Origin of the sequence: Mycobacterium sp. GA-1285 (assembly GCF_001499905.1) — a bacterium.
Classification (GTDB): domain Bacteria; phylum Actinomycetota; class Actinomycetes; order Mycobacteriales; family Mycobacteriaceae; genus Mycobacterium.
Genome location: NZ_LQIS01000054.1, coordinates 113750 through 170771 on the forward strand (window position 1 = coordinate 113750; position 57022 = coordinate 170771).

At 66.0% G+C, this 57022-nt stretch carries 55 protein-coding genes, 2 pseudogenes and 1 riboswitch (2 of these 58 cut by a window edge); of the genes and pseudogenes, 29 read left to right on the top strand and 28 right to left on the bottom strand.

Annotated elements, in window-relative coordinates; all coding sequences use genetic code 11:
• Positions 1 to 277: the 5' portion of a pyridoxal phosphate-dependent aminotransferase gene (locus AU193_RS21370; RefSeq protein ID WP_064424375.1), read on the bottom strand. 896 nt of this gene lie to the left of the window's left edge; the window shows 277 of its 1173 coding nt (coding positions 1-277); it begins with the start codon at positions 275 to 277; its stop codon lies off the left edge, out of view.
• Positions 278 to 435: 158 nt separating this feature from the next.
• On the opposite strand from AU193_RS21370, the gene AU193_RS21375 reads away from it, so the two are divergent.
• The 3 genes from AU193_RS21375 to AU193_RS21385 all read left to right on the top strand — a co-directional run bounded on the left by AU193_RS21375 (position 436) and on the right by AU193_RS21385 (position 5359).
• Positions 436 to 1647, top strand: coding sequence for an acetyl-CoA C-acetyltransferase (locus AU193_RS21375; protein ID WP_064424376.1), 1212 nt, complete (start codon positions 436 to 438; stop codon positions 1645 to 1647).
• Between the two features lie 3 nt (positions 1648 to 1650).
• A complete protein-coding gene (locus AU193_RS21380) occupies positions 1651 to 3798 on the top strand; it encodes a 3-hydroxyacyl-CoA dehydrogenase NAD-binding domain-containing protein (protein ID WP_064424377.1) in 2148 nt (715 codons plus the stop codon).
• A gap of 79 nt (positions 3799 to 3877) precedes the next feature.
• Entirely contained in the window at positions 3878 to 5359 is a 1482-nt protein-coding gene (locus AU193_RS21385) for a class I adenylate-forming enzyme family protein (RefSeq protein WP_082683095.1), read from the top strand.
• On the opposite strand, the gene AU193_RS21390 is transcribed toward AU193_RS21385, so the two are convergent.
• Positions 5356 to 5781 (bottom strand): pyridoxamine 5'-phosphate oxidase family protein, encoded by a 426-nt coding sequence (locus tag AU193_RS21390; protein ID WP_064424379.1) that lies wholly within the window; start codon positions 5779 to 5781, stop codon positions 5356 to 5358. The genes AU193_RS21385 and AU193_RS21390 overlap by 4 nt on opposite strands.
• A gap of 48 nt (positions 5782 to 5829) precedes the next feature.
• Positions 5830 to 6039, bottom strand: coding sequence for a hypothetical protein (locus AU193_RS21395; RefSeq protein WP_064424380.1), 210 nt, complete (start codon positions 6037 to 6039; stop codon positions 5830 to 5832).
• Positions 6040 to 6249: 210 nt separating this feature from the next.
• Between AU193_RS21395 and AU193_RS21400 the strand changes: the two genes are divergently transcribed.
• A complete protein-coding gene (locus AU193_RS21400; protein WP_064424381.1) occupies positions 6250 to 7242 on the top strand; it encodes an LLM class F420-dependent oxidoreductase in 993 nt (330 codons plus the stop codon).
• Positions 7243 to 7284: 42 nt separating this feature from the next.
• Here the strand turns inward: AU193_RS21400 and AU193_RS21405 are convergent, their stop codons facing one another.
• The gene (locus AU193_RS21405) at positions 7285 to 7887 is read right to left on the bottom strand and encodes a hypothetical protein (RefSeq protein WP_064424382.1); all 603 of its coding nucleotides are present in this window, start codon (positions 7885 to 7887) and stop codon (positions 7285 to 7287) included.
• 140 nt (positions 7888 to 8027) lie between these two features.
• Between AU193_RS21405 and AU193_RS21410 the strand changes: the two genes are divergently transcribed.
• The gene (locus AU193_RS21410; RefSeq protein WP_064424383.1) at positions 8028 to 8372 is read left to right on the top strand and encodes a hypothetical protein; all 345 of its coding nucleotides are present in this window, start codon (positions 8028 to 8030) and stop codon (positions 8370 to 8372) included.
• Here AU193_RS21410 and AU193_RS21415 read toward each other — a convergent pair.
• Both AU193_RS21415 and AU193_RS21420 read right to left on the bottom strand, forming a co-directional pair.
• On the bottom strand, positions 8369 to 10018 hold the full coding sequence (locus tag AU193_RS21415; RefSeq protein WP_064424438.1) for a DNA repair helicase XPB: 1650 nt from the start codon (positions 10016 to 10018) through the stop codon (positions 8369 to 8371). The two genes, AU193_RS21410 and AU193_RS21415, sit on opposite strands and share 4 nt — an antisense overlap.
• A gap of 113 nt (positions 10019 to 10131) precedes the next feature.
• Complete coding sequence (locus AU193_RS21420) at positions 10132 to 12390, bottom strand: helicase-associated domain-containing protein (protein WP_064424384.1); 2259 nt, start codon at positions 12388 to 12390, stop codon at positions 10132 to 10134.
• A 65-nt stretch (positions 12391 to 12455) separates the two neighbouring features.
• Here AU193_RS21420 and AU193_RS21425 point away from each other — a divergent pair, with 65 nt between their 5' ends.
• From AU193_RS21425 to AU193_RS21440, 4 genes are read left to right on the top strand one after another with little or no spacing between them, the layout of a single operon-like run.
• Entirely contained in the window at positions 12456 to 12647 is a 192-nt protein-coding gene (locus AU193_RS21425) for a hypothetical protein (RefSeq protein ID WP_156425320.1), read from the top strand.
• Positions 12648 to 13124, top strand: a complete 477-nt coding sequence (gene moaC / locus AU193_RS21430) for a cyclic pyranopterin monophosphate synthase MoaC (RefSeq protein ID WP_082683096.1) — start codon at positions 12648 to 12650, stop codon at positions 13122 to 13124.
• Positions 13124 to 13600 (top strand): molybdenum cofactor biosynthesis protein B, encoded by a 477-nt coding sequence (locus tag AU193_RS21435; protein WP_172798388.1) that lies wholly within the window; start codon positions 13124 to 13126, stop codon positions 13598 to 13600. The genes moaC and AU193_RS21435 overlap by 1 nt, the downstream gene beginning before the upstream one ends.
• Complete coding sequence (locus AU193_RS21440; protein ID WP_064424386.1) at positions 13597 to 14025, top strand: molybdenum cofactor biosynthesis protein MoaE; 429 nt, start codon at positions 13597 to 13599, stop codon at positions 14023 to 14025. Before AU193_RS21435 ends, AU193_RS21440 begins: the two co-directional genes overlap by 4 nt.
• A gap of 26 nt (positions 14026 to 14051) precedes the next feature.
• On the opposite strand, the gene AU193_RS21445 is transcribed toward AU193_RS21440, so the two are convergent.
• The 4 genes and pseudogenes from AU193_RS21445 to AU193_RS23695 form a co-directional block, all read right to left on the bottom strand.
• Positions 14052 to 15311 carry a transglycosylase family protein gene (locus AU193_RS21445; RefSeq protein ID WP_064424387.1) on the bottom strand — a complete coding sequence of 420 codons (1260 nt, stop codon included), beginning with the start codon at positions 15309 to 15311 and terminating at the stop codon, positions 14052 to 14054.
• 10 nt (positions 15312 to 15321) lie between these two features.
• Positions 15322 to 15535: riboswitch (cyclic di-AMP (ydaO/yuaA leader) on the bottom strand.
• Positions 15536 to 15753: 218 nt separating this feature from the next.
• Entirely contained in the window at positions 15754 to 16023 is a 270-nt protein-coding gene (locus AU193_RS21450; protein ID WP_064424388.1) for a MoaD/ThiS family protein, read from the bottom strand.
• 28 nt (positions 16024 to 16051) lie between these two features.
• Positions 16052 to 17101 carry a GTP 3',8-cyclase MoaA gene (gene moaA / locus AU193_RS21455; protein WP_064424389.1) on the bottom strand — a complete coding sequence of 350 codons (1050 nt, stop codon included), beginning with the start codon at positions 17099 to 17101 and terminating at the stop codon, positions 16052 to 16054.
• Positions 17102 to 17205: 104 nt separating this feature from the next.
• Positions 17206 to 17298, bottom strand: a pseudogene (locus AU193_RS23695) (YccF domain-containing protein); the annotation flags it as partial.
• Between the two features lie 160 nt (positions 17299 to 17458).
• Here AU193_RS23695 and AU193_RS21465 point away from each other — a divergent pair.
• Positions 17459 to 17869, top strand: coding sequence for a cold-shock protein (locus tag AU193_RS21465; RefSeq protein ID WP_064424391.1), 411 nt, complete (start codon positions 17459 to 17461; stop codon positions 17867 to 17869).
• A gap of 74 nt (positions 17870 to 17943) precedes the next feature.
• On the opposite strand, the pseudogene AU193_RS21470 reads toward AU193_RS21465, so the two are convergent.
• Positions 17944 to 18800: pseudogene (locus AU193_RS21470) on the bottom strand (endonuclease domain-containing protein).
• 124 nt (positions 18801 to 18924) lie between these two features.
• On the opposite strand from AU193_RS21470, the gene AU193_RS21475 reads away from it, so the two are divergent.
• Positions 18925 to 19941 (top strand): glutathione S-transferase family protein, encoded by a 1017-nt coding sequence (locus AU193_RS21475; protein ID WP_064424392.1) that lies wholly within the window; start codon positions 18925 to 18927, stop codon positions 19939 to 19941.
• Positions 19942 to 19985: 44 nt separating this feature from the next.
• Here AU193_RS21475 and AU193_RS21480 read toward each other — a convergent pair whose 3' ends face one another.
• Both AU193_RS21480 and AU193_RS21485 read right to left on the bottom strand, forming a co-directional pair.
• Positions 19986 to 20468: a DUF2771 domain-containing protein gene (locus AU193_RS21480; protein ID WP_064424393.1), complete on the bottom strand. Its 483-nt coding sequence runs from the start codon at positions 20466 to 20468 to the stop codon at positions 19986 to 19988.
• A complete protein-coding gene (locus AU193_RS21485; protein WP_172798383.1) occupies positions 20465 to 22051 on the bottom strand; it encodes an MFS transporter in 1587 nt (528 codons plus the stop codon). The genes AU193_RS21480 and AU193_RS21485 overlap by 4 nt, the downstream gene beginning before the upstream one ends.
• Positions 22052 to 22262: 211 nt before the next feature.
• Here AU193_RS21485 and AU193_RS21490 point away from each other — a divergent pair, with 211 nt between their 5' ends.
• Complete coding sequence (locus AU193_RS21490) at positions 22263 to 23024, top strand: DUF3027 domain-containing protein (RefSeq protein WP_064424394.1); 762 nt, start codon at positions 22263 to 22265, stop codon at positions 23022 to 23024.
• Here AU193_RS21490 and AU193_RS21495 read toward each other — a convergent pair.
• On the bottom strand, positions 23021 to 23473 hold the full coding sequence (locus tag AU193_RS21495; protein WP_064424395.1) for an SRPBCC family protein: 453 nt from the start codon (positions 23471 to 23473) through the stop codon (positions 23021 to 23023). The genes AU193_RS21490 and AU193_RS21495 overlap by 4 nt on opposite strands.
• A gap of 27 nt (positions 23474 to 23500) precedes the next feature.
• A complete protein-coding gene (locus AU193_RS21500) occupies positions 23501 to 23740 on the bottom strand; it encodes a DUF2530 domain-containing protein (RefSeq protein ID WP_064424396.1) in 240 nt (79 codons plus the stop codon).
• 51 nt (positions 23741 to 23791) lie between these two features.
• On the opposite strand from AU193_RS21500, the gene AU193_RS21505 reads away from it, so the two are divergent.
• Together AU193_RS21505 and AU193_RS21510 are read left to right on the top strand one after the other, a co-directional pair.
• A complete protein-coding gene (locus tag AU193_RS21505; protein WP_064424397.1) occupies positions 23792 to 24637 on the top strand; it encodes an RNA methyltransferase in 846 nt (281 codons plus the stop codon).
• A 5-nt stretch (positions 24638 to 24642) separates the two neighbouring features.
• On the top strand, positions 24643 to 24915 hold the full coding sequence (locus tag AU193_RS21510) for a DUF2537 domain-containing protein (protein WP_064424442.1): 273 nt from the start codon (positions 24643 to 24645) through the stop codon (positions 24913 to 24915).
• Between the two features lie 7 nt (positions 24916 to 24922).
• Here AU193_RS21510 and sepH read toward each other — a convergent pair whose 3' ends face one another.
• Both sepH and serC read right to left on the bottom strand, forming a co-directional pair.
• Complete coding sequence (gene sepH / locus AU193_RS21515) at positions 24923 to 25738, bottom strand: septation protein SepH (protein WP_064424398.1); 816 nt, start codon at positions 25736 to 25738, stop codon at positions 24923 to 24925.
• 178 nt (positions 25739 to 25916) lie between these two features.
• The gene (gene serC, locus AU193_RS21520) at positions 25917 to 27062 is read right to left on the bottom strand and encodes a phosphoserine transaminase (protein ID WP_064424399.1); all 1146 of its coding nucleotides are present in this window, start codon (positions 27060 to 27062) and stop codon (positions 25917 to 25919) included.
• Positions 27063 to 27215: 153 nt separating this feature from the next.
• Between serC and AU193_RS21525 the strand changes: the two genes are divergently transcribed.
• From AU193_RS21525 to AU193_RS21535, 3 genes are all read left to right on the top strand, one after another.
• Entirely contained in the window at positions 27216 to 27704 is a 489-nt protein-coding gene (locus AU193_RS21525) for a CAP domain-containing protein (RefSeq protein ID WP_064424400.1), read from the top strand.
• A gap of 161 nt (positions 27705 to 27865) precedes the next feature.
• Positions 27866 to 28882, top strand: coding sequence for a diiron oxygenase (locus AU193_RS21530; RefSeq protein ID WP_064424401.1), 1017 nt, complete (start codon positions 27866 to 27868; stop codon positions 28880 to 28882).
• A gap of 10 nt (positions 28883 to 28892) precedes the next feature.
• Positions 28893 to 30569, top strand: a complete 1677-nt coding sequence (locus AU193_RS21535; RefSeq protein WP_064424402.1) for an FAD-dependent oxidoreductase — start codon at positions 28893 to 28895, stop codon at positions 30567 to 30569.
• Between the two features lie 5 nt (positions 30570 to 30574).
• On the opposite strand, the gene AU193_RS21540 is transcribed toward AU193_RS21535, so the two are convergent.
• From AU193_RS21540 to AU193_RS21550, 3 genes are all read right to left on the bottom strand, one after another.
• A complete protein-coding gene (locus AU193_RS21540; RefSeq protein WP_064424403.1) occupies positions 30575 to 31027 on the bottom strand; it encodes a VOC family protein in 453 nt (150 codons plus the stop codon).
• Between the two features lie 194 nt (positions 31028 to 31221).
• Positions 31222 to 31824, bottom strand: a complete 603-nt coding sequence (locus AU193_RS21545) for a maleylpyruvate isomerase family mycothiol-dependent enzyme (protein WP_064424404.1) — start codon at positions 31822 to 31824, stop codon at positions 31222 to 31224.
• Complete coding sequence (locus AU193_RS21550; RefSeq protein WP_064424405.1) at positions 31821 to 32939, bottom strand: citrate synthase 2; 1119 nt, start codon at positions 32937 to 32939, stop codon at positions 31821 to 31823. Before AU193_RS21550 ends, AU193_RS21545 begins: the two co-directional genes overlap by 4 nt.
• Positions 32940 to 33055: 116 nt before the next feature.
• On the opposite strand from AU193_RS21550, the gene pdxH reads away from it, so the two are divergent.
• The 4 genes from pdxH to AU193_RS21570 all read left to right on the top strand — a co-directional run bounded on the left by pdxH (position 33056) and on the right by AU193_RS21570 (position 37352).
• Entirely contained in the window at positions 33056 to 33685 is a 630-nt protein-coding gene (pdxH, locus tag AU193_RS21555; protein WP_064424406.1) for a pyridoxamine 5'-phosphate oxidase, read from the top strand.
• Positions 33686 to 33797: 112 nt separating this feature from the next.
• Entirely contained in the window at positions 33798 to 34448 is a 651-nt protein-coding gene (locus AU193_RS21560) for a TetR family transcriptional regulator (RefSeq protein ID WP_064424407.1), read from the top strand.
• A gap of 96 nt (positions 34449 to 34544) precedes the next feature.
• A complete protein-coding gene (locus AU193_RS21565; protein ID WP_082683098.1) occupies positions 34545 to 35852 on the top strand; it encodes a citrate synthase in 1308 nt (435 codons plus the stop codon).
• 75 nt (positions 35853 to 35927) lie between these two features.
• A complete protein-coding gene (locus AU193_RS21570; protein ID WP_064424408.1) occupies positions 35928 to 37352 on the top strand; it encodes an MFS transporter in 1425 nt (474 codons plus the stop codon).
• Positions 37353 to 37356: 4 nt separating this feature from the next.
• On the opposite strand, the gene AU193_RS21575 is transcribed toward AU193_RS21570, so the two are convergent.
• Positions 37357 to 38955: an NAD(P)/FAD-dependent oxidoreductase gene (locus tag AU193_RS21575; protein ID WP_082683101.1), complete on the bottom strand. Its 1599-nt coding sequence runs from the start codon at positions 38953 to 38955 to the stop codon at positions 37357 to 37359.
• Positions 38952 to 39212, bottom strand: a complete 261-nt coding sequence (locus AU193_RS21580; protein ID WP_064424409.1) for a DUF2630 family protein — start codon at positions 39210 to 39212, stop codon at positions 38952 to 38954. The genes AU193_RS21575 and AU193_RS21580 overlap by 4 nt, the downstream gene beginning before the upstream one ends.
• A gap of 22 nt (positions 39213 to 39234) precedes the next feature.
• Between AU193_RS21580 and AU193_RS21585 the strand changes: the two genes are divergently transcribed.
• The gene (locus tag AU193_RS21585; protein ID WP_172798384.1) at positions 39235 to 39618 is read left to right on the top strand and encodes an FKBP-type peptidyl-prolyl cis-trans isomerase; all 384 of its coding nucleotides are present in this window, start codon (positions 39235 to 39237) and stop codon (positions 39616 to 39618) included.
• Positions 39619 to 39698: 80 nt separating this feature from the next.
• On the opposite strand, the gene AU193_RS21590 is transcribed toward AU193_RS21585, so the two are convergent.
• The 6 genes from AU193_RS21590 to AU193_RS21615 form a co-directional block, all read right to left on the bottom strand.
• Positions 39699 to 41042 (bottom strand): HAMP domain-containing sensor histidine kinase, encoded by a 1344-nt coding sequence (locus tag AU193_RS21590; protein ID WP_064424410.1) that lies wholly within the window; start codon positions 41040 to 41042, stop codon positions 39699 to 39701.
• A gap of 16 nt (positions 41043 to 41058) precedes the next feature.
• Positions 41059 to 41769, bottom strand: coding sequence for a two-component system response regulator PrrA (gene prrA / locus AU193_RS21595; protein WP_172798390.1), 711 nt, complete (start codon positions 41767 to 41769; stop codon positions 41059 to 41061).
• Between the two features lie 202 nt (positions 41770 to 41971).
• Positions 41972 to 42763 carry a DUF4097 family beta strand repeat-containing protein gene (locus AU193_RS21600; RefSeq protein WP_064424412.1) on the bottom strand — a complete coding sequence of 264 codons (792 nt, stop codon included), beginning with the start codon at positions 42761 to 42763 and terminating at the stop codon, positions 41972 to 41974.
• Between the two features lie 115 nt (positions 42764 to 42878).
• Positions 42879 to 43379: a hypothetical protein gene (locus AU193_RS21605; RefSeq protein WP_253868009.1), complete on the bottom strand. Its 501-nt coding sequence runs from the start codon at positions 43377 to 43379 to the stop codon at positions 42879 to 42881.
• A 19-nt stretch (positions 43380 to 43398) separates the two neighbouring features.
• A complete protein-coding gene (locus AU193_RS21610; protein ID WP_064424414.1) occupies positions 43399 to 44043 on the bottom strand; it encodes a response regulator transcription factor in 645 nt (214 codons plus the stop codon).
• On the bottom strand, positions 44031 to 45338 hold the full coding sequence (locus AU193_RS21615; RefSeq protein ID WP_064424415.1) for a sensor histidine kinase: 1308 nt from the start codon (positions 45336 to 45338) through the stop codon (positions 44031 to 44033). The genes AU193_RS21610 and AU193_RS21615 overlap by 13 nt, the downstream gene beginning before the upstream one ends.
• Positions 45339 to 45528: 190 nt before the next feature.
• Between AU193_RS21615 and AU193_RS21620 the strand changes: the two genes are divergently transcribed.
• From AU193_RS21620 to AU193_RS21650, 7 genes are all read left to right on the top strand, one after another.
• Positions 45529 to 46314 carry an alpha/beta fold hydrolase gene (locus AU193_RS21620; RefSeq protein WP_064424416.1) on the top strand — a complete coding sequence of 262 codons (786 nt, stop codon included), beginning with the start codon at positions 45529 to 45531 and terminating at the stop codon, positions 46312 to 46314.
• 427 nt (positions 46315 to 46741) lie between these two features.
• Positions 46742 to 47164, top strand: coding sequence for an MmpS family protein (locus AU193_RS21625; RefSeq protein WP_156425322.1), 423 nt, complete (start codon positions 46742 to 46744; stop codon positions 47162 to 47164).
• Positions 47161 to 50043 carry an RND family transporter gene (locus AU193_RS21630; protein WP_064424418.1) on the top strand — a complete coding sequence of 961 codons (2883 nt, stop codon included), beginning with the start codon at positions 47161 to 47163 and terminating at the stop codon, positions 50041 to 50043. Before AU193_RS21625 ends, AU193_RS21630 begins: the two co-directional genes overlap by 4 nt.
• Positions 50044 to 50098: 55 nt before the next feature.
• Positions 50099 to 52960: an RND family transporter gene (locus tag AU193_RS21635; RefSeq protein WP_064424419.1), complete on the top strand. Its 2862-nt coding sequence runs from the start codon at positions 50099 to 50101 to the stop codon at positions 52958 to 52960.
• A gap of 252 nt (positions 52961 to 53212) precedes the next feature.
• Entirely contained in the window at positions 53213 to 53551 is a 339-nt protein-coding gene (locus tag AU193_RS21640) for a hemophore-related protein (protein ID WP_064424420.1), read from the top strand.
• A 520-nt stretch (positions 53552 to 54071) separates the two neighbouring features.
• The gene (locus AU193_RS21645; RefSeq protein ID WP_064424421.1) at positions 54072 to 54302 is read left to right on the top strand and encodes an MbtH family protein; all 231 of its coding nucleotides are present in this window, start codon (positions 54072 to 54074) and stop codon (positions 54300 to 54302) included.
• Positions 54303 to 54326: 24 nt separating this feature from the next.
• Positions 54327 to 57022, top strand: part of the annotated coding region (locus AU193_RS21650; protein WP_156425323.1) for a non-ribosomal peptide synthase/polyketide synthase (this coding region is incomplete at its 3' end). Its footprint extends 20139 nt past the window's final position; 2696 of its 22835 annotated nt are in view.

Genomic DNA, 57022 nt, shown 5'->3' on the forward strand with positions numbered 1-57022 from the left:
CGACGGTCACCAGCACCTCGGCGTCCGGGTCGTATGTGGTGCCGTAGGTACGTTCGCGCTGGGCGGCGATGGCTTCGCGCAACGGCGCGATACCCAGGCCGGGCGGGTACTGGTTGACGCCCTCGGCGATCGCGTTCCGGGCGATCTCGAGCATCCCGGGCGGCCCGTCCTCGTCGGGGAAGCCCTGGCCCAGGTTGACGGCACCGACTCGGGCGGCCACCGCCGACATCTCCGCGAAGATCGTCACCGCGTACGGCTGAAGCCGTCTGACTGTCACGTCACGCAGCCTATTGGGGCTCGAGTCCGCCTGACGCTCTCGATTGTGCGCGTGGCGACGCTTTCGAGCTCAAACCGTCGTCAGATGCACAAACGGAGGCGACGGCGCACACCTGGCGCCCAACCAACAGGTTGGCCGAGGCTGTTAGGCTCAGCCGCATGTCTGAAGAAGCCTTCATCTACGAGGCGATCCGCACGCCTCGCGGCAAGAACAAGAACGGCGCACTCAACGAGGTCAAGCCGGTCAACCTGGTCGTCGGGCTGATCGAGGAGATTCGCAGCCGCTACCCCGACCTCGACGAGACGCTGATCAGCGACGTCATCCTCGGGTGTGTGTCGCCGGTCGGCGACCAGGGCGGCGACATAGCCCGCACCGCGGCGCTGGTGGCGAATCTGCCCGAGACTACCGGCGGGTTCCAGCTCAATAGGTTCTGCGCCTCGGGTCTGGAGGCGGTCAACACCGCCGCGCAGAAGGTGCGGTCGGGCTGGGACGACCTGGTCCTCGCCGGCGGGGTCGAGTCGATGAGCCGCGTCCCGATGGGCTCCGACGGCGGCGCGTGGGCCAGCGACCCCGAGACCAACTACCGCATTGGTTTCGTGCCGCAGGGTATCGGCGCGGACCTGATCGCGACGATCGAAGGATTCTCCCGCGAGGACGTCGACCGCTATGCGCTGCGCAGCCAGCAGAAGGCGGCCGCGGCCTGGTCGGGCGGCTACTTCGCCAAGTCGGTCGTCCCGGTGCGCGACCAGAACGGACTGGTGATCCTCGACCACGACGAGCACATGCGCCCCGACACCACGCTCGAGGGCCTCGGTCAGCTCAAGACCGCGTTCGACGGCGTCGGTGCCATGGGCGGTTTCGACGACGTGGCGCTGCAGAAGTACCACTTCGTCGAGAAGATCAACCACGTCCACACCGGCGGCAACAGCTCGGGCATCGTCGACGGCGCCGCGCTGGTGCTCGTCGGCAGTGAGAAAGCAGGGACGTCGCAGGGCCTGACCCCACGTGCGCGCATCGTAGCCACCGCCACCAGCGGCGCCGATCCGGTCATCATGCTCACCGGTCCGACACCGGCCACCCGCAAGGTGCTCGACCGCGCCGGTCTGACGGTCGACGACATCGACCTGTTCGAGCTGAACGAGGCGTTCGCCTCGGTGGTGCTGAAGTTCCAGAAGGACCTCGACATCCCCGACGAGAAGCTCAACGTCAACGGTGGCGCCATCGCGATGGGCCACCCGCTGGGCGCCACCGGCGCCATGATCACCGGAACCATGGTCGACGAGCTCGAGCGTCGCAACGCGCGGCGCGCGCTGATCACGCTGTGCATCGGCGGCGGCATGGGCGTGGCCACCATCATCGAGAGGGTTTGAGCAATGGCGGAGAACACGATTCAGTGGGACAAGGATGCCGACGGCATCGTCACCCTGACGCTGGACGACCCGACCGGCTCGGCCAACGTGATGAACGAGCATTACAAGGAATCAATGCACAACGCCGTCGAACGCCTTGTAGCGGAGAAGGATTCGATCAGCGGTGTCGTCATCACCAGCGCGAAGAAGACATTCTTCGCCGGTGGTGACCTCAAGGGCATGATGAACGTCGGACCGGAGAACGCGGCCGAGGCCTTCGAAGAGGTCGAGTCCATCAAGGCCGACCTGCGCAAGCTCGAGACGCTGGGCAAGCCGGTCGTGGCCGCCATCAACGGCGCGGCGCTGGGCGGCGGTCTGGAGATCGCGCTGGCGTGCCACCACCGGATCATCGCCGACGTGAAGGGCGCCGTCGTCGGGTTCCCCGAGGTGACGTTGGGCTTGCTCCCGGGCGGCGGAGGCGTCGCCCGCAGCGTGCGGATGTTCGGCATCCAGAGGGCGTTCATGGAGGTGCTGAGCCAGGGCACTCGCTTCAAGCCTGGCAAGGCCAAGGAAATCGGCCTGGTCGACGAAGTGGTGGACAGCGTCGATGGGTTGGTGCCCGCCGCCAAGGCGTGGATCAAGGCCAATCCAGACAGCCACACCCAACCCTGGGATGTGAAGGGTTACAAGATGCCCGGCGGCACGCCGACGTCGCCGGCCTTGGCGAGCATTCTGCCGTCGTTCCCGGCGCTGCTGCGCAAGCAACTCAAGGGTGCGCCGATGCCGGCGCCGCGGGCGATCCTCGACGCGGCCGTCGAGGGTGCGCAGGTCGACTTCGACACCGCATCGCGTATCGAGAGCCGCTACTTCACCCAGTTGGTCACCGGGCAGACCGCGAAGAACATGATCCAGGCGTTCTTCTTCGACCTGCAGGCCATCAACGGCGGCGCGTCGCGGCCCGACGGTATCGAGCCGGTCAAGATCAACAAGATCGGTGTGCTGGGTGCGGGCATGATGGGCGCCGGAATCGCCTACGTGTCGGCCAAGGCCGGTTTCGACGTCGTGCTCAAGGACATCAGCATCGAAGCGGCTCAGAAGGGCAAGGGTTACTCCGAGAAGCTCGAGGCCAAGGCGCTCGAGCGGGGCAAGACCACCCAGGAGAAGTCCGACGCGCTGCTGGCGCGCATCACGCCGACGGCCGATGCCGCCGATTTCAAGGGTGTGGACTTCGTGATCGAGGCGGTGTTCGAGGATCAGGACCTCAAGCACAAGGTGTTCCAGGAGATCGAGGACATCGTCGAACCCAACGCGCTGCTGGGATCGAATACCTCGACGTTGCCGATCACCGGTCTGGCGACCGGCGTGAAGCGCCAGGAGGACTTCATCGGCATCCACTTCTTCTCACCCGTCGACAAGATGCCGCTGGTGGAGATCATCAAGGGCGAGAAGACCTCCGACGAGGCGCTGGCCCGGGTGTTCGACTACACGCTGGCCATCGGCAAGACCCCGATCGTGGTGAACGACAGCCGCGGCTTCTTCACCTCCCGCGTGATCGGCACCTTCGTCAACGAGGCGCTGGCGATGCTCGGCGAGGGCATTGCGCCGGCGAGCATCGAGCAGGCCGGCTCGCAGGCGGGCTACCCGGCACCGCCGCTGCAGCTGTCCGACGAGCTCAACCTCGAGCTGATGCACAAGATCGCTGTGGCCACCCGCAAGGGCGTCGAGAGCACGGGCGGCACGTACGAGCCGCATCCGGCAGAGGCGGTCGTCGAGAAGATGATCGAGATCGGCCGTCCGTCGCGCCTGAAGGGTGCCGGGTTCTACGAGTACGCCGACGGCAAGCGCGTCGGCCTGTGGCCGGGCCTGAAGGAGACGTTCAACTCCGGCAGCACGTCGATCCCGTTGCAGGACATGATCGATCGCATGCTGTTCGCCGAGGCGCTGGAGACCCAGAAGTGCCTCGACGAGGGTGTGCTCACGTCGACCGCCGACGCGAACATCGGCTCGATCATGGGTATCGGCTTCCCGCCGTACACCGGCGGTTCGGCGCAGTTCATCGTCGGCTACCAGGGTCCCGGCGGCGTCGGCAAGGAGGCCTTCGTGGCCCGTGCCAAGGAGCTCGCGGCCAAGTACGGCGAGCGGTTCAACCCGCCGGCGTCGCTGACCAGCTAGAGGGGACGAGCGCTCACTGGTGTACGGATCTCGGCAAAGATTCCGTACAACGGTGAGCGGCCGCCGCTAGATTGGCGCCGTGCCGGAAAGCTTCACCGACGAGTTCGCGGCCGGGCTGGCCCGTTACGGCGGCGGTCCCTGTGTCGAGTTCGAGCGACAGTGGTACAGCGGCGACGAGGTGACGGCCTACGGCCACGCCATCGCCGTGGCATTGCGAGACGCGGGTGTCGACGACGACGCCCCGGTCGGTTTGGTGGTCAGGAACCGGTTGCCGCACGCGGCGGCGATCATCGGATTCCTCGCCGCGGGGCGCACGGTGTCGATGATCTATTCGTTCCAGTCGCCGGAGTCCATCGGCCGTGACATCGAGACGCTCGGGCTGTCGGCGATCGTCGCCGAAGCCGAGGACTGGACCGCGCCGGTCGTGGAGGCGGCTCGGCGGGCCGGCAGCGCCGGCGTGGCGATCTCGTTGCGCGACCCGGCCGTCGCCGCCGTACCCGGGCTGGAACGTCGGGACCCGCAACGTACCCATGCTCAGCCGGAATCCGGTGTGGCACTGCAGATCTTGACCAGCGGCACGACGGGACCGCCCAAGCGGCAGTCGATCAAGACCGCGGTGCTGCGGCGCACGGTCTTCAGCGTCACCAGCGGGGAGGCCGCACCCGCCGACGCCCCGCCCGAACTCGCCTACTGGCAGTTCGGCGGAATCGGCGTCTGCCAACTGATCGCCGGCGTGTACAACGGCAGGCGGATCGCGATGCTTGAGCGGTTCAGCGTCGAGGATTATGTGGATGTGGTGAAGCGGCACCGCATCACCCGTTCGGGCGTGCAGCCCGCCGTCATCCGGATGTTGCTCGACGCCGACGTCGCCAAGGAGGATCTCGCGTCGCTGGAGTTCCTGGTCAGCGCGTCCGGCCCGCTGGACCCCGAGACCCGCGACGAGTTCGAGGCCAAGTACGGTATTCCGATCGTGCTGGCTTACGGCGCAACGGAATTCGCGGGGTCGCTGTGCGCATGGACTCCGGATATGCAGCGGGAGTTCGGCTCGGCGAAGCGGAACAGCGTCGGCAGGCCCCTGCCCGACGTCGAGCTGCGCATCGTCGACGCCGACAGCGGGGCCGAGCTCGCCGCCGGTGAGCCCGGCCTGTTGGAGGCCAAGGTCGCGCCGATCGGGTCGGACTGGATCCGCACCACCGACATCGCCTCGATCGACGGCGACGGGTTCGTCACCCTCCACGGGAGGGCCGACGGGGCGATCAATCGCGGTGGATTTAAGATTCTGCCGGAAACCATTCGGCGCGTGCTGATCTCGCATCCGGCCGTGCGCGACGCATGCGTGGTCGGCGTGGCCGACGCCCGCCTCGGCCAGGTGCCGGTCGCGGCGATCGAGGTGTCGCCGGGGCTGCCGGTGCCCTCCGATGACGAGCTGGCCGACCTGGTTCGCCGCACGCTGCCGGTGTACAACGTGCCGGTGGCGTTCGCGGTCGTCGACGAACTACCGCGCAACCCCGCGCTGAAGGTGAACCTGCCCGCGGTCGCCGCCCTGTTCGAGCCGCGCTAGAGAGCACCCAGATCGGACGACAGCCAGTGCTGCGGCGTCATGAAGATCACCACGCTGGGGCCGTGCTCGCGGCGGGCGTACTCGAGATATGCGTCGACCTTCTCCGGTGGCAGATAGCGTTTGGTGACTTCGACGAGTCGATCGTCGGTGCCGGGCTCGATGCGGCTGACCGGACCGTCGACGGCGACGTAGCGGACCGTCGGCTCGAGGCGCTGAACCATCAGCGTGAACTCGCCCTGACTCTCGATGAGTCGATGCTTGCGGGAGCCGTCGCCGGTGAGCACCCACGGCTCGCCACCGGGTGAGTAGTGGTACCAGACGGGAACGGTCAGTGGGCCACGTTTGTCACCAGCACCGACCGACAGTGCGGCAACATGAGGTTCGGCCAGAAATTGTTCGCGTTCGTCTTTCGACAGGGCCATGACGCCAGGCTAACGCCGGCGACCGACAAGAGATTCGGGGATCGAGCCTCAGGCCCCGATCCTGGAAAAGAACGCCATCGTGACGATGCCGATGGCGATCGCAACCGGGGTGTGGCCCATCGCCGCCGTGCTGACGATTCCCGCTATCGCGGCGATCGCGATGACCGCCAGGAGCAGGACAGTGAACCATCGAACATGCACGGCGCCACCGGGACGCACGGGATGCGTCTTGAACCCGTCGCTCGGGTCACGACCCACGACCGCCTCCTCATTCTGTGTCTCAGGTCACAGTTACTGCTCCGTGTGAGCCACACCATACAACAGAAAGCGCCGGTCAGCGAGGTTTGTGGAACACCTCAAGGGGTTTCTGTCGTCGCGACCCGTCTGTCCGTTGCTGCCACGCCACGAACCGACGCGCTCGGCGGCCTGCTGCCCTCGAAGGCCTCCCTAGGCCTAGAGTCGGATCCCATGCGCTTCGGACTATTCATCCCGCAGGGCTGGCGACTCGACTTGATCGACATTCCTCCCGCGGAGCAGTGGGCGGTGATGCGCGACCTCGCCGCGTACGCCGACGGCAGCGACGCCTGGGACTCACTGTGGGTCTACGACCACTTCCACACCGTGCCGGTGCCCACAACCGAGGCCACCCACGAGGCGTGGACGTTGATGGCCGCCTACGCCGCAGCGACGTCGCGCATCAAGCTCGGCCAGATGTGTACGGCGATGAGTTACCGAAACCCGGTTTATCTGGCCAAGGTCGCCGCCACCGCGGACATCATCTCCGGTGGCCGCATCCAGATGGGCATCGGCGGCGGCTGGTACGAACACGAATGGCGGGCCTACGGTTACGGATTTCCGTCGGCTGGAGTTCGGCTGGGGCGCCTCGACGAGGGAGTCCAGATCATGCGCGACGCCTGGCGGGACGGGAAAGTGAGTTTCGACGGAAAGCACTATCAGGTCGCCGGAGCGATTGTGGAGCCGAAACCGTTGCAGGAGAACGGTATTCCGCTGTGGATCGCCGGTGGTGGGGAAAGGGTGACGCTGCGCATCGCGGCGAAATACGCCCAGTACACCAACTTCACCTCAGAGCCGCGAGGTTTCACCCACAAGTCCCAGGTGCTGGCAGATCACTGTCGCGAGGTCGGCACGGACTACGACGCGATCGTGCGATCGGCCAACTTCAACGCGGTGATCGGTGATTCGGAGTCCGACGTCAAGGATCGCGTGGCGAGGCTGCGCGCCCAGCAGGTCGCCAAGGCCGACGAGGCGGCGGTTGATGCGATGCTGAGCACCGTGTCGGCGCCCGAATCGGCAAGCGGCACACCGGAACAGGTCGTCGAGAAGCTGGCCAAGATGCGGGAGCTGGGCTGCGAGTACGCGATCATCTACTTCCCGGAAGCCGCCTACGACCGCTCGGGTATCGAAATGTTCGAACAGCAGGTGGTTCCCGCCCTGAGCTAAGGACGACCAGCGAGGTATCGGCGATACATGTGGGGGCGCCGATCACGGGCTTGGCGGAATCGGCCCTTCGGGTGCAATCGCCGGGTCAGGCGGGGGAGTGTCGTAATACCCGGGTGGAGGCGGACCATCCAGTGGGTAGTAGCCGGGCGGCAGCGGTGGGCCACCCTTGGCCGGAGGTGCGACCGGCGGGCCGTTGGACTCCGGGGCGTTCAGCGAGGTGTATCCCGGCGGTAGCTGCGGTGCGGGACCCGCGCCGGGCGGCGGCGACGCCCCGACCGGTGCCTGGCCGGGCGGCAGCGCGGCGAATCCGTACGGGTCCTTGGCCTGACGCCAGGCATCGCGGAGAAAGCCGAGCGGACCCGGACTCGAACCCTGACCGTACTGCGGGTTCGGGATCTCGGGGACGGGCGGCGCGCCGACGGGTGGTGGTGCCGGCGGTGGGTCCCCCGGGGCGGCGGGAGCGGCGAAGGGCTGGCCCGGCGGCGGAGCGCCAAGATCCCCCGGGGCCGCAGGAGCTGGCGGCGGCGGGACCTCGGGGTTCGCGTTCGCGAACGCGGCCGATGTCAGCGCACCCAAGCCGATGGCGACGCCGACGAGTTCGAACTTGACCGCCTGGACGGACGTGGCGCGACGGCGTCTGGTCATGGGTAAGCAGGCTAGCGCCTCACCACCTCAGACGCTCATCGACGACGGTCTCGATGCGGCCGCTTGCGGTGGATGCGCCGTCACTAAGATTGGTTTCTTGCGAACTGCGAATCGACCAGCCCTCGACAGGAAGCCTTGCGATGAACAAGACCTCGCTGACCGCGCTCACACGTGAGCAACTCGAAACGGCTCGCGCCGCTAAGAGCGGCCGCAGCGCCCACACCGTCTACGGTGGCCACGAGCATTCGCTGCGTCAGACGCTGATCGCGTTGACCGGTGGCTCCGAGCTGACCGAGCACGAGACGAACGGGGAAGCCACGCTGCAGGTGCTCAGGGGGCGAGTTCGGCTGACCCAGGAGACGGCCAACTGGGAGGGCTCCGAGGGCGACCACATCGTGGTGCCGAAATCCCGGCACGGACTGCAGGCTCTCGAGGACTCGGCGATCTTGTTGACGGTGTCGAATCCGGTGGGCCCGCACGTTTAGATCGCGGGTCCCAACAGGTCGTCGGCGTCCTTGATGACGTAGCCGTACCCCTGCTCGGCGAGGAACCGCTGACGGTGCGCGGCGTATTCAGCGTCGAGGCTGTCGCGAGAGACGACGGAGTAGAAGATCGCGCCGCCGCCGTCGGCCTTGGGTCGCAGCAGCCGGCCCAGGCGTTGGGCCTCTTCCTGGCGTGATCCGAAGGTCCCCGAAACCTGCACGGCCACACTGGCTTCCGGCAGGTCGATGGAGAAGTTGGCAACCTTCGACACCACCAGCGTTGAGACCTCACCGCGCCGGAACTGATCGAAGAGCACCTCGCGCTCCGCGGTTTTCGTCGAGCCCTGGATGACCGGCGCGTCGAGTTCTCGGCCGAGTTCCTCGAGCTGGTCGAGGTAGGCGCCGATCACCAGCGTCTGTTCGCCCTTGTGCTTGTCGAGGATGGACTTGACGACCGCGATCTTGGTGTGCGCCGTCGAGCACAGCTTGTACCGCTCGTCGGGCTCGGCCGTCGCATACAACATGCGCTCGTTGTCGGTCATCGTCACCCGCACCTCGACGCATTCGGCCGGCGCGATCCAACCCTGGGCCTCGATGTCCTTCCACGGCGCGTCGTAGCGCTTCGGTCCGATCAACGAGAACACATCACCTTCGCGGCCATCCTCACGAATCAGCGTGGCGGTCAAGCCGAGTCGACGACGGGACTGCAGATCGGCGGTCATCCGGAACACCGGTGCGGGTAGCAGGTGTACCTCGTCGTAGATGATCAGGCCCCAGTCGCGGCTGTCGAACAGCTCGAGGTGCCGGTACTCGCCCTTGGTGCGACGGGTGATCACCTGATAGGTGGCGATGGTGACCGGACGGATCTCCTTGCGTTCGCCGGAGTATTCGCCGATCTCGTTCTCGGTGAGCGAGGTCCTGTTGATCAGCTCCCGCTTCCACTGCCGTCCCGCGACGGTGTTGGTCACCAGGATCAGCGTGGTCGCCGAGGCCTTCGCCATCGCGGCGGCACCCACGAGGGTTTTACCTGCACCACAGGGCAGCACGACGACTCCGGATCCACCCTCCCAGAACGACTCGGTGGCCATCTGCTGGTAGTCGCGCAGGTGCCAGCCGTTTTCCGCCAGGCTGATCGGGTGCTTCTCGCCGTCGACGTAACCCGCGAGATCCTCAGCGGGCCAACCGATCTTGAGCAGCATCTGCTTGACACGGCCGCGCTCGCTGTTGTGCACAGCGACGGTATCGTCGTCGATGCGCGCGCCCAGCATCGGCGCGATCTTCTTGTTGCGCAGCACCTCCTCGAGCACCGCACGGTCCAGGCTGACAAGGGTCAGGCCGTGAGCTGGATGCTTGACCAGTTGCAGGCGCCCGTAGCGGGCCATGGTGTCGACGATGTCGACCAGCAGCGGCTGGGGCACCGCATAGCGGGAGAACGACACCAGCGCGTCGACGACCTGTTCGGCGTCATGCCCCGCGGCGCGGGCATTCCACAGCGCCAGCGGAGTGATCCGGTAGGTGTGCACGTGCTCGGGCGCACGTTCGAGTTCGGCGAACGGGGCGATCGCGGCACGCGCCGCGCCCGCCTGGTCATGGTCGACCTCGAGCAGCACTGTCTTGTCGGACTGCACGATCAGGGGGCCGTCGGTCATTTTGTCCATTATCCAGAACCGCCCGACCAAACTGCCGCCAGCGACCGCGTCTGCCCCCCGACACGCGGCGTCACCTGTGCATTTCACGGTCGCTCGCCCCGAGGAAGCCAGCGCTATTCGTCGTCGGTGGCGAGTACCGAGGTGATCCGGTGTATCGCGAAATCACGCACCCGCCCCGACGCCGGGTCGTATGCTGTCAACTGCCCACCCCGCACGTTGATCGGTGCGACGACGCGTTGTGTCGCCACCCCGGCGGGGTCGACGTAGCCAATCACGACCGACGCCTGCGCAATGGCTGCGTCCTGCAACTGAGTGATGGCGACGGCCGGATCGAGTCGCTGGTACGCCGACGGCATGGCCGCCACCTTGCGCAGCACCGCGACGATCGCGCCGAGGGTCTGGGCGGTGGGGGCCGGCGCCAGTCGGTAGACGCGACGACGGCCGGGCGGTGCCGGCACGCGTGCGCCGCGCGCACGGATGTCGACGATGGTGCCGGTCGAGTCCTCGGCCGCCGGCGCGAAGCCGGCCCGGCGCAGCGCCGCGAGCACGTCGGAGATCGGCGCCTGGGACACCGCGACCGTGGGTGCGAGCAGGCGCATCTCCACCGAATCTGTCGCCGGTGCGCCCACCGCCTGCGCGAGAAGCGCCGCGTCCTCGCACCGCACGAACGACGCCGCCATGCCGACGCGCAACTGGCCGTGCCTGCGTGCCACATCATCGATGAGATACCTCAGACCTTGTGGCACAGGAGTTTTCGAGTGACGCTCGAAAAAGGCGTGCAGTTCGCCCGCGGTACGGCCGGTGTCGAGCGCCCGGCGGATCGACGCCTCGCTGATCCGGTACACCATCGCGGCGCCCGCGGACTCCACGCTGGCCACCGCGGCCAATTGTTCGGCCAGGTCTCGCTGCAGTGGGCCGGGGACGACCACCGTGAGGTCGGCCTGCAACAGGAAATGGTCGATCGGTGCGGGCAGCACCTTGTCCATCGCCTTGACCACGTCGTCCACGGGAGCGTCGGCGAGCAGCGCCCGAGCGGGGCTGGCGAGTGCGCCGCGCCCCACCAGTCCCAGCGCATGTGCCTCGGTGAGCAGATCACCGACCGGACCCGGTTGCAACCGAACCGCCCAGCGCGGCCTGCGCCAGATCATCGCCCGCGACGCCTCACCTGCGTCGACACCCGCGCCGGGCGGCAGGTTTGCGAGCACCTCGAGGAGAAGTCGTCGGTCCAGTGGTGCGGCGGTGGAGAACAACGAATCGGACAGCGCGGCAAAGGGTTTGCCGTCGGGACCGCGACTGCCGACCAGGCTCGGCCGCCCGGGCAGCTCCAGCCACGTTGTTGCCAGCAGGTGCCATTTGACCGCCCTCGGGGATTCGACGAACCGGTCGGCGGAAACGGTCGGCGCCCAATAAGGCCCGTCCCCGGCTTCCGGTTCCGGTTCGGGCATGCCCGCCGAGATGAGACCTGCGCCCGCGCTCACTTCGAGGATCAACCCCAGGCGACGTTCGTCGATGCCGGTCGCCTTGGTCAACCGTTTGACGTCGCGCACCCCGAGCCCGCCGCTGCGTAACTCGGGAACCGGTGTGGCGCCCAGTGTTTCGAGTACCACCTCGACCTCGCGCAGAAGGTCGAGCGCGGCGCCCGCGGCCACCGCGTCGGCGTCGGCCCCTGTCGTCGTCGACACCACCGGGTCGGGTTCGGTCAGCTGCAGCGGGCCCGGCAGTTCACCCCGCAACACCTGGCCGACGAGTCGCGGCAGGATCACGGTCTCCGCGTCCAGCTGGCGCAGCAGACCGGCGGCCAACAACCGCTGCACCGGGCGATCCGACGGTGTGCCGGGCGCGGCGTCGCGGGTGCGGCCCACCGGCGAACCCTCGAGCAACCGCTGCAGCAGCTCGGACTGCGCCTCGTCGAGTGCTTCCAGCCGGGCGGCGATGTCATCCGGGCTTACCGTGGTGTCCTCGACCGTGGCCTGGCCGGGATACCACGGCAGGCCCGTGACGGCTTCGGCCACCACCCGGACCGTCGCCTCACCCCACACCAGCGCACGGTCGCGCAGATCGTCCACGGCCTCGGCGACGGCCGCCTCGGGCGCCCGGTCGGCGATGAGCTCAACAAGTTTGGTGACCGGCACGGCGGTCGTGTCGGCGTGCAGCACCAGCAGCGCGTCGAGCACCGCGAGCCGCAGGAAGTCGAGGTCGTCGGTGGCGGCCTTGACCGACTGGCGAGCCTGGGCGCGGGCCGCCAGCGCAGCGATCGACCCCGGTGGCGGTTGGGTCAGGTCGGGCCGCAACTCCAGCAGCCGGATGAGCCGGTCGTCGGGGAGATCGGCCAACCAGGCGCCGAGAGGGAGGCCTGGTGCGTTCTCGGTCATTGCTGACCAGCGTAAAGGAGTGTGGCGGTGTCGCCACCGCCCGAGGCATTTGCCACAATGTGGGCGTGGCAGACAACAAAGGGAAGAAGCGGTACGTCGATCCGGGCTGGCCGGCGACCGACGGTGACAACGACCATGCGATCAGCGAGCTGGCCGCCGACCGTACCGGCGCGCTGTCGCCCTTCGGCGACATCGCATTCCCGCTGCCCGCGGATGACCTGCCGTATGTGCACGCGGTGACGGTCGTCAACAAGTAGGTGTCCGAGCGGCCCCGCCTCTCACACGTCGACGAGACCGGCGCGGCGCACATGGTCGACGTCACCGCGAAGGACGTCACCCAGCGCACCGCCGTCGCGGCCGGAACCCTCCGCACGACGGCCGACGTCGTCGCGATGATCGCCTCGGGAGGGCTGCCCAAGGGCGACGCGCTGGCCACCGCCCGCGTCGCGGGCATCCTGGCCGCCAAGCGCACCAGCGACCTCATCCCGCTGTGCCATCAGTTGGCGCTGACGGGTGTCGACGTCGACTTCGAGATCGGCGAGGACACCGTGGAGCTCACCGCCACGGTGCGCAGCACCGACCGCACCGGCGTCGAGATGGAGGCGCTGACGGCAGTGAGCGTGGCCGCATTGACGCTCTACGACATGATCAAGGCCGTCGACCCCGCCGCCCGCATCGACGACGTGCGGGTGTTGCGCAAGGAGGGCGGCAAGACCGGAACGTGGACCCGCTGATGCGCTCGGGTCGGGTCGTCGTCGCCTCCACACGCGCCGCTGCCGGGGTGTACGAGGACCGCAGCGGACCGATCGTCGTGGACTGGCTCACCGGTCGCGGAATCGACACCCCGGCGCCCGTCGTCGTGCCCGACGGCGACCCGGTCGCCGAGGCGATCTGCGCCGCGGTCGCCGACGGTGTCGACGTGGTGATCACCTCCGGCGGCACGGGCATCTCGCCGACGGACCGCACCGCCGAGGCCACCGCCGCGTTGCTCGACTATCAGATCCCCGGCCTGGCCGACGCGATCCGCCGGGCCGGCGAGGACAAGGTGCCGACGTCGGTGCTGTCGCGCGGAGTGTGCGGGGTCAGGGGCCGCACGCTGATCGTGAACCTGCCCGGATCGACCGGCGGTGTCAAAGACGGTTTGGCCGTGCTCGACCGGGTTCTCGAGCATGCTCTCGATCAGCTTGCGGGAGAGGATCACCCGCGATGACGGCCGTCGTGCTGCGTGCCGAGCTTTGCGAGGAGGCTATCGATCTGGCCGAACACGAGGCTCTGGTCGCCGACGCCTCCGCTGGTGCGGTCGTGAGCTTCGCCGGTGTCGTGCGCGATCACGACGGCGGACGTTCGGTGGTGCGGCTGGAGTACTCAGCGCATCCGTCGGCGCCGCAGACGCTCGCGGAGGTGGCCGCTGACATCGCCGCGGGTGCCGACGGCGTTCGTGCCATTGCGGTCAGCCACCGCATCGGGACCCTCGAGATCGGTGACGCCGCGCTGGTTGCGGCCGTGGCGGCCGATCACCGTGCGGCCGCGTTCCAGACGTGCGCGCGGCTGGTCGACGTCGTCAAGGAGCGACTCCCAGTGTGGAAACACCAGTTCTTCGCCGACGGCTCCGACGAATGGGTGAATTCCGCGTAGCGGCAACAACTCGCCGCCGGGGGTGATCAGACGGTCGGCAGCGGCGCGGGGGCGCCCGGATCGACCGGAAGGTTCGGCGCCTGACCACCCGGTGCGTCCGGGGTGGTGAGCGGACGCTGGGTCAGCGCCAGCAGCGCGTCCTTGCCGGTGATGTCCTGCGTCTGAATCGCATGCCAGATCTCCTTCAAGTAAAAGACGTTGGGGCTGTCCGTCCCGGCCTGTGCACGGTCGCCGGTGGTTCCCGGCGGCAGGTTCTGCGGGCTCGCGAGATGCGGAACACCGCCGTCGACCGCGAGCGGGTCGGCCGCCGGCGCGGGCGGAGTCGGAGGCAGCTGCGGAGCCGGCTCGAGCGCCGCATCGACGGGCAGCGACCAGAGTTCGGGCTGCTGACCGGGGACCGGCACGTCGGGCGCGACGTCCCAGTCGGCGACGGCCTGCGCATCGACTGGAGGCGCCTCGGGAACCGGTGCGGCCAACGGGTCGAAGGGCGCGGGCGGTGCCTCGGGAACGGGGGCAGCCAACGCGTCGAACTGCTCGGGGGCGGGCGGCGCTTCTGGCGCCGGGGCAGGAGCGGGCGGCGCTACGGGAACCGGGGCGGCCAGCGCATCGACTGGCGGCGCTTCGGGCACCGGGGCGGCCAGCGCATCGACGGGCGGTGCCTCGGGAACTGGAGCCGCCAGCGCATCGATCGGCGGTGCCTCGGGCACCGGAGCGGGTGCGGCCAGCGCGTCGACCGGGGCCGGTGCGGGCGGAGGCGGTGGGGCGAGTGGGTCGCCCGGCGGCGGTGGCGGAGGCGCGGGTGCGGCCAGCGCGTCGACCGGGGCGGGCGACGGTGGCGGGGCGAACGGGTCGAACGGCGGAGGCGGCGGAGGCAGCACGTTGTTCACCGCCTCGATCGCGTCGTCGACGACCTCGCGCGGCGTCGCACCCGACAACCCCTTGCCGCACGTCGGCCACGCACCCTTGCCCTGGCTGGCGAGCACACGTTCGGCGACGGCGATCTGTTCTTCCTTGGTGGCCAGGTGCGCGGCGGGTGCGTATTCGCCGCCGCCGTTACCGGTCCAGGTGCTCGGGGCGAACTGAAGCCCGCCCTGATAACCGTTGCCGGTGTTGATGGCCCAGTTACCGCCGGACTCGCAGCTCGCCACCTGATCCCATTCACTGTCGGTAGCGGCGTTGGCATGTCCGGCTAGGGCGAGGCCCCCGGTTCCCAGTACAGCGCCCGTGAAGGCGACTTTCGCGACGTTTACGGCCGATCCGTTCGGCTTGCGGTGCCGTCCACTCATAGATGCGCCAATGTCCTCTCTTCGGCGCCCGCGAGGTCAGCTGTCGGGTTCGGGCTGGAGAGGTATGCCCGGCCTTGTCGCACAACGCGATTCGGCTTCACCCCAAGGAACCGATCGGCTCCAGGTCCGTCTTTGACTCGGCGGACCGGTGGGTCCCCCGCCTCCATCCAAATTGTTCGTTGGTATCCCGTGCGCCAACGGATGGAGCTCGGCGCGGTTGGGCACGGCGGGCCAGTCGGTTTGCGGTCGACCGGCTTGGGAGTGAACCGTAACGGCTCGTTCTGACCGCGTCATCTTTTGCCGATAACGGCGTTTCGGCCTCCGGCAAATTCTAAAAGGGCTCTAAATGCCCAGCAGTTTCCGGCATTTCCGCAGGACTATCGGCCGCTCGATCTCGTCGTAGCCAGTTTGTGATCATTCCGTGATGTGACGGAAATCACCGTTACCCACCCGCAAAAGGGGGAAGTACATCGACGGTTTCAGCGTCGCGCAGCGCGACCGCGTCGTCGCGCACGGCGATGCCGTCACTGAGAAAAGAGCAGCGCTTCAACACTTTCGCGAGATTCTCATCGCGCCCACTCAGTTCCGCGACGAGTTCGGCGAGCGTCGTCCCCTGCCGAACCCGAAACGTCTCCTCATCGTTACCGGCGGCAGCCCGTGCCGCCGCGAAATAGCGGACCTTCACCGCAACCGTGGTTGTTGTCGCCGTCATCGCCTTCCCTGTCTCATCCGCCGATGTCTCATCCGCCGATCGCGCTCATCGGCCGATCGGGCTGCACGAAGTTCGGGTCATTGATCCCGTGGCCGGCCGCTTTCGCCCACATCGCCGCACGCCATGCCGCCTCGACTGCGTTGTCGTCGGCCCCCGCGCGCATCAGCCGGCGCAGGTCGGTCTCATGCTGCGCGAACAGGCAGTTGCGGACCTGACCGTCGGCGGTCAGCCGCGTGCGGTCGCAGGCCGAGCAGAAAGCGTGGGACACCGAGGCGATGATGCCGACCTTGCCGACGCCGCCGTCGACGCGCCACAACTCCGCGGGTGCCGACCCGCGTGGGGTGGTGTCGGGTGCGAGGTCGAAATGCTGCTGCAGCGCGGCCAGCACGTCGTCGGCTCCGATCGCCCTACCTCGTTGCCACTCGTGGCCGGCGTCCAACGGCATCTGCTCGATGATGCGCAACTGGTAGCCATGCTCGAGGCAGAACCGCAGCAGCGCAACCGCGTCGTCAAGGCCGGTGACGGGGTCTAGGACGGCGTTGACCTTCACCGGATCCAGACCCGCGGCCTTCGACGCCCGCAAGCCGGCCAGCACATCGGGGAGTCGGTCTCGACGAGTGATGGCGGCGAACCGGGCGGAGTCGACCGTGTCCAGTGACACGTTGATGCGGTCCAGTCCGGCCCGCTTCAGCCGTTCGGCCCGCTTGTCGAGTCCGATGCCGTTGGTGGTCAGCGTGATCTCCGGCCGCGGTCGCAGCGCAGCCGTCGCGGCAATGACGTCCTCGAGGTGGCGGGCGAGCAGCGGCTCGCCGCCCGTGAACCGCACGCTCGTGATGCCGAGCCTCGTCACCGCGATGCGCAGCAGGCGGGTCAGCTCCTCGGGCCGCAGCAGCCGCTCCGACGGCAGCCAGTCCAGACCTTCCGCCGGCATGCAGTAGGTGCAGCGCAGATTGCAGCGATCGGTCAGCGACACCCGCAGATCGGTGGCGACCCGCCCGAACGTGTCGACCAGCGGGCCGTCGGTGGGGGCAGGGGAGGACGGTGCAGCAGAGGGCACACCGAGGTCGACGACGGTCACGCGGCGGCTCGCCAGGGGTGGGCAGCGGGTTCGGCCAGGCTGTCGACCGGCAATATGTCCTCGACCAGCGGCATCGGCGAGACCGAGATTCGTTTGAGGTTGGCCAGCGCGAAGCTGACCAGCGCCGCCACCGGGTAGCCCAGCGCCAGCCACAGGCCGCCGAAGACCAACCAGATGATGTTGAGTGTCAATCGCATATGGGCGCTTCTTCTCCTCCAGCGGTGGTCTTCAGCCTACCGATAAGGGGGTGCTGGCGAGGCAGAGGTCAGAGTAGGATCGAGCACCACGCGTCCCGGCGCAATCGGGGCGCTTTCCTTATGTTCGCAATGCAGGTACGACGACGAGCGGGTGAGACCAGTGCCGACCGGCAGGGTTAAGTGGTACGACGCCGAAAAGGGCTTCGGGTTTTTGTCCCAGGAGGACGGCGAGGACGTCTACGTCCGATCCTCGGCGCTGCCCTCCGGCGTCGAGACCCTCAAGGCCGGACAGCGGGTGGAGTTCGGCATCGCCGCGGGCAGACGCGGGCCGCAGGCGTTGACGCTGACGCTCATCGATCCGCCGCCGAGCCTGACGCGCACGCGTCGCGAGGCGGCCGCGGCCGAGCGCAAACACTCGCCCGACGAGTTGCACGGCATGATCGAGGACATGATCACGCTGCTCGAGAGCGCTGTGCAGCCGGAGTTGCGTAAGGGTCGCTATCCGGACCGCAAGGTCTCCCGCCGAGTGTCCGAGGTCGTGCGGGCCGTCGCCCGTGAACTCGAACACTGACTTCTCGCGGCGCCGAAACTGAAGATTTGTACGATGTTTCGCGTCGATTTGACGCATATCTTCAGTTTCGGCGCTCAAACATCGGCGCCGGCGGCGCGCAGCGCGGCTCGCGTCCGCGCGACGATCGTGTGGGGTCGATAGCGAACCATCTCCGCGCTGACGCGAATGATCCGCCAATTCAGCGCCTCGAGTCTGGCCTGGCGCTCGATGTCGGCGGCTCGGATCTTCGGGTCTTCCCAGGGCTGGGGTCCGTCGTATTCGACGCCGACCTTCCACTTCGGATAGCCCATGTCGATGCGGCCCACGTGGTCGTAGTAGCGATCAAAGACGTCGATCTGAGTGTGTGTCGGGCGGATCCGGCATCGGTCAACACCAGACGCGTCCGCGTCTCTTGTGGCGACTCCGCGCCGGTGTCGGCGAGTTGCACCACTTCGCGCAGCTGGACCACACCCCGCGCGCCACGATGAACGTCGATGAGTGCCTCAACGTCGGTCAACTTCAGCGACGTCGCCTGCAGCAGCGCGTCGACGCGGATCACGGCCAGCGTCCGCCCATATCGCCGGCCGAGGTCGAAGGCCGTGCGCGCCGCCGTCGTAACCGGAAAACCGCGGACCGTGCATACCTCGTCGGCGGTCAGGGTGTCGTTGCGCAGCACGACGCCCCGAATCTTGTGTTGGCTGCGCTGGTTCAGCTCGGCGGGCAACCGCTCGTCGATCCACTTCGCGCCGTGTATCGCCGCGGCCGACAGACCGACGAGCGTTGCCCTGCGTCGCGAGAACAGCCACGCGGCGTGCGCCTTGTCTGCCGGGGTCAACACCTGCCCGCGCGGAACGTAGACATTCCGGTGAACGGCGTCGTAGCGCGTCGCCAACTGATAGCGATTCACCGCGCCCGCCGCCAACGCCTCGGTCCCCAGGAACGGCCAGTCCATGGTGATAGGACGGCGCGGTTGCTGGTTCGGTTCCGTCGCCACAGCCTCGTCGAAACTGAACCTGCGTGCGACATCTGGCACGCAGAACGCGCATAACTTCAGTTTCGACGGGCATGCTTGTCACATGGCATACGTCGCCGACAAATCCGACTCGGGTGGTGAGTTCAACCGCGACACCAAGTACATCGGCACTCGTATCACGGCCGATGGCCGCGACGGCTATCCCGTCGAACCGGGTCGCTATCGCCTCGTCGTCGCACGGGCCTGCCCGTGGGCCAACCGCACGATCATCGTCCGGCGGCTGCTCGGCCTCGAAGACGTCCTGTCCATCGGCTTCTGCGGGCCCACCCACGACCAGAACAGCTGGACGTTCGACCTCGATCCGGACGGCCTTGACCCGGTGCTGAGAATCCCGCGGCTCAAGGATGCCTACCTGAAGCGCTTCCCCGACTACGACAAGGGCATCACGGTCCCCGCGATCGTCGACGTGCCGACCGGTGAGGTCGTCACCAACGACTTCCCGCAGATCACGCTCGACTTCTCCACCGAATGGACGCAGTACCACCGCGACGGCGCACCCGACCTGTACCCGGACAAGCACCGCGACGAGATCGACGAAGTGGCGCAACGCATCTACACCGAGATCAACAACGGCGTGTACCGGTGCGGCTTCGCCGGTTCCCAGCGGGCTTACGAGAAGGCCTACGACCGTCTGTTCACCGCGCTGGACTGGCTAGAAGATCGGCTGGCCGACCGGCGGTATCTGGTGGGCGACACCATCACCGAAGCTGACGTGCGACTGTTCACCACGTTGGCGCGCTTCGACCCCGTCTATCACGGGCACTTCAAGTGCAACCGTCAGAAGCTCGCGGAGCTACCTGTGCTGTGGGCCTACGCCCGCGACCTGTTCCAGACACCGGGATTCGGCGACACGATCGACTTCGTCCAGATCAAGCAGCACTACTACATCGTGCACACGGACATCAACCCGACGCAGGTCGTGCCGAAAGGACCGGTTCTGTCCAACTGGCTGACACCGCACGGCCGAGAAGCGTTGGGCGGCAGACCATTCGGCGATGGAACACCACCGGGACCACCGCGCGACGGCGAACGCGTCGCGGAGGGCCACGGCGCCGGGTGACGCCGGCTCACGACCACGGCGCCGGGTGACGCCACGACGCCGGCTCAGGACCACACCGTCCGCACCGACCACTCGGCGTGCGGGGCCGGCACCTCCTCGTCGTCGACGCGGACCAGCGTGGGCAGCAGCACGGCGAGCCCGGTGAGCTTGCCGCGCCGCGGATCGACGGTCGGAATGGTCACCGCCAGTCGCGTCCCCGGTCGGAACTCCTCGATGACGTCGGAGTCCTCGTACTGACGCAACAGCACCCAGGGCGCCCTGGCGATCGCCGGCGGCACCGACAACTGAACCGCGTGGCGTTCGGTGACCGGCAACTCGCCCTGATCCTCGAAGACCTCGCACCTGGTGGGATTGAGCACCTCGCAGTAGCGGTACGGGCCGACGCGCACGAGCTGACCATGCGAATACGCGCTGATCTCAGGGTATTTCGACGCCGTGTCGTTGCCGCTGAGCCACCAGATGAGCACACCCGTACCCACCGACGCGAGAACCACCACCGCGACGAGCGCGGCGATCATGCGCTTCACTCGTACGCCACCGCCGCGGTGTCGGGACGTCCACCCTCCTGCTCGGCAAGCACAGGTCGGTTGCCGCCCAGACCGGGAATGAGCGAGTCGCCGCGGTAGCTCACCACCGTCTGCGCCAGCCCGAGGATCAGCACCGAGGTGATCGCCGTGAAGCCCACCCACAATTCGGTGTAGACCAGCACGCCGACCGCACCGCCCGCGACCCACGCCAACTGCAGCACCGACTCCGAGCGGCCGAACGCCGACGCGCGCGACTCCTCGGGCAGGTCATCCTGCAGCGAGGCGTCCAGCGAGGCCTTGCCGATCGCGCTCGCGCCCGACGTGAGCAGCGTGGCGAGCGCCGCCACCACCAGGTCGCCGGTCAGTGCGGCGGCCAGCGCCGCGAGGGTGACGACGACGGTGCAGCGCACCACCACCTGTGCCGGACGGCCCAGCTTGAGCCGTGCGCTGGTGAAGTTGCCCGCGAAGTTGCCGATGGCCGCCGCCGCGCCGATCAGTCCGAGTATGCGCAGCTGCTCCCAACCGCTGGCGTCATGTGACTTGGCGACGAAGGCCGGATACAGGAACAAGAAGCCCACCATCACCTTGATGGTGCAGTTGCCCCACAGCGCGGCGATGGTGTTGCGACCCAACGGTTGTCGCGCCGACTTCGGCGCAGGCACATGTTCATCGCCGCGCCGCGGTTCGCCTCCGCGGCCGTGGTAGCTCAGCGTCGCGGGAACCTCGCCCTCGGTCACCTCGACCCATTTCGGGATGCGCATCGACAGCGCCGCACCCGCCACCGACACCGCGACTATCACGTAGAGCGCACCCGGCATCTCGAACAATTTGAACAGGTACTCCGCACCCGCGGCCACCGCGCCGCCGACCATCGTGCCGCCGAGCAGACCGAAGGTGGTCAGCCGCGAGTTCACCCGCACCAGGTCGATGGTCGGCGGCAGCACTCGCGGGGTCACCGCGCTGCGCAAGACGCTGAATGACTTGGACAGCACCATCATTGCCAGCGCGCACGGATAGAGCACCCACGAGGGGAAGCTGCCGGTCGCGCCGTCGTAGTTGGCGATCAACACCACCGCCAGCGCGGTGCGCAACGCGAACGACGTGGCCAGTGCGACGCGGCGGCCGTGCTGCAGCCGGTCCAGCGCGGGCCCGATGAGCGGGGCGATGACGGCAAAGGGCGCGATGGTGATCAACAGGTAGAGCGCGACCTTGCCCTTGCTCTCCCCGGAGGCCGCCGCAAAGAACAAGGTGTTGGCCAGAGCGACCGCCATCGCGGCGTCGACGGCGAAATTCGCGACCACTGGCCACGTCAGCGCGGTCAGCCCGGACTTGTCGGCCCCGTCGGCAGTCGCGGCCCGGTGCACCAGACCGTACATCCTGGAACCCATCTCGCGGCTGCGCTGGGCGGCCACCCTTGTGACGGTGACCTTTTCGCCCGCAGTGCCGCTCATTCTGTGGAGCGGCGGCGTGGCACCGAATTCTCGGGTGGGCTCGTCGAGTGGGGGCAGCCAGCGGTTGGCGCTGGGCGTAGGCCCGCTGCGCCGGGGACGACGATAGCTCGGGTCGCTGGGATAGTTCGCCATCCCGGGGTGTTCATCGCTCCACCGGTCGTCAACGCGTCGGTCGTCGGCAGGGGGTCGCGGCGGGTAGTACCGAGGGTCGCGCCGAGCAGCAGAGTCTCGGGGGTCACGACGCGGTCCGGTCACGTTGTCGATTCTCCACCATCGAAGCGACACCGGGCGTGCAGCCAACCGGTGTGGCTGACGGTTACCCGGTCAGGCAGTATTGAGGTCGATGGAAAGCGTGACCGAGTTCGCCGAGCGGCCGGATCTGGAGACGGTACTCCTTAGCGCCGTCGACGATGCACGTGCGGCGATCGTCGAGTTCAGCGGCGAGGACACCGTCGGTGAGTATCTGGGTGCCAGCTTCGAGGACACGACCGCGGCCACGCACCGCTTTCTTGCCGACTTGCCGGGGTACCGCGGGTGGCAGTGGGCCGTCGTCGTCGCGGCGTGGCCCGGCGCCGACCACGCCACCATCAGCGAGGTGGTCCTGGTTCCAGGGCCGACGGCGTTGCTGGCACCGAAGTGGGTGCCGTGGCAGGACCGTGTCCAGCCCGGCGATCTGGGCCCCGGCGATCTTCTCGCCCCGCCCCCGGACGACCCCCGTCTCGTGCCCGGCTACATGGCGACCGGTGATCCGCAGATCGACGACGTCGCGCTCGAGGTGGGTCTGGGCCGTCGCCACGTGCTCAGCCCGTGGGGCCGGATGGATGCGGCGCAACGCTGGCACGACGGCGAATACGGGCCGGGTTCGGCGATGGCGCGCTCGACCCGGCGGGTCTGCCGCGACTGCGGGTTCTACCTGCCGCTGGCCGGTTCACTGGGCACGATGTTCGGCGTCTGCGCGAATCAGTTCTCCGCCGACGGCCACGTCGTCGACTCCGAATACGGTTGCGGCGCACACTCGGACACCCCGCAACCCGCGGGCGGCGGATCCCCGCTTTACGACCCGTACGACGACGGTGTGCTGGACCTGACCGAGTCCGCCGATTAGCTTTCGGCGGCGGCCTTGATCCGCGCGAGCGTTTCGTTCATTCCCTCGACGAGTTCACGTTCGAAGCTGGGCACCCCACCCATGACCGCGTTGACCGTCATGTTCGAGAAGGCCGTCACACCGTTCTCCGCATGACGGGTCTCCACCAGCCGGGTCCCAGTCTCGGTGGGTTCGAGCTCGTAACTCCACACTGTGCCGTTCTCGTTGACCCGGAAGGCCAGCTTCTTCTCCGGAATCACCTCGGTGATCCGGCTCGTGGTGGGCCACACCAGGAACTTGCGCCGATTGAGGTTGATCGTCCGCGCCCCCGGCTGCAGTGGGCCGAACGTCTTCATGAGCCGGCACTGCGGACTCCATCGGGGCATGTTGTTGAGGTCCGAGATCAGTTCCCACACCTTGGTCACCGGGGCGTCGATCGTCGTCTCGGCTTGCAACAGCGGCGCTGCCATCGCCTTCTCCTGTCTGCTCGTCTCGCGTTAGGTGAGTCCGCTCTGAGCCCCGCGCGATCCGCGACGCACGGCGTGACGTTGCCACAACCAGATCCCCGTGCCAAGGGCGCCGACGCCCAGCCCGGCCACCGTGTACGGCCGCCACTCGTGTAGACCGGTCACCGTGAACGCCAGGATCGCAGCGACGACCCAACCGGCCGCGATCGCGACGACGACCGGCCCCGGCTTGAGCAGGTGGCCGGGCAGCGGGGGCGGTTGCGGGGTCATCGGTATGAAAGGTAGCCCACCGCGCCGCGGTGCCGGTCGAGCGCGCCTGTCGTGACCTTTACCGTGATCGACGTCGCCGATCCGTCCGATCCGCGGCTCGACGACTTCCGCGACCTCAACAGCGTCGACCGCCGACCCGATCTGCCCACCGGCAAGGGGTTGGTGATCGCCGAGGGTGTGTTGGTGGTGCAACGCATGCTGGCGTCGCGGTTCGTCCCGCGCGCGATGATGGGCACCGACCGCCGGCTGCAGGAACTCGCGGGCGACCTGGTCGGCGTCCCGGCCCCCTTCTACCGCGTGCCCGCCGACGTGATGGCCGAAGTGGTGGGCTTCCACCTCAATCGCGGCGTGTTGGCGTCGGCGTCGCGCCCGCGCGAGTTGGCGGTCGCCGAGGTGCTCCACAACTCGCGCACCGTCGCCGTCCTCGAAGGCGTCAACGACCACGAAAATCTCGGCTCGATCTTTCGCAACGCGGCCGGCCTCGGTGTGGACGCGGTGGTGTTCGGCACCGGCTGCGCCGATCCGCTGTATCGTCGCGCCGTCCGGGTGTCGATGGGCCATGCACTGCTCGTACCCTACGCCTGGGCGCGGTCGTGGCCGACGGATCTGGAGTTGTTGCGCGACAACGGGTTTCGGCTGCTGGCGATGACGCCCACCGCTACCGCACGCACTCTTGCCGATGCGATGTCGGACGTCGTCGACGACAAGGTGGCGATCCTCGTCGGCGCGGAGGGCCCGGGGCTGACCGAGCGGACGATGCGCGCCGCCGATCTACGGGTGCGGATCCCGATGTCGCGGGGAACCGACTCACTCAACGTCGCGACCGCCGCCGCCCTGGCGTTCTACGAGCGAGTTAGATTGGGCACCGGCGAGATTGAGCGGAGCGACTCGGAGTGAATGAGATGACCGACGACTCGACGCCGTGGGCGATGGGTTTGACGGTGGCGGGCTTCGTGGCGGCGGTCGTCGCGGCAGCGATCGTCGTGCTCAGCCTCGGATTGCTGCGGTTGCACCCGCTGCTGGCGATCGGACTCAACCTCGTCGCGGTCGGCGGCCTGGCTCCGACGGTGTGGGGGTGGCGCAACCGGCCCGTGTGGCGCTGGTTCGTACTGGGCTCCGGCGTCGGCGTGGCCGCCGCATGGCTGGTGGTGCTCGCCGTCGCGCTCCGCAGCTGACCCGGGGTCAGCGCTGACCGCTGGAGCGCACGCCCAGCAGTACGTCCTCCCACGCCGGAACGGCCGGCTTGGCCTTACCCCTGCGGGCCTTGGGCTGCTTGGGCGCGACGGGCTCGGACGCCTCTTCGGGCTGCGGTTCCGGTGTGGTGGCCTGCACCGGCGGCTCGATCGGAAGGGTCGGCTCCTCGACCTCGACCGCAGGTTCGGGCAGCGCGGCGACCGGGCGCAGCGGGCGCGAGAAGTTAGGGTCGATCAGCTCGGATGCCGCGTCGTCGAACGCCGTCACCGTCCCGCCATGAGCACCGGGGGTGAACCGGAAATGCGCGACGTTGTCAGACATCCCTGCTTTCCACGCGAGCTGCACAGTCCAGCGCCCGTCCTCGTTCCGCCATGCATCCCACGTCGGGGCGTCGGGGTCGAGCCCGCGCGCGATCAACGCGGTCGTTACGGTCTCCAGCAGGGTCAGCACGGACGGACCGTCGGCCAGCACCGGGTGCGCGGCCGTTGCCAGTTCGGCAGCTCGGGAGCGCTCGAGCAACACCGGGTGCGCGAACCGCTCGACCCGGGCGACGTCGACGCCCGACGCCTCCGCGACCTGCTCGACGGACGCGCCGGCCCTGATCCGGGACTGAATCTCTCTGGGGCGCAGCACGTTTTGAACCTCAGCCTCGTCTCGTGGCTTGCTCGAACTCATCTGGTCACCTCGAACGGCGGCCCGCAACCGATCGTCGCGCCGCAGCGTGAATTTCTCGCCGGAGCCGTCGGCCTCGCAGATGATTCGTTTGCCGTCCACATCGAGCCCGACGACTTTGAGTTCCCGCATGGCGACCTCCTCCGGGCTAGCGCAAAGCCCGATCAACCGGACACTACTGCGTTACCCCGGCGTTACCTGGTACGACACGCGGGCAGCGGCTAAGCCGCTCCCCGCCTGTTGGTCGCGGCTACAGCCGCGCCCCGCCTGTTGGTCGCGGCTACAGCCGCGCCCCGCCTGTTGGTCGCGGCTAAAGCCGCTCCACCACCCAGTCGATGCACGCGGTCAGCGCGCTGACGTCCTCGGGGTCCACGGCGGGAAACATTCCCACCCGCAGCTGGTTGCGGCCGAGCTTGCGATAGGGCTCGGTGTCGACGATGCCATTGGCTCGTAACGTCTTGGCCACCGCGGCGGCATCGACGTCGTCGTTGAAGTCCACGGTCCCGACCACCTGCGACCGCAACGCCGGATCGGCGACGAACGGCGTCGCGAATTGAGCCGCGTCGGCCCAGCCGTACAACCGTTGCGACGAGTCCGCCGTCCGCTTGACCGCCCAGTCCAGGCCGCCGTTGCCCAACAACCAGTCCAGCTGCTCGGCGAACAGGATCAAGGTGCCGATCGCCGGGGTGTTGTACGTCTGGTTCTTGAGGCTGTTCTCGATCGCGATCGGCAGCGACAAGAACTCGGGAACCCAGCGACCCGCGCCGGCGATCGCCTCGACACGGGCGAGTGCCGCCGGTGACATGATCGCCACCCACAGTCCTCCGTCGCTGGCGAAGTTCTTCTGCGGAGCGAAGTAGTAGACATCCGATTCGGTGATGTCGACCGGCAGACCACCCGCGGCCGACGTGGCGTCGATCGCGATCAGCGCATCACCCGATCCGTCCGGGCGCCGCACGGGCACTGCGACGCCGGTCGAGGTCTCGTTGTGCGCCCAGCCGATCAGGTCCACCGAGGGATCCGACGAAGGCTCCGGTGCGCTGCCCGGGTCGGCCTTGACGACGACGGGGTCGCCGACGAACGGGTTCTTGGCGACGGCCGACGCGAATTTCGCGCTGAACTCGCCGTAGGTCAGGTGCAGCGACCGCTTCTCGATCAGGCCGAACGCGGCCGCATCCCAGAACGCGGTGGTGCCGCCGTTGCCGAGGATCACCTCGTAGCCGTCGGGCAGCGAGAACAGCTGACGCAAGCCGTCGCGAACCCGGCCGACCAGGTTCTTGACCGGCGCCTGGCGGTGCGAGGTTCCGAACAGGTCACCCGCCGCAGCGAGCGCCGCCAGCTGTTCGGGCCGAACCTTGGAGGGCCCGCAGCCGAAGCGGCCGTCACGCGGTTTCAGTTCGGCGGGAATCGTCAGGGCCGATGAGCCGCTCGGGCGAAGAGCATCTGGCTGGGGCATGCGGTCAACAGTAGTGACCGCGCCGACCCTTCTGGCGCCGCGGGGAGGGTTGCCAAGAGAACTCTGAAAAAGTGGGTAAACGGCCGATATAGAGACCTCGTCGTGTCCATACTGTGACCTGTCGGGGACTGAAGCTCGAGCCCAGGGGGGCGCGTGAACAGTCGCAGAACAAGCTCGGCCCTGATACCTCTGTGTGCGGCGACTCTGGCGGCAGTCGCCCCCATCACCGCCGGCCCGGCCCACGCCGATAGCGCCGACGACGGCGCACTGCTGAACGAGATCAACGCCACCCGCGCGGCGAACGGCTGCGGCCCCGTGGCGGCTAATCCGCAGCTCAACGCTGCCGCTGCCCGGCAGGCCAACGACATGCTGGCCAACAACGTGCGAAGCCACACCGGGTCGGACGGCTCATCGGTCGGCCAGCGCATCGACGCCGCCGGCTACACGACGTACTCCAACGTCGGCGAGATCATCTTCTGGAGCACCGGGGTGAGTGCGGTCCCCGCCGCGGCGGTCGACTGGTGGATGAACAGCCCAGGCCACCGCGCGATCATCACCGACTGCGGCATGACCGAGGCCGGTGTCGCGGTCGTGCGTAACGGCGCCAGGGCCGCCGCGGTCGGCGAGTTCGGCAGCAAATAGCGAATTCTCCCGCACCCCTTCGGGTGTGACGTCCATCACATCGAACCCTAATCGAGCCGGTGTGACACATCTCCCGTCGGGGTATGTTCAGTACGTAGTACCTCCGGTACCGTTGCTGGACATCAGAGGCGCGAATGTAAACCTCATAGGGGAGGCTGAAAATGGCGCGGACTCGAATGGTCAGGCGATGGCGTCGCAACATGGACGTCAGCGACGACGCCGAGTATGTCGACACGCTCACCACACTGTCCGAGGGTTCGGTGCGGCGGAATTTCAATCCGTACACCGACATCGACTGGGATTCCCCGGAATTCGCGGTCACCGAGAACGACCCGCGCTGGGTGCTGCCGGCCACCGACCCGCTCGGCGGACATCCCTGGTATCAGGCCCAGCCGCTGGAGCGGCAGATCGAGATCGGGATGTGGCGGCAGGCCAACGTCGCGAAGGTCGGCCTGCAGTTCGAGATCATCCTGATCCGCGGCCTGACGAACTACGCGTTCTGGGTGCCCAACGGTTCCCCCGAATACCGCTACTGCCTGCACGAGTCGGTCGAAGAGTGCAACCACACGATGATGTTCCAGGAGATGGTGAACCGCATCGGCGCGGACGTGCCGGGCATGCCGCGGATGCTGCGGTGGCTGTCGCCGTTCATTCCGTTGGTCGCGGGGCCGCTGCCGATTCCGTTCTTCTTCGGCGTGCTCGCCGGCGAAGAGCCGATCGACCACACGCAGAAGAACGTGCTGCGCGAGGGTAAGGAGCTGCACCCGATCATGGAGCGGATAATGGCCATTCACGTTGCCGAGGAAGCCCGCCACATCTCCTTCGCCCACGAATATCTGCGCAAGCGTCTGCCGTATCTGAACCGCTGGCAGCGGTTCTGGCTGTCGTGGAACGTGCCGATCATCATGCGGGTGCTGTGCCAGGCGATCATCGTGCCGCCGAAGGCGTTCTGGCGGGAGTTCGACATCCCGCGCTCGGTGCGCAAGGAACTGTTCTTCCGCGCACCCAAGTCGCGGCAGTTCCTGCGCGACATGTTCGGTGACGTCCGGATGCTTTGCCATGACACCGGTTTGATGAACCCATTCGCGAAACTCGTCTGGCGACTTTGCAAGATCGACGGTCCGCCGAGCCGCTACCGCAGCGAGCCCGCTCGCCAGCACGTGGTCGCCGCTGCGTAGGGAAACGCCTGTGCCGCATGTGATCACCCAGTCGTGTTGCAGCGACGGGTCCTGCGTCTACGCATGCCCGGTGAACTGCATCCACCCGACACCCGACGAGCCCGGCTTCGCGACCGCCGAGATGCTCTACATCGACCCCGCGGCGTGCGTCGACTGCGGTGCGTGTGTGTCGGCATGCCCGGTCGGCGCGATATCGCACGATTCGAAGTTGACGCCCGCACAGCTTCCATTCGTCGAGCTGAACGCCGCGTTCTACCCCGAACCGGACGGAAAGCTGCCGCCGACGTCGAAGCTGGCGCCGGTCATCGAGGCGCCGGTGATATACCCCCGCGCGGGCGGGCCGCTCATCGTCGCAGTCGTCGGATCCGGGCCGGCGGCGATGTACGCCGCCGACGAACTGCTCAGCCAACAAGGGGTGCGGGTCAACGTCTTCGAGCGGCTGCCCACGCCATACGGATTGGTGCGCGCCGGCGTCGCACCCGACCACCAGAGCACCAAACGCGTGACCAAACTGTTCGACCGGGTCGCAGCCCAGCCCGGGTTCACCTTCTACCTCAACGTCGAGGTGGGATCGGACGTCACACACGACGAGCTGTTCGAACATCACCACGCCGTGCTCTACGCGGTCGGAGCGCCCAACGATCGCCGGCTCCGCATCGCGGGAATGGATCTGCCGGGCACGGGCACCGCCACCGAGTTCGTGGCCTGGTACAACGGCCACCCCGAATTCGACTCGCTGCCAGTCGATTTGGGTCACGAGCGGGTGGTCATCGTCGGTAACGGCAACGTCGCTCTCGACGTCGCCCGAATCCTCACCACACCGCCGGACGTCCTTGCGGGCACCGACATCTCCGATCACGCGCTCGCTGCGCTGCGTGACTCCAAGGTGACCGAGGTGGTGGTCGCGGCCCGGCGCGGGCCCGCCGACTCGGCGTTCACGCTGCCCGAGCTCATCGGGCTGACGTCGACATGCAAGGTGGTGCTGTCTCCGGGCGACCACGAATTGGTGGACCGCGACCTGGCCGTCGCCGAGGATCGGTTGACCCGCAACAAGCTGGAGATTCTGAGCAAGCTCGGGGATACCTCGGCGCCGGTGACGCGGCCGCGTATCCGGCTGGCCTATCGGCTGACGCCGCACCGCGTCGCGGGCGGCGCCCGCGCCGAGGCGATGGAGTTCACGGTCACCGGCACCGACGAGGTTCGCCGGGTCGACGCCGGCTTGGTGTTGACCTCGATCGGCTACCGCGGCAAGCCGATTCGCGGTCTGCCCTTCGACGAGTCCGCGGCGGTCGTGCCGAACGACGGCGGTCGCGTCGTCGACCCGCGGTCGGGTGCACCCGTTCCCGGCAGCTACGTCGCGGGATGGATCAAGCGTGGGCCGACGGGGTTCATCGGCACCAACAAGTCGTGCGCCGCGCAGACCGTGCACAACCTGGTCGCCGACTACAACGAGGGCAGGTTGCGCGACCCCGTGCACAAGCCAGCCGCCCTCGACAAACTCGTGCGCAGCAGACAACCCGCCATGGTCGACTCCGCCGGGTGGAAGGCGATCGACGCCGCCGAGGTCGCCCGCGGCGGCGACGCCCGGCCGCGCGTGAAGTTCACCGCGGTCGCCGACATGCTGACCGCCGCCGCGGACGCCCCGGTGCCGCTCGGCCGGCGCCTACTCGCCGGCCTGCGCCGGTAACACCGTCACTGCTGCTGCACCGCCTTCTCGATCTCCTCGGGGCTGACATCGCGCACCGGCTGACCCAGCGACCACAGATGGCCGAAGGGATCGCGGAGCTCGCCGTAGCGGTCACCCCAGAACATGTCGTCGAGCGGCATCACGACCGTCGCGCCCGCGTCGACCGCCCGCTGGAACTTGGCGTCGACATCGTCGACCGTCAAGTGGATGGTCACCGGCGAGCCGCCGAGCGCTTCCGGCGTCACCGACTTGCCGTCGTTCATCTCCGGGAAGTCGTCGTTGAGCATCACCAGCGCCCCGTTGACCCGCAGCGCGGCGTGAAACAGTCTCTTGCCGTCCGGTCCTGGGACCCGGCCGAGTTCCTCGGCGCCGAACGCCTCGACGTAGAAGTCGATGGCCGCGGCGCCGTCGCTGACCGTGAGCATGGGGGACACCGCCGGCTGAACTTCGATGGCCATGTGGAGAGCTCCTTTCGATTCGAGTTGCACCCGCGAGCGGGTCGCCAGTACCGACCAGGTGAATGCGCGATAGTCATCGGTACGCCGGCCATGCAACCACCGTCCACCGACAACCCCTAAGAGGTGGATCGCAAGCATGGGATGAGGGCGATCAACCGCTTAGTGCGCCCAGCCCCCGCCCCCGGGACGCGAAATCAGACGATCGAGAACGACGGCGGCAGAGGGTCGCGGCCCGTCAACGCCATCAGCACCGTCTCACCGTGCTGCTCGGCCGCGATGCGTGCCGCCAACTCCAACGCCTCCTGCAACACGGAAGACGGCAGGGTGAACGGAAGACCAACGGCGCGTGCGATATCCAAGCCGTGCACCGCCAGCTCGAACGTCCGCGTCGGCAAGTAGGTCCGCAGCCGGATACCCAGCCCGCCGAGCACCCGGATGAGCGGATCCTCCACCGTCTCCAGCCGCGCCAGTGTCCGGCTCACCAGGTCGGCGGCGGCCGCTGCCGGATCGTCACCGAGGTCGCGTCCGGCCTGCCGGCCTCGCTCGGCCACGTCGGCGGGATCCAGGCCCAGCGCCGTCGGGTTGACGCGCGCGTAGTACTCCTGCGGCGTGGCGATATCCGCGCGGTCGGCGGTCGTCTCGAGGTAGGTGAGCACCGTCGTCAGCGAACGCGACGTATGCCCGACAAGCGAGCGCAGATCCCAGTCGCCCACGCCCGGCCCCGACCACGCGTCGGCGGGGATGCGACCGACCAGGTCCGCAAAACTGTGCGCCGCCGAGGCGAACGTCGTCGTCACGACCGGACGACTCGGTCCCAGCCCTCAACCGACTCGGGGCTGCGCGGCTCGGGCCCCACGTAGATCGCCGACGGACGCACCAACTTGCCCAGGCGCTTCTGCTCGAGGATGTGCGCACACCAGCCGGCGGTGCGGCCGCAGGTGAACATCGCGGGCATCATCGCGGTCGGCACCTGCGCGAAGTCCAGGATCACCGCCGCCCAGAACTCGACGTTGGTCTCGATGGCGCGGTCGGGTCGCCGCTCCCGCAACTCCGTGAGGGCGGCCTGCTCGAACGCCGCGGCGACCTCGTATCGCGGCGCCTCCAGCCGCTTGGCCGTCGCGCGCAGCACCCGGGCCCGCGGATCCTCGGCGCGGTACACCCGATGCCCGAAGCCCATGAGTTTCTCGTTGCGATCGAGGATGTTCTTGACGACCGCGCGGGCGTCGCCCGTCTTCTCGGCCTCCTCGATCATCGGGATCACCCGAGCCGGGGCGCCGCCGTGCAGCGGTCCGCTCATCGCACCGATCGCCCCGGACAGGGCGGCCGCGACGTCGGCGCCCGTCGACGCGATCACGCGGGCAGTGAAGGTCGAGGCGTTCATACCGTGCTCGGCGGCGCTGACCCAGTAGGCGTCGATGGCCTCGACATGCCGGGGATCCGGATCGCCCTGCCATCGGGTCATGAATCGCTCTGTCACCGTTGAGCATTCGTCGATGGTGCGCTGCGGGACCGCCGGTCGGTAGATCCCGCGCGCCGACTGCGCGACATAGGACAGCGCCATCACCGACGCCCGGGCGAGGTGCTCGCGGGCGGTCGCGTCGTCGATGTCGAGCAGCGGGGGATAACCCCAGATCGGGGCCAACATCGCCAGACCGGCCTGGACGTCGACGCGCACGTCGCCGCTGTGGATGGGAAGCGGGAACGGTTCGGCAGGCGGCAGACTGTTTCCGAACCTGCCGTCGACCAGCAGCGCCCACACGTCACCGAAGGTCACCCGCTGGGCGACCAGGTCCTCGATGTCGACGCCGCGGTACCGCAGCGCGCCGCCGTCCTTGTCGGGTTCGGCGATCTCGGAAGTGAAGGCGACGACGCCTTCGAGGCCGGGTACGAAGTCGTCAGGCACCGCGCTCATGGCCAGATTCTCGCACCTGCCGGACGGCGCTCATCTGGCGGTTGCCGGCACGACGGCAGCCGTTGTGGGCGTAGCGTTGTCGCGTGGCGGAGGTAGGCCCGGAACGCTTGGCGAGGATGCGCGTGGAATACGGCTCGGTGGAAAAGGACGGCAGTCCCGATCTGGACGTCGATTGGCTGGCCGACGGCTGGGTTACGTTGCTGCGCAAGTGGTTAGCCGATGCCGAGCGCGCCGGTGTCGCCGAACCCAACGCGATGGTCGTCGCCACGGTCGACACACTCGGACGGCCCGTCACCCGGTCGGTGTTATGCAAGAGCGTCGACGACACGGGCATCACGTTCTACACCAACTACGACTCCGACAAGGGCGATCAATTGGCGGCGACGCCGTACGCGTCGGCCACCTTTCCCTGGTACCTGATCGGGCGCCAGGTCCACGTCCGCGGTTCGGTGACGAAGGTGTCGGCGCAGGAGACGGCCGAGTATTGGTCGAAGCGGCCGCGGGGGTCGCAGTTGGGCGCCTGGGCGTCGTACCAGTCGAAGCCGATCGCCTCCCGCGCGGCGCTGCTGCAGCAATTGGCCGAGGTGACGCAGCGGTTCGAAGGTCACGACACGGTGCCTGTGCCGCCGAACTGGGGTGGCTATCTGATCGCCGCGGAGATCGTCGAGTTCTGGCAGGGCCGGGAGAACAGGGTGCACAACAGGATTCGCGTTCAGGACGGTCGCATCGAGCGCCTCCAGCCCTAGGCGCCGGAGTTCGCCACCGCGATACACCGATCCGAAACGCTGACGTTGTTCGTGTTCGCGAAGCCGGCGATTTCTTAGCTCCTTCATAGGTTCGGCGGTTAGGATCACCTTCGTGCCTGACGGTAGGGGGGCGCAGACCCTCGGGCTGCGCGAGCGCAAGAAGCAGCGCACGCGTGCGACTCTCATCGACGCCGCCGTGGAACTGTGTCACGAACAGGGTTTCGACAACACCACCGTGGACCAGATCGCCGCGGTGGCCGACGTGTCACCGCGGACTTTCAGCCGCTACTTCCCGACCAAGGACTCCATCGCGCTGGCCCTGGTCGACGAAATCGTCGACGAAGTCGCTACCGAACTGATCCGCCAACCCGCCGAGCTCAATCACTTGGAGGCGATTCTGCGCGCCTACGTCGCGATGGGCGAGGCGGCCAAGCGTGCCGGACCCGAGGACCTGCGAGCCGAGCGGGTGCTGTGCATCGCCCGGATCGTCTTGTCGTCGCCGACGCTGCGACAGGTCAGCGTCGAATTTCGGGGCAACACGCTCGAGCGTGCGCTCGCCAGGCGCATGGGGCTCGATCTGACCGACCGTCGGGTCAAGCTGGCCTCGGCGACGTGGAGTGCGGTGCTCATGACGGCGCTGACCGACGTCGTGCCGGTCAACAGCGATTGGTCACAGGTGTCCCTCGACGACCTGATCGATCGCTTGGAGACGGTCTTTGCGGAGTTCACCGGCTTGTTGGGTAATCTGCGGCAGCCCGTCTGAACAACTGACCGCCCCCGGCGGGGCACGCGTGCAGGAATGGGACTACCTTTTGTAGAGCAATGTCCGAATACTCCCAGCAGCGACGAAGGGAACCTCGTGGCCGATAACGCGAAGAGTGGGGAAGGGCAGGCCACCCTCTCCTACCCCGGTGGCACGCTCGACCTTGACATCGTTTCCGCCACCGAAGGCGCCGACGGCATCGCGCTGGGTTCACTTCTGGCCAAGTCCGGCTACACGACCTTCGACGAGGGCTTCGTCAACACCGCATCGACCAAGAGCGCGATCACCTACATCGACGGCGACGCGGGCATCCTGCGCTACCGCGGCTACCCGATCGAGCAGCTCGCCGAGAAGTCGAACTTCATCGAGGTGAGCTACCTGCTCATCTACGGTGAGCTGCCCACCAAGGATCAGCTGGCGGAGTTCACCACCCGGATTCAGCGGCACACCCTGCTACACGAGGACCTCAAGCGGTTCTTCGACGGCTTCCCGGCCAACGCCCACCCGATGCCGGTGCTGTCCAGCGCGGTCAACGCGCTGTCGACGTACTACGAGGATTCGCTCGACCCGTTCGACGACAACCAGGTCGAGCTCTCGACGATCCGGCTGCTGGCCAAGCTGCCGACCATCGCGGCGTACGCCTACAAGAAGTCCGCGGGCCAGCCGTTCCTGTACCCGGACAACTCGCTGACGCTGGTCGAGAACTTCCTGCGCATGACGTTCGGCTTCCCGGCCGAGCCCTACGAGGTGGATCCCGAGATCGTCCGCGCGCTCGACATGTTGTTCATCCTGCACGCCGACCACGAGCAGAACTGCTCGACGTCGACGGTGCGGCTGGTCGGCTCGTCGCAGGCCAACCTGTTCACGTCGATCTCCGGCGGCATCAACGCGCTGTGGGGCCCGCTGCACGGCGGCGCCAACCAGGCGGTGCTGGAAATGCTGGAGAAGATCCGCCAGGCCGACTTCGACGTCCACGAGTTCATCAAGAAGGTGAAGAACCGCGAGGACGGCGTGAAGCTGATGGGCTTCGGTCACCGCGTCTACAAGAACTACGACCCGCGTGCTCGCATCGTCAAGGAGCAGGCCGACAAGATTCTCGGCAAGCTCGGCGGCGACGACGAGATGCTGGATATCGCACGGACTCTCGAGGAAGCCGCGCTCACCGATGACTTCTTCATCGAGCGCAAGCTCTACCCGAACGTCGACTTCTACACCGGCGTGATCTACCGGGCGATGGGTTTCCCGACGCGGATGTTCACCGTGTTGTTCGCGCTCGGCCGGCTGCCCGGCTGGATCGCGCACTGGCGCGAGATGCACGACGAGGGCAGCGGCAAGATCGGCCGTCCGCGCCAGATCTACACCGGCTACACCGAGCGCGACTACGTCGACCCCGACAAGCGCTGACCTCCTTTTCGCCGAACGTGGATTACCCGCACACGTTCGGCGCTCGAAGCGTGGCGTAACCCCACACTCGGCGTCGTGAACGAGTCGCTGAGCTCCCGGCGCAAGGCCGTCATCCTGGTGACGTGCTGCCTGAGCCTGTTGATCGTGTCGATGGACGCGACGATCGTCAACGTCGCGATACCCAACATTCGCGCCGATCTTGATGCCACCGGTTCCCAGCTGCAGTGGGTGATCGACGTCTACACGCTGGTGCTGGCGTCGCTGCTGCTGTTGTCGGGAGCGGCCGCGGACCGGTTCGGCCGGCGGAGCACGTTCCAGATCGGGCTGACGGTGTTCGCGTTAGCGTCGCTGCTGTGCAGCCTGGCGCCGAACATCGAGACCCTGATCGCCGCCCGCTTCCTCCAAGCGATCGGCGGATCGATGATGAACCCCGTCGCGATGTCGATCATCACGCAGGTGTTCACCGGCCGGGTGGAACGGGCCCGGGCCATCGGCGTGTGGGGTGGCGTCGTCGGGATCTCGATGGCCGCGGGGCCGATCGTCGGCGGCGCACTCATCGAGTGGATCAACTGGCGCGCGGTGTTCTGGATCAATCTGCCGATCTGCGCGCTGGCGATCCTGCTGACGGTCATCTTCGTTCCGGAGTCGAAGTCGGCGACGATGCGCGACGTCGATCCGATCGGACAGGCCCTGGGCATGGCGTTCCTGTTCGGCCTCGTCTTCGTGCTCATCGAGGGCCCGGTGATGGGGTGGGGCGATGGAAAAACCGTCGCGGTGGCGGTGGCCTCTGCGCTGGCTTTCGCAGGCTTCGTCGCTTACGAGCGCCGTCGCCACGACCCGTTCATCGACCTGAGGTTCTTCCGGAGCATCCCGTTCGCGTCGGCGACGATGATCGCGGTGTGCGCGTTCGCGTCCTGGGGGGCGTTCCTGTTCATGATGTCGCTGTACCTGCAGGACGAGCGTGGTTTCTCGGCGTTCCACACCGGGCTGATCTATCTGCCGATAGCCGTTGGGGCGCTGGTGTTCTCGCCGGTGTCGGGTCGGATGGTGGGGCGGTTCGGCGCTCGGCCGTCGTTGTTGGTATCGGGTGTGCTGATCACGGCCGCGACGGTGATGCTCGCTCAGCTGTCGGCGGCGACGCCCGTTTGGGAGCTGCTCGTGATCTTCGCCGTCTTCGGTATCGGATTCTCGATGGTCAACGCCCCGGTGACCAACGCGGCGGTCAGCGGTATGCCGACCGATCGGGCAGGCGCCGCGTCGGCGATTGCCTCGACCAGCAGGCAGGTCGGCGTGAGTATCGGTGTGGCCCTGTGTGGTTCGGTTGCAGGCGGCGCGCTGGTCGCGACAGGTCCCGATTTCGCGGAGGCCACCCGGCCGTTGTGGCTGATCTGTGCGGCACTCGGGGTGGCGATCATCGCGCTCGGCTTCTACTCGACCTCCGGTAGGGCGTTGCGGTCGGCCGATCGACTGGAACCGTTGGTGGCGGCCGATGTCCGGTGATCGACTAACTCTCCAGCACCGCCATCGCGGCGTTGTGTCCGCCGATCCCCGATACTCCGCCTCCACGACGTGAGCCCGCGCCACACAACAGAATTCGGTCATGTGAAGTCGCCACACCCCAGCGCTGCGCCGGGGTTTCGAGTGGTTCGTCGTCCTCGGCGAACGGCCACGTCAATGCGCCATGAAAGATATGCCCGCCCGTCATGCGGAGTGAGTGTTCGAGGTCGACCGTCGTCTTCGCCTCGATGCACAACCGGCCCGCCGCATCCTCCATGAGGACATCGTGAATCGGTTCGGCCAGAAGGGAATTCAATGAGTTCAACACCGCCGACGTCAACGTATCCCGCATCCGATCCGGATCACCGGACGACACCAGGTGATGGGGAGTGTGCAAACCGAACACCGTCAACGTCTGTGCCCCGGCGACACGAAGTTCGTCGGACAAGATCGACGGATCGGTCAGCGAGTGACAGTAGATCTCGCACGGCAGCGGGTCCGGCACAGAACCGTGGTTCGCCCGCAGGTAGGCCCGGTCCAACTGGCTGAATGTCTCATTGATGTGGAACGTTCCGCCGAACGCCTGCTCGGGGGTGACCGTGTCGTCGCGCAACCGCGGCAGACGCCGCAGCATGAGGTTCACCTTGACCTGGGCACCCGGCGTCGACTCCGGCGCCGGCTCACCCAGCAAGGCCGCGAGCACCGTCGGAGTCACGTTGGCCAGAACCGCGTCCCCGTGCACGGTGCGCTCGACGCCGTTGTGGTGGTATCGCACGTCGCCGTCCGGATCGATCGCGTATACCTGTGCGCCGCAAGTGATTTCGGCACCGAAACCAGTGGCCGCCGCCGCCAGCGCGCCGCTCACCGCGCCCATCCCGCCGATCGGCACGTCCCAGTCACCGGTTCCGCCGCCCAGCAGGTGGTAGAGGAAGCAGACGTTCTGGATCAACGACGGGTCGTCGAGGCGGGCGAACGTTCCGATCAACGCGTCGGTGGCCATCACGCCGCGCACAACATCGTTGTCCACGGCCGATGCGATGCCGTGACCGATCGGCTCCTCGATCATCAACCGCCATGCGCGGTCGTCGTCCACGAGACGTCGTACTTCGCTGCGGCGGCGCAACGGTTTCAGCAGGGTCGGCCATATCCGCTCGACCAACCCACCGCACCGGCGGTAGAACTCGGCGAAGCCGGCCTCGTCGTCGGCCGCCCCGATCGTATCGAACGTCGACGTGGGGCCGATCAGCAGTCCGGTTCGTCCGCCGGTCGCCGGATCGGGCGTGTACGACGAGTAGCGGCGACGCACCAGGCGCACCCGCGCGCCCAGGTCGTCGACGATGCGCCGCGGCAGCAGGCTGACCAGATAGGAGTACCGCGACAACCGGGCGTCGACTCCCTCGAACGCGTGCGCCGACACTGCGGCGCCGCCGACGTGGTCGAGCCGCTCCAGCAGCCGCACCCGGCGCCCCGCCTTCGCCAGATAGGCCGCCGCGACGAGACCGTTGTGCCCACCCCCGACGACGACGGCATCATATGTCGCCGCCGGAGCGGCTCCGGCGTCATATGTCGCCGCCGAAGCGGCTCCGGCAGCGTAGCTGGGACTCAGTTCAGGTAGCCCTCGACCTCGTCCGGCGGACGCACCTCGGCCTCGCGTGGGTCGCCGCCGGTCTCCCGAAGAGCCCGGCGCTGCCGCAGCAGGTCCCAACACTGGTCGAGCTGCACCTCGACGGCCTTCAGCCGGCGATGCTCCTCGGATTCGTCGATCTCGCGGTTCTGCAGCTTGGCCCGCAGATCCTGCTCCTCGGCGACCAGCCTGTTGACCTGGTCGAGAATGTCGGCATCCGTGTTGAAGTCTTTCGCCATCAACCCAGTCTGCCCGACTACCGTGAGTGCGGTGACGTCAAGTTCAGGGCAGAAGCCCGAAATCGACTTCCCCGACGGCCCTCCGCCCACCGAATTGGTGATCACCGATCTGGTCGTCGGCAACGGGGCTGAAGCGGTGCCCGGCGCCAACGTCGAGGTGCACTACGTCGGCGTGGAGTACGACACCGGCGAGGAATTCGACAGTTCGTGGAACCGCGGCGAGTCGATCGAGTTTCCGCTGCGCGGACTCATCCAGGGTTGGCAGGACGGCATTCCGGGAATGAAGGTCGGCGGTCGACGACAGCTCGTCATCCCGCCGGAGCAGGCCTACGGTCCCGCCGGCGGCGGGCACCGGCTCTCCGGAAAGACGCTGATATTTGTCATCGACCTTCTGGCTACCCGTTGACCAACGCCGAAACTGAACTTGTGCGCGTCAGATGGGCAGCTTTTCGTACAGAAGTTCAGTTTCGGCGCCCAGGCAACCGATCACTGATGGCCGGGCAGGCGTAACAGCAGTCGAGCGCCGCCCAACGGGCTTTCCTCCAAAGACGCTGTGCCGCCGTGCAATTCGGCCTGCTGGGCCACCAGTGCCAGGCCGAGGCCCGAGCCCGACACCGAGGCCGTCGACCCGCGCGAGAACCGTTCGAACACGATCGAGCGCTCCTCCTCGGGAATGCCGACACCGTCGTCGTCGATCGCGATCTCCACGCCCGCGCGCGAGCTGACTGCCGACAGTTGCACGCGTGTGGCACCGCCGTGCTTAACGGCGTTGGCGATCGCGTTGTCGACCGCCAACCTCAGACCGGCGGGCAGGCCCACGATGATGATCGTCGGCGCAGGAACCAACGACACGTCCAGATCGGGATAGACCCGCATCGCGTCGTGGGCGGCGCGGTCGAGCAACTCGGTGATGTCGACGGGCACGTGGTCGTCGGCGGTCGACAGCTCGCCTTGCGCCAGTCGCTCCAACGCGCTGAGCGTGGCCTCGATGCGCGACTGGGTCCGGATCACGTCGTTGACCACTTCTTTGCGCTGGTCCTCGGGCAGGTCAAGGGTCGACAGCACCTCGAGGTTGGTCCGCATCGCGGTCAACGGCGTGCGCAGTTCGTGTGCGGAGACCGAGGCGAAGTCGCGGGCCGACGCCAGCGCGGCCTTGGTCCGGTCCTGTTCCTTCCACACGCGTTCGACCAGGCCCTTGACCGCCTCGGCGATCTCGACGGCCTCGGTGGCGCCGCGCACCTCGACGTCGGGATCCTCGTCACCGGTGTCGATCTGGCGGGTCTGTTGCGCCAGGCTCTTGAGCGGACGCACCGCGAACGCGGCCAGTACCCAGCCGAACACCGAGGCGGCGCCGACGGCGAACACGCAGATGATGATCACCCGCCGGTGCAGGTTGTTGGTGTCGGCGATGGTGGCGTCGTAGGTGGCGCCGACGGCCACCGACATCGGCCCGGGGTAATAAGGGATGTCGACGGTGCGGACCCGGTAGCGCACACCGTCGACGTAGGTGTCGGCGTATCCGGGTTCGAGCTGCGGGAGAACCACGTGGGAGTTGGACGTCACCTCGTTCCCGCGGTGAACGGTGATGACGGCGTCCTGGTTGGTCGGCGACTTGGGTATCTCGTCCAAGCCGCGCGGCAGGAACGGGATCGCGAAGCCGGCGGCCTCGTCGAGCCGGCGGTCGAGGCGTTCCTTGCGGTCGTTGGTGATACCGACCCAGACGACCGTCCCGACGATGACGACGACGATTGCCGCGCCGATCGCGGTGGCCAATGCGACGCGGGTGCGCAGCGACGGGGTTCGGCGGAAGATCCGCGACAGCAGGCTCATGGGGTCTTCATCGAGGTCACTGCGTCCTCAGCACGAACCCCACTCCGCGGACGGTGTGCAGGAGCCGGGGGGCACCGCCCGCTTCGAGCTTGCGGCGCAAATAGCCGATGAAGACGTCGACGACGTTGGTGTCGGCGGCGAAGTCGTAGCCCCAGACGAGTTCGAGCAGCTGCGCGCGTGACAACACGGCGGTCTTGTGCTCGGCCAGCACCGCGAGCAGGTCGAACTCGCGCTTGGTCAGGTCGACGTCGACGCCGTTGACGCGGGCACGGCGGCCCGGGATGTCGACCTCCAAAGGCCCGACCTGGATGGTCTCCGACGAGAACGTCGCCGTGGACCCGCGCCGACGCAGCAGGGCCTTCACCCGGGCCACCAATTCGGCGAGCACGAAGGGTTTGACCAGGTAGTCGTCGGCGCCGGCCTCCAGACCGGCGACCCGGTCGTCGACAGAACTGCGGGCGGACAGCACGCAGACCGGCACGTCGTTGTCCATCGCGCGCAGTGCGGTGACCACGCTGACGCCGTCGAGCACCGGCATGTTGATGTCCAGGACGATCGCGTCCGGCCGCGTTTCGGTCGCACTGCGCAGCGCCTCGGCGCCGTCGACGGCGGTGGCCACCTGGAATCCCGACAGCCGCAGCCCGCGCTCGAGCGAGGCGAGCACGTCGGGGTCGTCGTCGACCACGAGCACCCGGGGTGAGGCTCCGCCGCTGTCCATATAGGCAATATTGCCTGACGCCGCGTAGGAAATGCGGGAGGCCGTGCGAACGGAGACGCCGGAGCCGCCTGCGACATGTCCGGAGCGACGGACGCGACCAGTCGGCAACCGCTGTTGATTAGCCGCCAAACGTATGGTTTGCCGGACTTCTGCCAAACCTTTGCTGCAAAGGGTTTCGACTTCGCCGAGCGCGACGTTGGAGCCGACCGTCTCAGCCCAGTTCGGTGATCCGCACATTGCCGCTCGTCGAGCTGGCCTTCACGGCAGGCGCCTCCCGATCGTCGGTCTCCGGCACGGTAACCGTCTCGCCATGCAGTCGCTCGGATCGGGCATGCACTCGATATGGCCCAGGGCCGGGCAACCTCAAGTCGATGTCGCCGCCGGCAGATACTTCCGTATTGTGCGGCGCCGCAGAGAAGTCCACCGAGATGTTGCCGGATTCGACTGTTGCACTGAAGGACTCGGCAACGGCGATTCTGGCGCTGGTCTTGACGGCACCGTGGAGGACGTGGACATTCATCGCGCGGGCCGAGCCGTCGAGAGTGACGTCGCCGTCATCGGTTTTCGCGGTCAGCCGATCGAGGTCGGCATCTGCGAACAGCGATCCGGTTCGGTGGTTGATCGTCACGCTCATGTCTTGTGCGACATCGGGCGAAAGGATGACTTTCATCTCGCCGAGAGTGTCCAACCAGAAGTAGCCGGATCTGTAGTCGCCGAACGTGACCCGGGTGTCGACATCGTCGCTCTCCACCGTCAGCTCGTTGTGATCGCTCCTCACCAACATGCGCAGGTCGATCCGGGACTCGGTGGCGTCGGCATCGGTGCTCAAGCGGACGGGCACCGAAACGTTCCCCGTGTCGATGGTCAGCGATCGCATGTCCGCTGGCAATGGGTGTGAAAAGATGACGACGCGACTGGTGGCGAGCCCGAACGCGAGAATCCCGAGGCCGCCCAAGGTGCCGACGGACACCAACACTGCGATCGTGACGAGGACGACACGCATCACAGTTCGGGGGTCGAGGCGGGACATCAGGGGCGGCAGAGGAGCTGCCCCGGGGGGACTAGGCAACTCCTCTGCCGACACCTCATGCGGGCCGTCGGCCCGATGTCGGTGATGTTCACCGCTGCTTCGGCATCTGCGCATCGAGGTGGGCGGCGGCGCGCTTGAGTGTCAGCACTACGTCCGTTCTGGTCGTGCGCGCATCGTCGTTGTAGGCACTGACGCTCGGCCAAACCTGTGCCGCGACGGAGTTGGCGAGCTCCAGTAGCAGCTGTTCGAGTCGCTGGACCTGCTCGCGCACCGCGTCAGCTTGAGCGCCGTGCTGCCAATAACCCGACGCCACGCGCAGCGCCCCCTGCAAGCAGAACTTGCATGGTGTCGCTCCAGCCTCGGTGCGTGCCACATAGCCACCAGCGCCGACGTGCTCGGTGCGCACTCGAACCCATTCGCCCGGTGAAGCGGGGACCGGACTGACCTGATTGCCCTCGGTGTCGCGGCAGTAGGTGCCCTGAGTCCACCCATCCTCGAGCTCGATGAGCGCCAGAGCATCCTCGATCACCTCGAGGTCGGTCTTCATCGTCATTTGTCCGACGGATCGGAGGGGGGCGATCGATGTCATGATGTGATCCTTTCCTTCGTTAAGACTCGAGGTAACGCAAGACCGCCAGGACACGGCGGTTCTCGGTGTCGTCGGGGGCCAGCCCCAACTTGGTGAAGATCGAGGCGATGTGTTTCTCCGCGGAACCGGTGGACATGTGCAGGGTCGTGGCGATCGCCGAGTTGGTCCTGCCTTCGGCCATCAGCTGCAATACCTCGGCCTCGCGGGGAGTGAGTTGCGCCAGCGCGCTGCGGCGATGCGATCGGGCAAGGATCTGCGACACGACCTCGGGGTCGAGGAGAGTTCCGCCGCCGCCTACGACGGCCACTGCATCCACGAACGCCGGCACGTCAGCGACGCGGTCCTTGAGCAGGTAGCCGAAGCCACGGGTGTCCGACGTGATCAGATCGGAGGCATAGCGCTCTTCGACGTAGTGCGACAACACCAGTACGGGCGACTCGGGATTCTGGCTGCGCAGGAGTGCGGCTGCCCGGATTCCTTCGTCCGTGAACGTCGGCGGCATCCTCACATCGACGATCACGAGATCAGGCTTGGCCTCGTTGACCAGGGACAATAAGTTCGTGGCGTCAGGCACGCTTCCCACCACCTCGTGGCCGGCGTCGGTGAGGATGCGCTCGATACCCGCGCGTAGCAGGGCTGAGTCCTCGGCTATCACGATGCGCATGGCAGCACCGCCGTGATAGTGGTCGGGCCCTCGGGGGGACTGGAGACCGTGAATGTGCCGCGGGCGGCGCGTACCCGATCGGCCAGGCCGCGCAAGCCGGTGGCCAGCGCGCTGTCGGTGATCTGCGCACCGCCGCGCCCGTCATCGAATACCGAGACATGGAGCTTGTTGTCGGCTTGATCGAGCCGCACCGTCACCACGGCCCGCGATGCTCCTGCGTGTTTCGCGATGTTCGTGAGAGTCTCGGCGACAACGAAATACGCGACGGACTCGGTCTCCGCAGGAAGGCTCCGGGGTAGGTCGATGTTGAGTGTTGTCGAGATTCCCGTGTTCTGTGCGCGCTGCGCCACCGATGAGAGCGCGGCGTCCAGGCCGCGGTCGGACAGGATCGTAGGTGCGATGCCGCGTACGACGTTACGCAGTTCCACCAAGGCGGTTTTCGCGTCTTCGTGGGCCTCCGCCATCAGGGTCTTGGCGGTGGACGGGTCGGTGTCGAATTTGGTCTGGGCGAGGCCGATTGTCATCGCCAAGGAGACGAGTCGCGGCTGCACGCTGTCGTGCAGATCGCGTTCGATGCGGTGCCGCTCGGAGTGTGCTGATGAAACCGCGCTCTCTCTGGCGTCGGCCAGCGCATCAACCTCGCTTTGCAGCATGGCGGTCGGCGAGGGCGACAGCAGCCACAGGTCGATCTTCGCGTCGAGAATGGGCGAGAACACGACGATTGCGGCGGCGGCCGCCAACGCGACCGCTGCCAGCGGTAATGCCAGCGCCGGCGAAAGGAAAGACGACCCGGCGTCGTCGCCGCCGCCCGCGGCGAACGCTGCTGCAGGCGCCAGCAATGCGAACACCAGCAGAGCAAGCGCCAGACCACCGGCCGCGGAATCGAAGACCATCCGGCCGAGATGATGTATGCAGCCCTTCCAGAACCGCGTGCTGCTGATGTCCAGCCACAGCTGATGGACCCAGCCTTGAAAACCGCTGCGGGGTGAGCTCTTTCGAGCCGGAACCGGGATATCCATGCCGAATACGGCCTCGCTACGCACCCGCTCGAGCCACTCTGCTCCGCGCATCAGGTACAGGAATGCGATGGCGGCGACGACAAACCCGATCACCGTAGGAATCAAGGTGATCCCGAGGATGGCGATCGCGATCGGCACCCACAGCCACACCACGCCGATCGCCGCGCCCGCGATGAAGGACGCGCTGGGCACGACGCCGATGCGACGACCGAGCGTCGGCGTCGTGACCGTGTCAGCCCTGGTCGGCTCGACCGTTGGATCCGTGACTGCGACCATACCCTCAACGTACGGATCGCGGCGACGGGGCGACATGCCGATTACCGCACAGTTTAGGGGGGGATAACCCCCCCCTCGTGGCTACGACGGCTGCCAATTCCGACGCTTGCCTCTTCGAGCGCCGTGTAACCGTAGCCGATATGGGCCGCCGGCCAGACTACTTCACCGCGCGTAGTACCGTCCGACCGTGGTGAACCTGGAATTTCAAGACCGCGGCAGTGGCGATCCGGTGCTGTTCATCGCCGGCCAGGGCGGTGTAGGCCGCACGTGGGATATTCATCAGGTGCCGGCGTTCCGTGTGGCCGGCTACCGCGTCATCACCTTCGACAACCGGGGCGTCGGCGCAACCGCGAACATGGACGGTTTCGACACTGCGACAATGGTTGCAGACACCGCCGAGTTGATCGAGAAGGTCGTCGCTGCCCCCGTTCGGATCGTGGCGACGTCGATGGGCTCCTACATCGCACAGGAACTGATGCTGGCCAGGCCCGAGTTGGTAAGCGAGGCAGCGCTGATGGCCACACGTGGACGTCACGATCGCGCCCGTGAGTTCTTCCGTACGGCCGAAGAGGATTTCGTCGTAGCCGGCATCGAGCTGCCATCGACTTACGAAGCGAAGCTGCGCCTGCTCGAGAACTTCTCGCCGAAGACCCTGAACGATGATGCCACCGTGCAGAACTGGATCGACACGTTCACCATGTGGCCAACGCAGTCGACTCCCGGTTTCCGCTGCCAGTACGGCGTCGCGCCGACCACCGATCGGCTGCGTGTCTACCGGGTGATCGCCGTTCCCGTCCTGGTCATCGGATTCGCAGACGATCTCGTCATGCCTCCGCATCTTGGCGCCGAGGTGGCAGCCGCCCTACCCCACGGACAGTATCGCGAAATCCCCCACACCGGACACCTCGGCTTCCTCGAACGGCCACAGGCGGTGAACTCGGCCATACTCAACTTCTTCTCTCGTGGCTCCAGGTGACATGTGCCGCTGACCCTTTCGGGGTGACGAGGCGAAGTCGCCGCCGGTTGCCGGTGGTCAGCGACTCCCCCTGCCGCACCCCGCGATGGGTCCCTCCGTCACCGGACGGAAGGGTCGGTATGTAATTTGTCCGCAGAGGAACAAGCGGATACCGTGCTTGAGCGCAGACGGCATGGATTACGATCGCGTATCGCGTTGAGAACAGGGAGATTGTGGAGGCCAGCGGCATGCTTTACTCGACGAGATCGGGTTTTGCTCCCCGAGGCGATGCGCGTTTGCCGTGACCCCCTACGCGGCTAGCCCCGGATGCTCACCGCATCCACAGCCAAGCCGTCTGGCGTGTCGCGGGCGATGTGTAGTTGCATGTTCGAGCGACTGATAAGGCGGCGGACATGGAGACGAACGGAGGGGATTCGCGATTCTCAGGATCCTGAAGCGGTTGTGGATCCCGCTACTCATACTCGTGGTGATCGTCGCTGGTGGCTTCACCGTGTCGAGGCTGCGCACCGTTTTCGGATCGGAGAATCGTCCTTCGTATGCCGAAACCAAACTCGAGGAGCAGGAACCGTACACCACCAAGACGCTGGTCTACGAAGTGTTCGGCCCGCCGGGAACGTCAGCGGACATCAGCTTCTTCGATCCCGACGCTGAACCACAGTTCGTCGAGAGCGCAAGCCTGCCGTGGTCTGCGACCTACGACCTCTCCGGCGCTGCAATCGTGGGCAACCTGGTCACGCAAGGCACTGGCAGCAGCATCGGCTGCCGCATCACGGTCGACGGTGAAGTCAAGGCGGAGCGAACCAGCCAAGGAGTCAACGCGTTCACGTACTGCCTGGTGAAAGCCGCATGAGTAGACCCAACGTGCACCAACGAGCGCCATTCGTCGCTCGGGCGATCCATGTACTGGCTATACCGATCATCCTCGCTTGGGTCGCTATCGCGGTCGTCCTCAGTGTCGCCGTCCCTTCACTCGAGCAGGTCGAGAGGGAAAACGCGATAACACTGACTCCTGACGAGGCGCCGTCTTTCAAGGCGATGCAACGGATGGGCGAAGTCTTCGGTGAAGCCGATTCCGACAGCGTGGCCATGATCGTGTTGGAGGGGGAGCAGCCCCTCGGCGACGAAGCTCATGTCTTCTACGACGAGTTGATTCGCCAGTTGAGAGCCGATACGAAGCACGTGGAGTACGTTCGCGACTTCTGGGGGGATCCGCTCACAGCGGGCGCCGCGCAGAGCGGCGACGGCAAGGCCGTGTACGTCCAAGTGAACCTCAAGGGAAATCTCGGGCAAGCGTCGGCGAATGAATCTGTCGAAGCTGTCAAAGACATCCTGGCGCGTACGCCCCCGCCGCCCGGGGTCACCGCTTACGTCACCGGTCCGGCGGCGTTCGTTGCGGATCTAGGTGAAAGCGGCAACCGGACAGTCCTGCTGGTCACAGCGGTCAGCGTCGCGGTGATCTTCCTGATGCTGCTTTTCCTCTACCGGTCGCTCGTCACCGTACTCGTGTCCCTGGTGATGGTTGGGCTGCAACTCCAGGTCGCCAGGGGTTTCGTCGCATTTCTCGGCGATCAACATATAGTCCTGCTCACTACCTTCGTCGTCAATCTGCTGGTGTCGCTCGTCATCGCCGCCGGAACCGACTACGGCATCTTCTTTTTCGGGCGCTATCACGAGGCTCGCCAAGCCGGCGAGGATCGCTTGACGGCCTTCTACACCACATACCGCAGTGTTGGCAAGGTGGTCCTGGCCTCCGGTCTGACTATCGCCGGTGCCGTTTACTGCCTGAGCTTCACTCGCTTGCCATATTTCCAACCGCTGGGTGTGCCCGGCGCTGTCGGTGTCCTCGTAGCTGTGGCGGTAGCTCTCACACTTATTCCGGCGGTTATCGTCACTGGGAGCCGGTTCGGGTTATTCGAGCCGAGGCGCAAAGTCCTCACCCGCGGGTGGCGGCGAATCGGCACAGCGATTGTGCGCTGGCCCGGCCCTATTCTGGTGGCGGCCTGCGCGGCGTCCCTCATCGGCCTACTGGCCCTGCCGGGATATAAACCCAGCTACAACGATCAGGAAACCATCCCGAAAGACATCCCCGCCAACATGGGGTACGAGGCTGCCAAGCGTCACTTCCCCCCGGCGCTCATGATGACGCCTGATGTGTTGCTCATCGAGAGCGACCATGACATGCGGAATCCGGCCGATTTCCTGATCCTGAACAAAGTCGCCAAGGGCATCCTCGATGTCCCGGGAATCGCGAGGGTCCAGGGTCCGACTCGGCCCGCAGGAGAGCCGCTCGAACATACGACTATTCCTTATCTCATCAGCATGGGCCAGGCGAGTCAGCTGCAGACTTTGCCGTTTCAGAAAGATCGTATGGATGACATGCGTGAGCAGGCCGACGAAATGGCCGAGACGATCGCGCTCATGCAACGTATGTACGGCTTGATGCAGGAGTTGTACAACACCACTCACAGAATGGTCGCTACAACACACGAGCTCGAAGACATCACAAACGAGTTGCGGGACCACGTTTCCGATTTCGACGACTGGTTCCGGCCGATCCGCAATTACTTCTACTGGGAGCCGCACTGCTTCAACATTCCTATCTGCTGGTCGCTCAGGTCGATATTCGAAGTGATCGACGGAGTCGACAGGATCACCGTCGAGATGCGCGAGCTGGTCACTAACCTCGATCAGCTTGATGCGCTCATGCCGCAGCTGCTTGCCCAGTTCCCCCCCATGATCGCGACCATGGAAAGTACGCGGACGATGATGCTGACCATGCACAGCACCATGTCCGGGATGCTCGCCCAGATGGAGGAGGGCGGCGAGAATGCCACCGCCATGGGTAAGGCCTTCGACGCCGCGAAAAACGATGACTCGTTCTATCTACCGCCGGAGGTTTTCGAGAACGAGGATTTCAAAAAGGTAATGGACGTCTTTCTGTCTCCCGACGGGAAGGCGGCCCGGTTCCTCATCACCCAACGTGACGATCCGGCATCGCCCGAAGGAATTGCCCGCGTCGAGCCGATTCAGGTTGCCGCCGAGGAGGCCCTCAAAGGCACTCCCCTCGAGGACGCGAAAATATCGATGGGCGGCACCGCAGCCATGGCCAAAGATCTGGTCGAGGGCTCGACCTACGACCTGCTGATCGCCGGAGTCGCTGCGCTTTGTCTGGTTCTCATCATCATGCTGATAATGACGCGGAGTCTCATCGCCGCCCTGGTCATTGTCGGCACAGTGGCACTCTCGCTGGGAACAGCATTTGGATTGTCGGTACTGATCTGGCAGCACATCCTGGGCATTCAAATCCACTGGGTGGTGCTCGCGATGTCGGTGATTGTTCTGTTGGCGGTGGGATCCGATTACAACCTGCTTCTGGTTTCCCGTATGAGAGAGGAGATTGGCGCCGGCTTGAACACCGGCATCATCCGGGCGATGGGCGGTACCGGCAGGGTGGTGACGGCCGCGGGATTGGTCTTCGCGTTCACCATGTTCGCACTCCTGGTCAGCGACCTGCGCACGATGGGTCAAGTGGGTTCGACGATCGGATTGGGCCTACTGTTCGATACGCTGGTGGTGCGTGCGTTCATGACGCCGTCTATCGCCGCACTGCTCGGACGTTGGTTCTGGTGGCCGCAACGTGTGCATCCCCGTCCCGAGAGTCTGCGCCGACGGTTCGGGAATCGCCCACTCGTCAGTTCGCTGCTGAGACACGAACGCGGGCAGCAGTGATGGTGTCGGCCGGACCCGCCGTGACTGACCTGATCACCTGCATATTCATGCCCGCATGAGCGATCAACAGCTGAGAAGCAGGCCGCCGTTCATTGCGAGGGCGGTTCACCTTTTGTCGGTGCCGATCATCATTGTGTGGTTGGCGATCACCGCGGTTCTGTTCTTCGCCGTGCCTTCCCTGGAACAGGTCGGCAAGGAACGGTCGGTATCGCAGGTTCCCGAAGACGCGCCTTCCTACCAGGCGATGAAGCACATGGGCCAGGTGTTCGAGGAATCCGATTCCGACAGCTTCGCGATGATCGTCCTGGAGAGCGAGCAGCCGCTCGGTGTCGAGGCGCACGCCTTCTACGACGAGTTGATTCGTCAGTTGCAAGCTGACACGAAGCACGTGAACCATGTGCAGGATTTTTGGGGGGATCCGCTCACAGCGCCGGGCGCGGAAAGTGGTGATCGCAAGTCCGCCTATGTGCAGGTGAATCTCGCGGGAGACCAGGGCGAAGCCCTGGCGAATGAGTCCGTAGAGTCTGTCCGTGACATTGTGGCGCGAACGGCGCCGCCCGCGGGCGTCACCGCCTATGTCACGGGCCCCGCACCGCTGATGGCGGACATGAACAAGGCCGGCGATGACTCGATCCTCAAGATCACCGTGGTCACCGTCATCGTGATTCTCACGATGCTGCTTTTCGTGTATCGCTCGATAGTAACTGTTATTTGCGTGCTGCTTATGGTCGGCATTCAAGTGCAGGTGGCGCGGGGAATTGTCGCGTTGCTCGCCGACAATGGGATCATCGGACTTTCGACGTTCGCGGTCAATCTATTGGTATCGCTGGGGATTGCAGCGGGTACGGACTACGGAATCTTCTTTTTCGGGCGTTATCACGAGGCGCGTCAAGCTGGCGAGGATCGGATATCCGCGTTCTACACGACTTACCGGAGCGTTACCAAAGTCGTTCTGGGTTCCGGTTTGACTATCGCCGGAGCTATCTATTGCCTGAGCTTCACAAGGCTGCCGTATTTCCAGACACTGGGCGTCCCGGGCGCGGTGGGCATGCTCATGGTCGTCGCGGTGGCGGTCACGCTGGTTCCGGCGGGAATCGCCGTAGGGAGCCGCGTCGGCTTATTCGAACCCAAGCGCAAAGTCGCTGTGCGTCGATGGCGGCGCCTCGGTACGGCGATCGTCCGCTGGCCCGCGCCGATTCTGGTTGCGACGTGTGCGCTTGCGCTTGTCGGGTTGCTGGCGCTGCCAGGCTACCGAAGCAGCTTCAATGATCGGCAGTACGTGCCGCAGGACATACCGGCCAACGTAGGGTATGCGGCCGCTGAGCGTCATTTTCCTGAATCACGAATGATGCCAGAGATTTTGATGATCGAGTCGGATCACGATATGCGCAATCCGGCCGACTTCTTGGTTTTGCATAAATTGGCGAAGCGCGTGTTCGCCGTACCGGGAGTTTCCAGAGTGCAGGGCATCACCCGACCGGAGGGAACCCCGATTGAACGCACATCGATTCCGTTCCTGCTGAGTTTGCAGAATGCCGGCCAGGTTCAGATGTTGCCGTTCCAGCAGAATCGAGCAAGAGATATGCTCAAACAGGCCGACGATATGTCGGTTCTGATAAGCCTCATGGAACGCAATTACGAGTTGATGGTCAAACTTGTCGGCATCACTGACCGGATGGTCGCAAGCGCACATTCGCTCGAGGAGGAATTAAACCAGCTGCGGGACCATATTGCGGATTTCGACGACTTCTGGCGGCCGCTCCGCAATTATCTCTACTGGGAGCCGCACTGCTTCAATATACCGATCTGCTGGGCGATCAGATCGATATTCGATGCGCTCGATGGCGCCGAGCAGATCAGCGTTGTGATGGCCGACCTCCTCAAAGATCTCGATCAGCTACAAGTTCTCATGCCGCAGATGATCGCCCAATTCCCGCCGATGATTGCCACCATGAAGAGGATGCGGACGATGATGCTGACGATGCACAGCACGATGTCCGGGATGCTTGCCCAGATGGCTGAGTCCAGCGAGAACGTCACCGCCATGGGCAGAGCTTTCGACGCTGCCAGGAACGACGACTCCTTCTATCTCCCTCCGGAGGTCTTCCAAAACGAGGATTTCAAGCGCGCGATGGGCCTCTTCTTCTCGCCGGACGGGAAGGCGATGCGCTTGATGATCTCGCATAGAGACGAGCCCGGATCGCCCGAAGCGATCGCGCGGGTTGACGCCATAAAAGAGGCGGCTGAGGAGGCGCTCAAAGCGACGCCGCTACAGGATGTGAAGATTTATCTCGGTGGGACGGCGGCCACGTATAAGGACATGCAACAGGGCTCGACTTACGACCTCTTGATCGCGGGTGTGGCCGCGCTCTGTCTTATTTTGGTCATCATGCTGATCTTGACGCGAAGTCTCGTCGCGGCGCTCGTCATCGTGGGGACGGTCGCATTGTCGCTGGGGGCCTCGTTTGGGCTCTCGGTCCTGATTTGGCAGCATATCCTCGGCATCGAGTTGCATTGGCTTGTGCTCGCTATGTCGGTGATCATCCTGTTGGCGGTAGGTTCCGATTACAACCTCCTGCTGGTTTCGCGGATGAAAGAGGAGATTGGCGGGGGAATAAACACGGGCATCATTCGGGCCATGGGCGGCACCGGCAAGGTCGTGACGAACGCCGGCCTGGTGTTTGCCTTCACGATGATGTCAATGGTGGTCAGCGACCTGCGCATCATCGGACAAGTCGGCACCACCATCGGGCTGGGTCTGCTGTTCGACACTCTGGTAGTGCGTGCGTTCATGACTCCTTCCATCGCCGCACTGCTGGGACGTTGGTTCTGGTGGCCCTGGAGGGTGCATCCGCGGCCGGAAAGCGTGAAACACCGCTTGGCGGGAGTCCCGTCGAACGGCGAAACATATCCGTGAGTGACTTTGGCTAGCGCGGTGCCATGCCGGAACGGCCCTTGTGCGGCAGCCGACGAGCGTGAAGACAGCGCTGTTGAAATCTCGCTTCGGTTGCCTGGCAACGTCGACGTTCGCTGGGGGGATTGATCATGCCGTAGCGATGGTTTGCCGTGTGCGCTCGTAGGCAATGACTTGTAGGCAATGAAACGTTCAGAGCCAGTGGAACGATTAGAGTCGAGTAAAACCTATCTTACCCGGGGAGGGTGTACACACATGATGCAACTGTCGGTGTCGAGACTGAACGTCGTGATCGTCGGTGCGGGAATCGCGTTGGCCGCCGGTGGCGGCATCGCCTCGGCCGCTCCTGACCTCAGTCCGGCCGTCAACACCACCTGCTCGTACCCGCAATTGATGTCGGCGCTCGAGGCTGCAGACCCCACTGCCGCGGCGGTAGTCAGCAACTCTCCGGCCATGACGGCCGGATTGAATCAGTTCCTGGCGGCAGGGCCGGCGCAACGGCAGCAGATGGCGGAGGCCATCGCGAACGACCCGGCCAATCAGCCATATCTCGGCCTCTACCAGACGGTTTTCACTACCTGTAATAACTTCTGATCGGTTCGGGCGGCTGTCCTGCAAGAACCATCGCAGCCCAACGGTCAGATGGTTCTTTGCAGGTCAGGCGTCCGGCTTCTCTGCGTGAGATCAAGGCCGCGGGCGGGATGCCGAATGTCAGGCACATCGACATCTGGCTACCGTGCCTCGTCCCACGATCTACAGGTCTCCCGAATATGTGATTCGAGCGAATCGGGTTCGCGGAACTTCGACGCCCTGGGTATGCAGTCCGTCATCAACCGGTCTTTTTAGCTCTCATAGCAGCGTCTTGCTTACCACTCCTCGCTTGTTTGCTCAGTGCTTGCTGTGAGCGATGGACGTTAGGCGTTCGATGTGTTCGGCAGGTCACGGGCAAGTACCTTGGTGACCTCGGATAGGGCGTTGTCCAGCATTTTGCTGGATCACCCGCCGTCGTGCCCGGGACGTCATCTGGAAACTTTGCCGAAACGGCTGAACGAGCTCGTCGGTCTCAGTATGTTTGGAGCCATCCATGTACGTCGACTAAGCGGTCAGGAGAACTGTGAGCATCAACCCATTTGACGACGACAACGGAAGCTTTCTCGTCTTGGTCAACGACGAGGAGCAGCACAGCCTCTGGCCGACTTTTGCTGACGTTCCAGCTGGCTGGCGGGTGGTTTTCGGAGAAGCGGACCGTGCCGCATGCCTGGAGTACATCGAACAGAACTGGCCGGACATCAGGCCGAAGAGTCTGCGCGAGAGGCTGGCAGAGGTGCGGGGCTCTGACGACTAAGCCTTTTCGAATAGGGGGAGACCAGTGGATAAAAAGGGGGCGCTTCAGCTTGCGCGCCAGCAGCCGACGGATGGCGGCCGGGTACTGCCGCTGACCCGCGGGCAGCTGGACATATGGCTTGCGCAGGAAACGGGCGCCTCGGGTATCGAGTGGCAGCTCGGTCTATTCGTGAGGGTCGACGGCCCGCTTGACCGGGATGCCCTGCAATGGGCGATTCGGCGGGCGGTGGGTGAAGCCGAACCCGGTCGGGCTGCCTTTTTCGAAGAGAACGGCCAGGTATTCCAAACGGCAATCGATTATCCAGATGTCGAGCTGCCTTTCCATGACCTGACTCGGGCGAGCGATCCTGTGCAGGAAGCTCGGAACATCGCCTTATCGATTCAATGCACTCCAATGCCGTTGAACGGGCGACTATTCAACTTCGCCCTTTTCCAGACGCGACGCGACCAATATTACTTGTTCGCGTCCTGCCACCATATTGTCGCGGACGGTTCGGGCCTCGTTCTGGTCGGCCATCGCGTCGCATCTGTTTACTCGGCCATCGTTGCTGGCGCGCCGGTCCCTCCCTCGGTCTTCGGCTCGCTACAGGACTTGGTTGACTGCGAGTTGCAGTACGAAACGTCTGACGAATACCGCGAAGACGAGGCCTACTGGACCCAGAACCTCCCCGCGGACAGCGGAACGACCTACCGGTTGCCGCAGGTACTGGACGTACCTGATCCGAAGTTGCCTTCCGCGCCCATTCCATTGGATCCGATACTCCTTCGCCGAGTCGACGAGGTATCTGACAGTCTGAACGTACCCCGATCGTCGGTCATGACGGCGGCGTGCGCCCTTATGGTGTCCGCATGGCGCGCCGACACCTCGGAGATAGTGCTTGATTTCCCGGTCAACAGGCGAGTCAGTCCCGAGCTGAAAACGCTCCCGGGCATGGTCACTGGGATCGTGCCGTTGGTGTTGAGCGTTTCGCCGGGCTCGACGGTTGCCGACTTCTGCCGGCATGTCAACAAACGGATACGAGAAGCCCTGCAACATCAAAGGTTTCCCGTGCACGCACTCGAGCGCAAGGCGCGCCACGGCGGCCCCGCACAGTCGGTCGACCGAGTGAGTGTTAACTTCCTTCCTTCATTGTTCAATCTGTCTTTCGGCGGCGTCCCGGCATTCGCGTCCTTTACCAATCCGGGTCCTGTCGGAGGCGGTTTCGGGCTGATTTTCTTCAGCCAGGGCGACCAGGTCTCTCTCAGTACGATGGGCACCGGCCAGCCATTCTCAAACTTCGGGGTTGCCGAACTGGTGACCCGTTTGCAGCAAGTGTTGACGCTGATGACCGTCAATCCGAGGCGGCCACTCTCGTCGATCCAGCTGCTTACCGGGGATGATCACGCTGCGCTTGATGCGTGGGGTAATCGGGCGCTGTTAGCGCAACCGGCGCAGTCATCGGTGTCGATTCCGGCCATGTTCGCGCAACAGGTGGCATGCGCCCCAGACGCGAGGGCGATCACTTGCGGGGGCCGCGAATGGACCTACCGTCAATTAGATGACGCGGCTAACCGGTTGGCGCATCTGCTGATTGCTCAGGGGGCGGGTCCGGGCCAGTGTGTGGCACTGATGTTTTCCCGGTCGGCCGAAGCGATCGTGACAATCCTGGCGGTATTGAAGACGGGCGCTGCATATTTGCCTATCGATCCGGCGCACCCGGCGCCTCGAGTCGACTTCATGGTTGCCGACGCCGCGCCGATGGTCGCGATCACTACCTCGCAGCATGTCGAACGATTGACGGGCTCAGATCTGCCAGTCATCGATTTCGAAGACCCCCGGATCGCTAACTATCCCTGCACCGACATACCGGCACCTGCCCCGGATGACATTGCCTACATCATCTACACCTCGGGCACTACCGGAACCCCCAAGGGCGTGGCAGTTACTCACCAGAACGTCACGCAGTTGATCGCGTCGTTGCAGCCTGATCTGGTGGGGCCAGGACAGGTTTGGTCGCAATGGCATTCGTATGCCTTTGACATCTCTGGCTGGGAGATCTTCAGCGCCCTTCTGCACGGCGGGCGGCTGGTGGTGGTGCCTGAACTCGTCGCCGACTCTTCTGAAGACTTCAACGCTTTGTTGGTGACTGAAGAGGTTACTGTCCTGTGCCAAACCCCTTCGGCTTTGGGGATGTTGTCACCCGAGATTTTGGAATCGGTCACCGTGTTGGTGGGTGGAGAGGCTTGCCCCGCCGAGGTCGTGAACCGGTGGGCGCCCGGCCGGGTGTTGATAAACGAATACGGTCCGACCGAGGCGACGATGTGGGTGGCGCTGAGTGCGCCGATGAGTGCGGATTGCGACGCGGCCCCCATCAGTCCTCCAGTGCCAGGCGCGGCCTTCTTCGTATTGAACAACTGGATGCAGCCGGTGCCTGCCGGGGTGGTCGGTGAGTTGTACCTGGCTGGCCCTCAGCTCGCGTGCGGGTACGTACGCCGAGCCGGATTGACCGCATCGCGGTTTGTGTCATGTCCCTTCGGCGGTTCCGGGCAGCGGATGTATCGCACCGGAGATCTGGTGTATTGGGGCACCGACGGACAACTGCGATATCTGGGACGCGCCGATGAGCAGATCAAGATCCGCGGTTACCGTATCGAGCTCGGCGAAATCCAGACGGCGCTGGCCGGGCTGGCCGGAGTGGAGCAGGCGGTCGTGATAGTCCGCGAGGATCGCCCCGGCGACAA

What these genes read in the sequence shown, in the direction of transcription:
- AU193_RS21375 (WP_064424376.1), top strand. Translation starts at nt 436, where the DNA reads ATGTCTGAAGAAGCCTTCATCTACGAGGCGATCCGCACGCCTCGCGGC.
- AU193_RS21380 (WP_064424377.1), top strand. Translation starts at nt 1,651, where the DNA reads ATGGCGGAGAACACGATTCAGTGGGACAAGGATGCCGACGGCATCGTC.
- AU193_RS21390 (WP_064424379.1), bottom strand. Translation starts at nt 5,781, where the DNA reads ATGGCCCTGTCGAAAGACGAACGCGAACAATTTCTGGCCGAACCTCAT.
- AU193_RS21400 (WP_064424381.1), top strand. Translation starts at nt 6,250, where the DNA reads ATGCGCTTCGGACTATTCATCCCGCAGGGCTGGCGACTCGACTTGATC.
- AU193_RS21405 (WP_064424382.1), bottom strand. Translation starts at nt 7,887, where the DNA reads ATGACCAGACGCCGTCGCGCCACGTCCGTCCAGGCGGTCAAGTTCGAA.
- AU193_RS21410 (WP_064424383.1), top strand. Translation starts at nt 8,028, where the DNA reads ATGAACAAGACCTCGCTGACCGCGCTCACACGTGAGCAACTCGAAACG.
- AU193_RS21415 (WP_064424438.1), bottom strand. Translation starts at nt 10,018, where the DNA reads ATGACCGACGGCCCCCTGATCGTGCAGTCCGACAAGACAGTGCTGCTC.
- AU193_RS21420 (WP_064424384.1), bottom strand. Translation starts at nt 12,390, where the DNA reads ATGACCGAGAACGCACCAGGCCTCCCTCTCGGCGCCTGGTTGGCCGAT.
- AU193_RS21435 (WP_172798388.1), top strand. Translation starts at nt 13,124, where the DNA reads ATGCGCTCGGGTCGGGTCGTCGTCGCCTCCACACGCGCCGCTGCCGGG.
- AU193_RS21440 (WP_064424386.1), top strand. Translation starts at nt 13,597, where the DNA reads ATGACGGCCGTCGTGCTGCGTGCCGAGCTTTGCGAGGAGGCTATCGAT.
- AU193_RS21445 (WP_064424387.1), bottom strand. Translation starts at nt 15,311, where the DNA reads ATGAGTGGACGGCACCGCAAGCCGAACGGATCGGCCGTAAACGTCGCG.
- AU193_RS21450 (WP_064424388.1), bottom strand. Translation starts at nt 16,023, where the DNA reads ATGACGGCGACAACAACCACGGTTGCGGTGAAGGTCCGCTATTTCGCG.
- AU193_RS21475 (WP_064424392.1), top strand. Translation starts at nt 18,925, where the DNA reads ATGGCATACGTCGCCGACAAATCCGACTCGGGTGGTGAGTTCAACCGC.
- AU193_RS21485 (WP_172798383.1), bottom strand. Translation starts at nt 22,051, where the DNA reads ATGGCGAACTATCCCAGCGACCCGAGCTATCGTCGTCCCCGGCGCAGC.
- AU193_RS21490 (WP_064424394.1), top strand. Translation starts at nt 22,263, where the DNA reads ATGGAAAGCGTGACCGAGTTCGCCGAGCGGCCGGATCTGGAGACGGTA.
- AU193_RS21495 (WP_064424395.1), bottom strand. Translation starts at nt 23,473, where the DNA reads ATGGCAGCGCCGCTGTTGCAAGCCGAGACGACGATCGACGCCCCGGTG.
- AU193_RS21500 (WP_064424396.1), bottom strand. Translation starts at nt 23,740, where the DNA reads ATGACCCCGCAACCGCCCCCGCTGCCCGGCCACCTGCTCAAGCCGGGG.
- AU193_RS21510 (WP_064424442.1), top strand. Translation starts at nt 24,643, where the DNA reads ATGACCGACGACTCGACGCCGTGGGCGATGGGTTTGACGGTGGCGGGC.
- sepH (WP_064424398.1), bottom strand. Translation starts at nt 25,738, where the DNA reads ATGCGGGAACTCAAAGTCGTCGGGCTCGATGTGGACGGCAAACGAATC.
- serC (WP_064424399.1), bottom strand. Translation starts at nt 27,062, where the DNA reads ATGCCCCAGCCAGATGCTCTTCGCCCGAGCGGCTCATCGGCCCTGACG.
- AU193_RS21530 (WP_064424401.1), top strand. Translation starts at nt 27,866, where the DNA reads ATGGCGCGGACTCGAATGGTCAGGCGATGGCGTCGCAACATGGACGTC.
- AU193_RS21540 (WP_064424403.1), bottom strand. Translation starts at nt 31,027, where the DNA reads ATGGCCATCGAAGTTCAGCCGGCGGTGTCCCCCATGCTCACGGTCAGC.
- AU193_RS21550 (WP_064424405.1), bottom strand. Translation starts at nt 32,939, where the DNA reads ATGAGCGCGGTGCCTGACGACTTCGTACCCGGCCTCGAAGGCGTCGTC.
- pdxH (WP_064424406.1), top strand. Translation starts at nt 33,056, where the DNA reads ATGCGCGTGGAATACGGCTCGGTGGAAAAGGACGGCAGTCCCGATCTG.
- AU193_RS21580 (WP_064424409.1), bottom strand. Translation starts at nt 39,212, where the DNA reads ATGGCGAAAGACTTCAACACGGATGCCGACATTCTCGACCAGGTCAAC.
- AU193_RS21590 (WP_064424410.1), bottom strand. Translation starts at nt 41,042, where the DNA reads ATGAGCCTGCTGTCGCGGATCTTCCGCCGAACCCCGTCGCTGCGCACC.
- AU193_RS21600 (WP_064424412.1), bottom strand. Translation starts at nt 42,763, where the DNA reads ATGCGTGTCGTCCTCGTCACGATCGCAGTGTTGGTGTCCGTCGGCACC.
- AU193_RS21605 (WP_253868009.1), bottom strand. Translation starts at nt 43,379, where the DNA reads ATGACATCGATCGCCCCCCTCCGATCCGTCGGACAAATGACGATGAAG.
- AU193_RS21610 (WP_064424414.1), bottom strand. Translation starts at nt 44,043, where the DNA reads ATGCGCATCGTGATAGCCGAGGACTCAGCCCTGCTACGCGCGGGTATC.
- AU193_RS21615 (WP_064424415.1), bottom strand. Translation starts at nt 45,338, where the DNA reads ATGGTCGCAGTCACGGATCCAACGGTCGAGCCGACCAGGGCTGACACG.
- AU193_RS21630 (WP_064424418.1), top strand. Translation starts at nt 47,161, where the DNA reads ATGAGTAGACCCAACGTGCACCAACGAGCGCCATTCGTCGCTCGGGCG.
- AU193_RS21635 (WP_064424419.1), top strand. Translation starts at nt 50,099, where the DNA reads ATGAGCGATCAACAGCTGAGAAGCAGGCCGCCGTTCATTGCGAGGGCG.
- AU193_RS21640 (WP_064424420.1), top strand. Translation starts at nt 53,213, where the DNA reads ATGATGCAACTGTCGGTGTCGAGACTGAACGTCGTGATCGTCGGTGCG.